The following is a 55427-nucleotide window of genomic DNA, read 5'->3' as shown; positions in this document are numbered from 1 at the left end:
GTCTTGATCCCGCATCGACGCCCAGGCGGCACACTGCCCGTCCACACCGGAGACGCCGCATGCCGCGCAACGCCCGTCATCTGCTGGCCCTCGTGATCGCCGCCTGCCTGGCTTCGGGCTGCAGCCGATCCGATAACGCTGAAACCGCCGCGTCTCCCGTAACGCCCGACGCAGCCGCAGCCACCGCCGCGGCGACCGATGATCCCGCGCTGCGCAGCTACTACGAAGGCCTCGTCGCCACGCACGGCGAAGACATCGCGGCCTGCCCGCAGGCCGAGTCACCCGATGCGCAGGCCTGCGCCGACAGCGATGTCGCCGGCCTGCCATCTGCACCACGTCGCGTGCTGCTGATGCTCGATGCGTCCGGCTCGATGGCCGGCCGCCAGGGCGGCGAGACCAAGCTCGTGATCGCGCAGGACGCGCTGCTCGATTTTGCGCGCCGTATCGAAGGCGACGCGCAGATCGCGCTGCGCGTCTACGGGCACCGCGGCGGCAACCGCGAACAGGACAAGGCCGCGTCCTGCCGCGCCACCGAACGTGTGCTGCCCTTTGCCCCGCGCGACGCGGCGGCATTCGAAACCGCCGTGCGGTCGTTCCAGCCCAGCGGCTTCACCCCGATCGCCGCGTCCTTGCAGGCCGCCGCGCGCGACTTCGCCGATGGCGGTGCGAACGCCGAGGGCAACGTGGTCTATCTCGTTTCCGACGGCATCGAAACCTGCGATGGCGATCCCGCCGCGGCCGCGCGCGCGTTGCAGGCCAGCGACATCGGCGTGGTCGTCAACGTGATCGGCTTCGACGTCGATGCGCAGGCCGAACAGCAGCTGCGCGGCGTCGCCGAAGCCGGCGGCGGGGAATATCTCGCCGCGCAGAACCGCGCCGATCTCAACGCGCTGTTCAACCGGCGCCTCGCCGCGATCAATGCGCATTTCAACTGCCGCATCAGTGCCGCATCGAACGCGTTCAACCGCACCGTCGGCACGCATGCCGAGCGCTACAACTGCCTCGTCGACAAGGCCAGCCGCGAGTTCAACGCGATCGTCACCGCCACCTCCGCCGACTACAACGCAGGCCGCGCGACGGCCGGGCAACGCAGCTACGCCAACGACCAGGCCAGCGCCAAACGCGACGGCATCATCGAGCCAGCCAAGGCGGAACGCGAGGCAGCAGTGTCGCGATCCAGCAACGCGCGCGACGCCGGCGTGGATGCGGCGCGCACCGACCGCGAAGCGGCGGCGCAGGACGCACGCGACGGCGACAGGCGTTGACCCCGGCAGCGCCGTGGCGCGGATGCGCGTCTCTCCACCGGCGCACGCCGCGCGCGAACCTGATCCTGTCATTCGCATGACCGTCGACGCCCTCGATCCGCGCGCACGACACGTGGTCTGCCACGATGCCGCACCGTTCGCCGTAATGCGCCTGCCATGATCCGAATCCTGTCTGTCCTGATCGCGTTGTCGCTGCTCGCCGGCTGCGCCAGCCGGGCGCCGTTGCAGATGCAGCGCAGCCCGGACGATGTGCGCGCGGAGATTCTGCGCAAGCTGCCCGCCCGCCTGGACGATCGGCAGGGCTGGGCGAACGACGTCTATGTCGCGCTCACCGCGCAGGACATTGCGCCCACTAGCGAACATCTGTGCGCGGTGCTGGCCGTGACCGAGCAGGAGAGCACCTACACCGCCGATCCAACGGTGGCCGGCCTGCCGAAGATCGCGCGCGCCGAGATCGAACGCCGCGCCGGTGCGCTGCACGTGCCGGGGTTCCTGCTCAACGCCGCGTTGCGGCTGGATTCGCCCGACGGCCGCACCTACGCGCAGCGGCTGGAACGTGTGCGCACCGAGCGCGAGCTCAGCGAACTCTATGAGGACTTCATCGGCGTCGTGCCGCTGGGCGGGCGGCTGTTCGCCGGCCTCAACCCGGTGCGCACCGGCGGACCGATGCAGGTGCGCATCGATTTCGCGCAAACGCACGCGCGTGGCTACCCGTATCCCATGGACCGCGACATTCGCAAGGAAGTGTTCACCCGGCGCGGCGGCCTGTATTTCGGCACCACCCATCTACTGGGGTATGAGGCGAACTACGACACGCCGCTGTACCGCTTCGCCGATTTCAACGCCGGCTGGTATGCCAGTCGCAACGCGGCTTTCCAGAACGCGGTGACACAAGCCTCGGGCATCGAACTCGCCCTGGATGGTGACTTGTTGTTGCCGGGCGCGAATCTCGACGCCCCCGGTGCCACCGAACGCGCCGTGCGCGCACTCGGCGGCCGCATCGGCATGAATGATGCGCAGATCCGCCGCGCGCTGCAGCAGGGCGCTGAACTCGACTTCGAAGACACCGATCTATATGCCCGCGTCTTTGAACTCGCCGATAGCGCCGCCAGCGCGCCGCTACCTCGCGCCGTGCTGCCGGGCATCGTGCTGGACAGCCCGAAGATCACCCGTACCTTGACGACCGCGTGGTTCGCCAACCGCGTCCAGGAACGCTGGGAACGCTGCATGCAGCGCTGAGTCAGGCGCGGCGACACCCAGCCGCGACCGCGATCTCCTGTCCGCGCCGGTTCGCCACGTCGGCATGACGCGCCGCGTGCCACTCCGCCGACTTCCGTTGATCGAAAGCAGGTGTCGGAACACGGACCAAATTGGACTGTCCGTGATTCCGCCGAACGCACGCCGCCGCCCACCGGTTAGAAATCGATCGAAGCCGACAGCTTGAAGGTGCGTGGCGCGCCCTGCAGCAGATCCGGACGGAAGCTGTCGAACGCGGATGCCCAGTAGCGTTCGTCGGTGATGTTGTCGATGTTGAAGCGCAGCGTCAGCGGATGGTCGCGGACGAGCGTGACGTAGCGCGCGCCGATGTCGAATCGCGTCCAGCTGTCGAGATGTGTGGTGTTGGCGAGATTGGCCGCCTGTTCGCCGGTGTGGACCGCGCGGCCGGTCAGGGTCAGCGCGGGCAGGGCGGGCACGTCCCACTCGACGTTGGCGTTGACCAGCAGGTCGGGCACGCCGACGGCGTCGTTGCCCTGGTTCAGACCGCCCACGGTGCGGCGCAGCTCGGTGTCCAGGATCGAGACGCCACCGATCATGCGCAGCCCATCGACCGGCGTGGCTTCGGCGCTGAATTCGATGCCGCGATTGCGCTGTTCGCCGAACGGTCCGAAGCGCAGGGCGTCCAGGGTGGCAGGGTCGGGCTGCAGGAATGCGGTCTCGCGGTCCGTCTGGAACAGCGCGACACCCGCGGCGAGGCGCGCGTGGCCGAACTTGACGCCGACCTCGGTCTGACGGGACACGTACGGCTTCAACACCTCGCCGGCATTGCTGACCGGCAGCGGTGCGCCGCCGCCGGGATTGGCGCCGCTGACCGGCGCGGTACCGCCCTGCACCAGCGACTCGATGCGGTTGGCATATAGCGACATGCCGTCGATGGGCTTGTAGACGACGCCGAAGACCGGGGTCACGTCCTGTTCGTCGTATTCGGCGGTCAGCGCACCGGTCACGTTGGAGTAAGAACGCACGTTGATCTTCTGCAACCGTGCGCCGGCGGTCAGCAGCACGCGGTCATCGAGGAAGCCGAGTGTGTCCGACACGAACGCACTGGTCAGGCGCGTCTTCGAAATCGGGAACGGATCGGACAGATCACCACCGACGAACGACACGGTCGACGGCCGCACCGTGTCCACCGGGTTGTACAGATTGGTGGGCATCGCGTCGGCGTAGAACTCGAACGCGTTGCGATTGGTCAGCCAGTTGGCCGACACGCCGACATTGAGTGCGTGGCTGACCGGGCCGGTCTCCAGTTGCGTGCGCAGGCCGACGGTCGCCGCCTCGTTGTTGTCGGTGCGCGGGATGAAGGAGCCGCTGACGCTGGCATCGCCGGTGTCCGCATCCAGCAGCGTGAGCGAGCTGTAGAACCCATCCTCGCGGCCGTCGCGTGCACCCAGTGCACCGTAGAGCAGCGTGTGTTCGCCGATGTCCCACTCCGCGCGCAGCTGGCCGAACACGTCGCGCAGCTCGGTGTACTGCCACGGCTGGCCGTAGTTGAGGTCCGCATCCGGCACCCGCGGCACCACGTCGTTGACCGTCACCTTCGGGCGCAGGCGTTCGACGCGGATGTCCTGGTAGGCCAGGTCCAGCGACGCGCGGAAACCGTTGCCGGTGTAGTCCAGCGCCAGGCCGAGCACATCGGACTGGCGGTCCTCGTCGTCGATCGCCACATCGCCGCCGCGGGTGGCGCCATTGACGCGCACTCCCCACGCCGCGTCGCCGCCGACGCGCCGTGCAATGTCGAAACTCGCGCCCGAATGGCCGGGTGAGGTGAAGCCCAGCGTGACCCGATTGAGCGGCGTGTCACCCGCCCGCTTGGGCACCAGGTTCACGCTGCCGCCGATGCCGGAGCCGCCGGGCGCGGCGCCGTTGAGGAATGCGCTGGCGCCGTTGAGCACCTGTACGGATTCGTAGAGCTCAGGCGCAACCAGTTGCCGCGGCAGGATGCCGTACAGGCCGTCGTAGCCGATGTCGTCACCGGCCAGCGCGAAGCCGCGCACGACGAACTGCTCGGCCGCGTTGCCGAAACCGTAGGTGGTGCGCACCGACGGGTCGTTCTCGAGCACCTGCCCCAGCGTCTGCGGCTGCTGGTTGAGGATCAACGCCGCGTTGAAGCTGCGGATGCCGAACGGCACGTCCTCCGCCGCCTGCTCGCCGAGCACGCCCACACCGCCCGCGCGGCTGACGCCGGTCTGGTTGCCGCGCTGCGCCGTGACGATCACGCGGTCGAGCATGCGCGCTGCGTCATCGGCACGCGGGGACTGCGCATCCTGGGCGAACGCACACGGCGCGGACAGCAATGTTGCGATCAACAGTGCCAGATGGCATCGGCGCGGATGGCGGTGGGACATGGTCAACTCCGGAAAGAAAAAACACGCAGATCGGACAGGGAGAGGTAGGCGGATCACGAACGCCGGGCCGCGCGTGCCCACAGCACCGCTGCCACGGGCGCTGCAAGGCCCAGCCATGCAAGGCCGTCGCGCCAGCCGTCGCCGGTGAGCGCGCTGACCAGCCCGACGAGCCCCGCCACGGCGATCACCGCCGGCACTGCGAAGACGTGGCGCAGCGTGCGGTGCTGCTTCATCGAATGCGGCTTCATTCGGCGCGCCGCAATCTGGGCGACGGCGTCGCTGCGGCGGGCGCCAACGCGCGGGCGCGGCGTTTGCCGAGCCACAGGTACAGGCCGGTCACCAGCACGACGATCGTGAACACATCGAGGACCGCCCACAGCAGCTTGAGCGGCAGGCCGCCGTAGTCGCCGAAGTGCAGCGGGCGCGAGAGCGACAGCGCCTTGTAGTACCAGGGCATCGGGCGCGCATCGGTAAACGCACCGGTTTCGGCATCGATCAGCGCGGGGGTGAGCAGCCGCTCGGTCAGCGGCGTGTCGCCCTGGAAGAACACCGCGTAATGATGCTTCGAGCTGAACTTGCCGCCGGGAAACGCGATGAACTGCGGGTTGTTGCCGGGCAGCGCCTCGCGGGCACGCGCCATGGCGCGGTCGAGCGAGCCATAACGGGCCGGCGGCAGCGCCTCGCGCCCCGCGTAGGCGCGGGTCATCTCGCCCAGCTCGCTGCGCTGCCAGGCCTGGTTGATGGGGTCGGCGAGGGTGTGGATGGTGCCGGTGATGCCGACCACCAGGACCCAGGCCACGGTCACCACGCCCAGCAGGTTGTGGTAGTCGAGCCACTTCGCGCGCGCGCTGCGGGAATAGCGCAGCGTGCCGAACGGCAGCTTGCGCGTGAACGGGACATACAGCACCACGCCCGAGACCACGGCCGCGGCGAACAGCAGCCCCATCGCACCCAGGAACAGCATGCCCGGCAGCCCCAGAAACATGTCGGTGTGCAGCTGCAGGATGAAATGCATCACGCCTTCGCCGTCGCTCTCGGCCGCGAAGATCTCGCCGGTCGAACGGTCCAGCTGCAGGATGGTCATGTCGCTGGCGGGCGAATCCGGAAGCGGCGCCGTGGTGACGGTCATCGACGGCTGGTCGTTGTCGAACGCCATGAACACCGGCACCTCACCCGGACGTTCCGCCAGTGCGCGGGCCAGCATGTCGTCCAGCGGGCGCAAGCCGGGCGCGTCGCTCGACGAGCCCACACCAGGCAGACGGAACTGCGGCGCCCCCTCGGTCAGCAGGTCGATCTCGTCATGGAAGATCAACGGCAGCCCGGTGAGGCACAGCATCAACAGGAACAGGGTGCAGACGAGGCTCGTCCACTTGTGCACCCATGCCCAGGCACGGATCGAGCGATTTTGCATGCGGCGGATATTACATGCGAATTACTCTCATTTACAGCAACAGCGCCTGTGTAGGCCGTGTGGGATCGTAGATTCCGGGCCAGCTCGCCGCACTTGGAGACGGCCACTGCGTGAGACGCGGCGCTGCGCCGCGCCAAGCGGGGCGCCGGATGGTCCGCAATTCCCGCCGCATTGCACGCGGTCGCGGATTACAACGCGATCATTACCTTGCCCAGATGTCCCGCCGCAGCGAAATAGCGATACGCCTCGGGCGCCTCGTCAAAGCGGTACGTCTTGCTGACGACGGTCTGGATGTCGTTGGCCTCGATGGCGCCGATCAGGTCGACGAACATGGCGCGACTGCCGTTGGCGATGCCCTGGATGGTCAGGTTCTTCGCGATGAAGGCCAGATAGTCCGGAATGGCAGGGCCCTGGCCCGGGCTGACGCCGATCACGATGATCCGGGCATTGACCGCAGCGGCCGCAATCGACTGGCCCATGGTGTCGACACCGCCGGTCTCGATGATGATGTCGGCACCGGCACCGCCGGTGTGTCGCATCAACTCGGCCGCCCACTGCGGATGCGAGCGGTAGTTGATGGTGATGTCGGCCCCCAGCTGGCGGGCGATCTCCAGTTTCTCGTCGCTCGATGAGGTGATGGCGACGCGGGCGCCATGTGTCTTGGCCAGTTTGAGCGCCGCCAGTGACACGCCGCCGGTTCCCAGGCAGAGCACCAGATCGCTGGCCTTGATGTGTGAGGTTTCCACAAGCGCGTTCCACGCGGTCAGGCCCGCCGAGGCCAGTCCGGCCACCTGCGCGTTGGACAGCGCATCCGGCACCTGGATCAGCGAGGCCGCGGGCAGCACCACCTGTTCGGCCAGCCAGCCATCGTGGGTGATGCCGATGTCGTGCCCGAACACCGTGGGGCTGAACTTTCCATCCAGCCAGGTGGCGAAATGGCCGCACACCACGCGATCCCCAGGCTTGACCTGGGTGACGCCTTCGCCCACCGAGATCACGTCGCCCACGCCTTCGGACATGGGGATGCGCTCGGCCGGCTGCGGACCGCCGTAAGTGCCACGCAGAATCTGCAGGTCACGGCTGATCAGGCTGACAAGCCGCGGTGCGACGATCGCCTGCCCGGGCCCGGCAACCGGGTCCGGCCGCGTCGTGGCCGTCAGTGATGCGAGGCCTGTGCGCGCGCCGAGTTGAAATGCGTTCACTACGTTCTCCAATGACATGGCGTCCAGAGCCAACCCGCGTGCGCGTGCCTGCGATGCGGTCTCGCAGACGGTTGGCGCTCTGGAAAACAGCCATTGTAAAGAGCGCGCATTCGGGGCCTGTGGACGCGTGGGCCTGCAACCGGCACGCCCGCGATGCGCCGCACGCGTCAACGTCGGTGCACACGCAGCGCGCCAGTTCGGCATCCGTAAGGCGGATCCGTTGCCGGAATCGATGTCCAGGATCCGCAGAGGCGCGCCACCGAAACTGCGTCCGACGGCGCTCGATCGCCTGTTTTGATCGCCTGTAATCCCTGCGAGACGCGACGCTTGCCTGCCAGGCGCTGCAACCGGTGGCGATGTCCGTATGCGGTTACGGCAACGTGTCTGCAGGCCGCGCCGCTGCGCCGTTGAACGTGCCATCGGCCACATCGCTGGCCTGCCAACCGCGATCGGCATCCAGCCCGGTCACCCACCACGTGTGGGCATCGATGCGCAGCGGTCCACGCACGCGCTCGTGGAAGCGCGTCGGCAGCATCACGCCGTCGAGCGCGCGATAGCCGGTCATCGTGGTGTCCACGTGCGCGCCCTGCGTGGTCGGAAATCCGTTCAAGGTCAGATGCACGCGATGCAGCAGATACGTGCGCGCATCGAACCACGCGATCACCGTATCGTTCGCCGCCTCGCCGAAGCCCGGCGCAATCTCCACCCGCACGCGCTGATAGCGCTGCCCGGCCTCGTCGGCATCGGCCATGCGCGTCACCTGCGTCGCACGCGCGGCCAGGAACGACGGCCCGAAGTGGAACAGCTCGAACGCATCGGTGGTCATCGCCGCCGCCTGCAACGTCTCGGTGTCGGTCGCGCGCACGCCGTCGCGATACACCTCGATGCTGCCGGGCCTGCGCACCACCTGCTTCGTGCCCGTCGGGCCCTGCGAGCGGATCACGAGCAAGCCCTGCGCGGGCGCATAGCGCGTCTCGGATGTCACCCGATAGCCGGCATCGGTGACCACCGGCTGGATGCGCTGGATCAGCGATTCCCAGCGTCCGTCGCTCGCGTAGTTCAGATCGCCGCTGCGCGTGCGCAGATCACCACCATGCGCCGCCACGCTGCGCGCCAGGACGGCCGCGCCATCCAGTCCGTCAGCGGCTGCATACGGCGCCGCCGCCCGCGGAAAGCCCGTCGCACACCCGGCCAGCCACAGGCCGGCCACCAGCATCACCACACTCCGGATCACGACGTGCATTGCAGACGCTCCTTCGATCGGTCTGCATGGCTTACGGCGGATGGCGCCGACTGGATCACCACCGGCGACAGGCGGCGCGCGAGACACAAAAAAAGGCGGGATCCGCCATCAGCGTGATCCCGCCATGCCGCCGGACAGGCCGGCGGCCAAGTGACGCAAGCTGTCAGATGCCGATCAGCCGCCGGTCTTGTCGCGCACCTTGTCGGCCACTTCGCCGACCTGGCGCTGCGCCTTGCCGACTGTCTTCTCGGCCGCGCCCTCGGCCTCGGTCTGGCGGTCGCCGGTCAGCTTGCCGATGGCTTCCTTCACCGAGCCCTTGACCTGCTTGGTGGTGCCTTCGATACGGTTCTTGTCCATGCGTGTCTCCTGGTGGGGATGAGGGACCCGACGGGCGTTCTGCGTGGCAGCACGCCCCGGTGGACATAGATTGCGTTGCCGGGCGCAGCGCCGACAGTTGCAAATGCACCAGCGGCACTGGTGCATCCGCAGCAAGTCCGCGTGTCGTTCAGCCGCTCTTTTGCGAAGACGAGCCGCTGCCGAAGTAACCGCGCTCGCGCGCCCACACGATCGCCTCGGCGCGGCTGTGCACGTCGATCTTCGAATACAGCGACGCGACGTGGTTGCGCACCGTATTCGTGGCCAGCCCGAGGCGCGTGGCGATCTCCTTGTCCGACAGCCCTTCGCACATCAGACCGAGTGCATCGCGCTCGCGCGCGGTGAGGTCGGCCAGCGCGACGGCTTCGGCGCCCGGCGCGTTGCCGCGGCGCACGTTGGCGAGTTTTTCGATGAGCGTCTGGCTGAACCACGAGGCGTCCTGCATCACTGTCTCGATCGCGCCCACCAGTTCCATTTCCGAGCGCTTGCGGTCGGTGATGTCGAGCAGCGCCATCAGATGGCAGGGCGTGCCGTGGATCGCGAACGATTCCGCCGAGACCAGACAGTCGAGCAGCTCACCGTGCTTGCGATGGATGCGGAACTCGGTGCTGCGCAGCACGCCGCTGTCGCGCAGCGTGTCCTGGATGCGCGCATGCGCGGTGCGGTCCTCGAACAGGCCGATCTCGTCCAGCGATTTGCCCAGCAGTTCTTCGGACGCCAGGCCCGTCGTGGTCACGAAGGCCTCGTTGACCTCCATCACCCGCAACGCATCCGCGCTGCAGACCAGCGTCGGCACCGGCGTCATCTGGAACGCCTTCGCGAAACGTTCCTCGCTCTGGCGCAACGCGTCCTCGGCCTTGCGTCGCGGCTCCAGATCCATGAAGGAGAACAGCATGCAGGCCTCCTCGCCCACCTCGATCGGCTGGCCGGCCACGATCACCAGTTTGGTGCCGCCCGCGGGCAGGCTGAGTTCGGCCTGCATCTGCGGAATCGTCACGCCTTCGCCGAGTTTCTCGATCGCAGCCTTGCGCGCTTCGGCACCTTCGAACACGTCCAGCTCGTACACCGAGCGACCGATCACGTCGTCGCGCGCGTAACCGGTCATCTCCATGAAGCCCTGGTTGACCTTGATGTAGCGCAGGTCGTCGAGCCGGCAGATCACCGCCGGTGCGGGGTTGGCGTTGAACGTCTTCTCGAAGCGCTGCTCCGCGCTGGCCCACTCGGTGATGTCCGCGATGATCAGCACCAGGCAGTCGGGCTCGCCGCGTGCATCGGTCAGCACCAGGCTGCGCACGCGGTGCACCCAGCAGCGGTCGGGATCGGCCGCCGGAATGACCTCGACGATGACGTCGCTGAAGGTCTCGCCGGCGATCACCCGGTCGATCGGATAGTTGCCCGCCTGCAGCCGGTGGTTGTTGCGATAGCGCAGCGCAAAGCGCTCGCGATACGCGGCGACGTCGGCGCCGAGATCCTCGACGGTCTCCACGCCGTGCAGCTGCAGCGCCGATTCGTTCGCCCATACGATCCGCTGGTCGGGCTCCACCAGGATCACGCCTTCGCTCAGGCCAGTGATGATCTGCTGCAACTGCTTGCGGTTGGTCTGCGTGGCCAGGCTGGCGTCGTCGGTCATCGGGAGCGTCTCGAGACAGCGCCAGGGCGCGGTCGGTCGGATGGCCGCGCATTGTGACGCCCGCATCCGGCCAGGCCGCCCACGCCACGCACACATCCGCGTCGTCCACCCGCCCAGCGTCCGCATGCACTAACGCTGCTGGTGCATATGCACGCAGACACCTGCCCCGTGCATCCGGACACTGCGCGCCACCCGGGCAGTGCGTCCTGCAGTGCCCGCTCCCACAGACGAGATGGTGAGACCGACATGACTTCCACGATGAATCCCAACGATCCGCTCGCGCCCCGGGTGCAGCCCGGCGAAGCGCGCCCGCCCGGCACGCGCGATGCCCGCGTCGACGCCACCCGCCTACGGCCCGCGCCCGCCATTTCCTGGGCGGCGGTGTTCTCCGGTTGCGTGCTGTCGCTGGTCGCCTATCTGTTCCTGAGCATCCTCGGCACCGCCGTCGGCGCCAGCGCCGTCGATCCCACCGGCGATGCCAATCCGCTGAGCGGCTTCGGCACCGGCGCCGGCATCTGGCTGGCGATGTCGACCATCATCGCCATCTGCCTCGGCGCGCTGGTTGCGGGCCGTTCGGCCCCGGCGCAGGGCGGCCTGCATGGCGTGCTGAGCTGGTCGGTGACCACGCTGGTCACCACGTTCCTGCTGGCCTCGGCGGCCAGCGGCCTCGTCGGCACCGCGTTCGGCGTGGTCGGCAAGGGCCTGTCGCTGGCCGGGCAGGGTGTCGCCGCGGCATCGCCCGGCATCGCATCGCAGGTGGACGACGAACTGCGCGACCGCGGCGTGGACCTGGACTGGGACACTCTGCGCGGTGAGCTCGAGACGCTGCTGGCGCAGTCCGGCAAGGCGGAACTGTCGCCCGACGCGATCGAGCAGAAGGCCGAAGCCGTCGGCACTGACGGCGAGCAGAGCGCCCGCCAGGCGCTTGAAGACCCGACGCAGTCCGGCGACGCGCTGGCCGACTGGTTCGACCGTGCCCGCCGCGAAGGCCGCACCGCCCTGGAAGCCGCCGACCGCACCGCGCTGGTCAACATCGTCGTCGCCCGCACCGGCAAGCCCCGCGCAGAAGCCGAGCAGATCGTCGACCGCTACCAGCAGCAGGCGCAGGCGATGGTCGCGCGCATCGACGCGCTGAAGGCCGAAGCCGAGCAGAAGGCCCGCGAAGCCAGCGATGCCGCCGCCCGCGGCGTGTCGAAGGCAGCCTGGACGGCCGTCGTGCTGTTGATCCTCGGCGGCGCCATCAGCTGGTTCGCCGGCGCCATCGGCTTCCGTCGTCGCATGCTGCACGCGGCGTACTGAGGTTGAACCCGAAGCCGGCAGTCGAGGCATCGGCTGCCGGCTTTTTGCTGTCTGCGATCTGCCGTGCGACGCGGTCGAATCCACGGTCGCGCGCTGTGCACGCAGCGTGCGACGCAGTTGGACGTGATCTGGAAACATCGGTCGTCGACCACCGCATCGATGCAATGCGCGTGCGGCGCCAGTGCAAGCCGGCTATCGTGCCGTCCTGATCACGCAGGCACCCCATGAAGAAGACCTACGACCCCCCGCTGACCGAGAACTCCAACTCGCCCCTGTTCCGCGTCGACCGGAACATCCGGCTGGCCCATCAGCGCCTGGCGTCCGCGATCGACATGAAGCAGCACCACACCAGCCACAACCTGGCGCAGGAAGTGATCAAGGAAGCGCGCGAGTCGCTGCGCAAGGCGGACCACCAGCGCGAACTCAAGCTCAAGGAACTCGCCCAGGCAGAGGCCGAATTCCAGGCGCGTCGTCAGCGTTGATTCGCGGGTAAGCGAACCTGACCCCGGTTGCCGGCGTCGCTAGCGGTCGCCGCCTGCATCCTGGTGATAGCGCGCGGCAAACCGGCCGTTCGACACCGTCATAAGTTCGGGTTCGGGGCCATCGCCGCCACGCCGGAGCGTGCCCGAGAACGTGCCTTCCACGCCGTCCCTGCCGATCGCGGTCAGCGTTACCGTGAAGGGGGTGCCGAGCGATTGATTCGCCGCATACACGACGAGACCTGCGTCCCCGCGCGTGTCGTCGTGGTAATTCACGTGCACCACGCCGTCGCCAATGCTGTACGTGCCAGGACGAAGATTGCGGCCGTTGATCTGGAAGAAGAATCCTTGCGATCGCAGGTCTTCCCGCTCGCGTGCTCCGATCGAGAGGGTGTCCACGCGTCGCGCCGAGCCGAACGCAAGTGCGGTGACGGACACGGGCAGTACAAGACTCCGTCCATCCAGTTCGAGCGTCATGTATTCCTGGGAGACAACGTCTCCACGGGTACTGCAGGCGGCGAGCAGCACCGCGAGAGACAACACCGCCAGGACGCGGAAAAGTGAATGTGTCAGCTGCATCGTGTGTGGGCTCCTGTCATCTGGTGGATTCTTCCGTCAGTTGTTCCGGAGGCCTTAGACGAGGGACGCGCGCCGACGTCGCGACCTGGGGTGAACGCGTCACCGTTACACGTCAAGGGAAACCTCGGACTGACATCGGCGGTCACGAGCTTCTGCAGCGCGCCATCCGCATCTCGCCGCTTGGCGTCACCACAACGCTGCCCTTGCGCACTGTCTCGATCATCAAACCATCCGGCTGGACGGGCTCAGACCTAACCGGCGCACCCGGCAGGACGCGCCAGATGCTGGCGGTCCATGCACCGTCCGGTCCTCGATGCACCTCGTACAGCGATCCCGCGTTGAGACCCAGATGCGCGAGCCCTACAACCGCCACGATCCTGTCGCCGACCAGATGCAGATCGCGGACATTCTTCTCGAGCAGCGTCTGGAACGTGCCGTCGTCGCCAACCACCACAAGCTCACCACCCCATTCACCGCGGTTACCGCCGACGAGCCATCCGTCGTCAAGCCGCAGGGCGACGTCCGGTGTCTGCTCGATGGACTCCCGGTGCTCGCGAATGTTGTGGGCATCGACGGTGATGATGTCCTTGCCCGCATCCCGCTGTTCCTGCTCGTCGGACGCGCCATAGCTCAAAACGACTGTCGGATAGGCGAGTCGCTTCAGTGCGTCTTCCGACGTGTCCGAAAGCAGCTTCCGCATGCGGTTGTCGACACGTGAGGACTCCAGGACCTCGTCGCACTCCGGAAGTTTCCCTCCGATATCCATGAAGGCCATGTACTGCTGGAAGAACTCGTTCCGGGACGCTGGAGGCGGCACGCCTCCATCCGCCTCGACCACGCGCGCGGCTTCCTTCGCCGCATCTCGGACCGGCGGATACCAATGCGTGTCGGCGACATGGGCCAGCACCTCCGTAGCCTCCCGTGCATTCAGACGGGCGAGCGCATTCGCCGACGCCCAGACGAGCAGCGGATCGATGGGCTGATCCAGTGTTCGGATCAGTGCAGGGATCGCCTCGCGATAGCCGATGAACCCCAAAGTCGTGGCCGCCCAGACCCGCTGATCGGACACGTCGTCGAGCAGGGCGGTCACGTTGGGTCCCGCAGATCGACCCGCCACGCCGACCTCCGCGAGATCGCGGAGCATGAACTCGTTCCCTTGCCCGCCGATACGCTTCGCGAAAATGTCGCCGGACGACGTCGAATGGATGCCGATCAGCGCGTACTCGATCGGATGACGTAGATGTGGAGAGTTCGCGTACTCGCGGAGTAGCTCGGCCTCGACCGCTTGCCCATCCGTACCCAGCGCGCTGATCATGGACAGGGCGCCGCTCGCAATTTCCGGTTGATCCCGCTGATCTCGCACCAACTGCATCAGGGGTCGCGCGGCTGCGCGCCGCTCGGGCGACATCTCTTCGAGCGCATACGCCAACAGCCTATGCGTCTGCTCGGGGCAGGTGTCCAGGCAGCGCGCACGCTCCAGAATGAACGGGATCGCACGTGTCCCGCTTTCCGTCACCGCGTAGTGCTCCTGATTATGGGGCGCAGAATCGGATACCAGATAGCGATCGACCGCCTCACGCGCGGCATCATCCGAGTCGATTCGCGCCAACGCACGCGGTAGCCGGCCCAGCCCCCGATCGAGACCGCGCACGATCGCGGGAAGGTGCCGCACGTCGATGGCGGGCGCGTTGCTCAAGCCGTAAGCCGCGCTGTTCGCGACTCTCCGATCGGGATCTGACAGCAGCTCGACAAGCGCGTCCACCCCGCCAGCAACCGTCAGCAATCGCTTTGCCGAATCGAATGCTGCATTGGGAGCGCGCCCTTTCGGGTTCGGCATGGCGGCCACGCGTTGCGCGCTCAGACAGGTCTCGACGTCTTGGCAAGGCTCGCCCATGGAGGGGCGCCAGCCTTCAACAGGCGTCGCAATTGCGACCAGAAATAAGACCGGGATCAGCTTGAGCATGTGGCATCCGGGCGAAACGGAAACTGGAAATTCGCTGGCATGGAAACCAGGTTCAACTGCGACACGTGTAGTAGCGATGTTCCGCATCGAGCGCCTGCTGCCAGCCGTTCGGCAGGCGCAGCATCACCAGACCGCCCATGCACGCGACACCGTAACGCTTCGCGTCATCGGTGCCATGCGCCGGCACGCTCAACACGCGGGTCGACGGCTGTGGCCGGCCCATGATCCGCGCCATGCTCTGCTTGGTCCGCGCGTCGCTCTGCTCGCACACGTTGCGGAACAGATGCGCGTACGGATTGGCGCGCTGATCGCGAGTGATAACACTGCAGTCCTGCGGCTGGCTGTAGGAAACGTCGCCATAGCGTGTGGATTGGGCACCAGCGAACAGCGGGGCCAGAAGCCCGATCAGTAGAAGGAAGTAAGGCACTGGACCTCCGTGTCTGGCATGACTTTCCGAGATGACTCGGTAAATGGACCTGGCCGCCTCAATCGAACCCCGTTAACCGGATTCATTGCCGCCGCCGATTGCGCGGCCGGGTGCCGGGCAGCACGCCGGCCCATGTGGCAACAGCGGCCAACAGTAGCGAGGCAGCCGCGACAGGCAGGCGGAACTGGACCATGAACGATTCGACCTCCGCCTTCCCGCAGTCGTAGCCCCCGTCGAACGTCTCGATACCCTCGCAGGCGACGAGGGCGACCACTGTGCTGAGCACGAACAGCACCGGCATCGTGAACGCCACAAACCAAAGCAGTCCGAACAGGATGCGTCGCACGCGTAACCTTTAATCGATGGGCGCTAGCGGCTGATGGGACGGAGCGCTGGCATTTCGGATGTCGTTCAAGCCCACTGCAGTCGCGTGGATGACCAAGCACGTCTGAACTGTTCACCCTCTCCAGTTGACGCCGACCTCACGTAGTAAGTGACCTGACCCCGTTATTCCTCGAAAAAGCCAACGAGGTGGGCCGGATTAAGCCCGGCACCACCTTTGATCGGATCATTTGGCTTTGATCAGAGCCAATTAACGAGATTCTGGATAGATGTTCCGTTAGCTGCATGATTAAAATTAGAGTTGGCTCGTGCTGTAGCAAGGAAGTTCGCCTTAGCCGAATCATCGTGCTTAGGTATTCCAAGATGAGCTTCAATTGCCCCGCCTTGCCAAAGCCAAAGGTTATGCGGCAAGAGTTTGGCATGTAGGTTTGCGCAATTTGCAGCCATAGACTGACCTAAAATTGCATATGCAGCTTCAGGTTTCAGGCCGCCCGGCGATTTCATAGGTAGGCCTGAGGAGTCGAGTGCAAAATTGCTGGCTGCGGCGTTATTTAAGAACCACGCTTTGCAGGCCACAATGTCCTGATCGGCTGGTCCTAAGATAGCCATTGCAGCCGAAGACTTAAATGCAAAATCCAAGTCTAAGATGGTTTTTGGCGTGTACCCAAGATTTCTAAGGAGTTCTGCGATGGGCACTGAGCTTCCGCTTCCAGAGGCCTCGATTAAAGCAAATCGCCCTGCGGACAACGAGTTTCCTTTCAGTATCGAGTATATTTCCGGAAGAAGTACCCGCTCTGTTTTGCCTTCAACAATAATAGGCGTCTCTGAGAATAGCCACTGAGAGCTGTGTTTCAAAGAAAAAAGAACATCAACTTGGTGCTGGGCAGTCGTAATGTTCGCCAGTCCGCTGCTAGCACGGGCTCTTACTTTGGTTCCGTTCGTCGGGCACTTCCAAAAAACAGAAGTGTTTATCGAATCTTCTGCATCGACCATCATCGGAGAGTGTGTAGTAAAGAATACTTGGAAGTCGCCCGCAGCAAGCTGCTTCAGTGCGGAACGCACAAGTCCAATTGCCTGTGGGTGCAAGTAAAGTTCTGGCTCATCTATAAGAATCGCGGTTTTAGATCCTGCTGGATTCGCTACCCCAGAATATTTTGCTAACAATTGAATCAAGGCCATTTGGACTGTTCGCTGGGTCCCGTGTCCGTGGTCGGAAAAGCTTCTCGGCAAACCATTGCCGTCTGAGATTTTTACGCTTGCGGTTTTGAGTATTTCTTCGATGCTAGGGGGAGGGATCTCAATCACCGCCCCCAGGCCTGAAAAGAAGCTGGATATGCTTTGGGTCGCGTCGGTCTCAAGCAGGCTTAGTTCGGCTATGCGCCCGGGTCCATTTAGATGACCTCCTAGCGTTTGAATTGCAGCATCCACCGCGCTCATAGCAACGGTATTGTTAGCTTTGGCGGCTTCTATAGCGTATTTTAGAAGCAATCCAATTGTGTTCTTTGCGCCAAACTTTCCTACGTCGTCTCCTGCATCATCCATCGCCCTGATGTAAACGGGTTCGGGGAAGAGTACGCCTAGTGCATTGTCGAGCCCGGTAGGGTTAGCAGCCCAATTACCATTTGAGTCCTTTACCTCAAGCTTGACTAGGCTTATGGATGTGCCTGGTTGATCCTGTCTCCTTCTAAAGTTAATGGAGTCATTTATAATGAATGGACCGATTTGATTCTGCTGGTTGACGGGCAGAAGTCCTAGGCTTGCAGCAACTCCTTCGATGACGCCCTCTACAATCACAGGATGAGCGGTGTTGCCAAAAAATGATTCGTTTAAAGCGAATCTTTTTAGTAGCCAACTGATGGCCTTAAGAGATGTGGATTTACCGGCGTTGTTATATCCAACAATTGGGTTGTATCGACGGATCTCTAATGAGATGTTGGCGCAGCTGCGAAAATTACTAATTCTTATATTGCTAAGTTCCATCTTGAATTCCTCCATTATTGATGTTTTGGATTTCGCTAATCCGTATGATTTTTAGCCCGGAGCTAACCGTTACGGGCTCACTTCTAACCACACCACTGCGTCTCGCAAGGCATCCCATCGTTATCCCCATCCATCTTCGTACTCGGGCAATTACGAATAAAAAACGTCGCTTCCTCGCATGACCGCATCTGCGAGCAGTGCTGGCGTCCGTCGCAGCTGAAGCTCTGGGCCGGCGTCGGCAATACGCGCGTCGTCGCGGCGCGTAATGGCGTGGCGGTCGCGACGATCGGTGTCATCGCCACGGGTTCGGGCGCATAGAAATGGCGGTAGCCGCCCCACGCGGCGGCGATGAGCAGCAGCACGATCAGAAAGCGCATGGCGGGTTCTGCCTGGTCGGTGGCGAAGGAAGACAGCGATCACGGCGCGCGGAGCTTTTCGCAAGCGCGAACGGTTGGAAACTCATTCGCGACGCGCGCTTTCGAGAAGTCGGTCCAAGGCTGGCCCCGCGCGTCGATCGCCCAGCGAAACTGCCCGCTGCAACCACACGGTCGCATCCGCTTGGCGGCCGGCGTCAGCATGCATCAGGCCAGCGTTGTAGGCGCCGATGGCGCTGCCGAGTTCGGCCGCGCGCTCGAATGCAGCACGTGCGCGCTCCGGGCAGAGTAGGAAGGCGTCGTACCCCATACCGACGTGCACCAGGCCTTCCGCATTGCCCTGTTCGACAAGGTCCGCCTCGTAGTCGATCAGTGCGCCGGGAATGAGCGCCATCATGACGTCATCGTTCTCGCGCACTGCATAGTGACCGGCGATTCGCAGCGACGCGGCCTGACGTGTCGTTCGGATGTCGCCCTTCTGATCGAGCCATAGGAAGCCATCGCTCCCATCCACCGGCAAACCGTCGAGAGCGATGGAGAGACGTTGCGCCAGGGTGTCGGTGCTGCCGTCGGGGCGTGAAGCGGTCCAGGAGCCCAGGAGGTATACACGTCTGTCGCGCTCCGGACGGCCTGCGCGTAGGCCGTCGGCTATGTCCTGGACAGTCAGGATGCGGGCATCGGCGTCGTACATTCGCCACGGACTGCTCTGTAACCCGATCGTGAAAACATCCGGGATGTCGAAGGCCTCCATTCGCTGGTACAGCACCTCCCCCGCCGGTTTGCAGTCCACTGCGGGCGCACTCGGATCACATTGCGAAATGGCGAGTGCGCCATCCAACATCGGTGACGACAGACATGCCCGCGCGATGCCGGGCAGCACGGCGATGGCCGCGCCGACGACTAGTGCGACCGGCCACGGCAGTCTGATCAAGTCGTCGAAGAACCCACGACGTCCGCGTCCCATGCGAATCCCCCTTCCCCTGCGGCCGACCATAGCGCGAAGGGCGAAGCTGTGAAAGCGGTCACATGCGCGCGGCCGGCGGACGGCGTTGCTGGGCGTGGTCAATCGCGCATCACCCCCCAGACATCTTCCTTGCGCGTAACGGAACACGGGGTGCGCGACCTAGGGCCAGCCCGGTATCGAACATCGCGTCGTGCGGCGACAGTCGACCCCAGAGATGCACGCACCCTTTGTTATCCAGGAGCTGTCCTATGGCCAACGTTCTCGATCCGATCAGTATCGTCAACCAGTTGCGCGACATCGCCGCCTCCGGCGGTCTGCCCGAGCAGGCATCGCCCGACCACTCCGAACTGCTGGACATGGCCAAAGAGCTGCACTCGGTCGGCGATCGCAAGGGCAAGGACGATTACGACAAGCGCCTGACCGCGTTGGCGAACGAGTTCCTGCCCGATCTCAGCGTGGAAGACCGCGGCCGCTTCATCGGCGCAGTGCTCGAGAACGATACCGGCGCGACGAAATCCGATTCCTGGCTGCAGGGCAGCCGTCTGGACAAGCTGGTCGACAACGGCGACATCACCACTGCGCAGCGTCAGCAGGTGCTCGAAGCGTTCGGCACGGCGTATACGGCCGGCAAGGCGGACGCCGAGAACGCGTGGCGCTTCATGGAAATGGATGGCGTCAGCGGCGAAGTGGTGGACAAGGCCAATTCGCGGCAGACGAGTCTGGGCCTGAGCAAGGTCGAGAACAACAACACGTCCGGCGAAGTGCTGGAACGCTTCCTCAACGGCCTGGGCGAGGGCGATGCGCGCAGCAGCGAGTTCGCCGGGTTCATCGAAAGCTTCACCATCGACCAGCTGCAGGACGGCAAGGTGGGCTCGACGAAGACCAACAGCGACGACCGCGGTGATTACCTGGGTCTGCTGCTCAACGCGGCCGACCACGCCAGCGACAACCACGACGTGGTGAACAACATCCTGCACGGCGTCGACAGTGAGAAGCGCGAACAGGCGATCCAGGATGTCAGCGAGAACTTCAGCAAGGTCACCACGGACAACGCGTGGCTCACTCGCGAGGACAGCCAGCTGCCCGACAGCTACAACCGCGATCCGATGGAGATCATCATCCGCGCAGTGGCGAATGATCCGGCCAGCGTGTACGCCGGCGACAGCCGCAGCCACGCGGCCGATCTGGCCGAGGTGATCCTCGACCAGTCGAAGAACGACCCGTGGGGCGACAACGGGTTCTACGACGACCAGAACATTCCCAAGTCCGGCCGGCAGGAGGCGGTGAACGAGCTGGTGACGAAGAAAGCCGGCGAGATCTTCGAGTTCAATGGCCTGGGCGAATCCGGCATCCATGACGGCAGCAATGCCAGCAACGTGGATCGCAACGTGCAGACAATGGCCAACCTCACCCGCCTGACCGGCCTGTCGCCGACCAACGAGGCGGCGCCCGACGTGCTGAACTCGCTGACCAAGCTGTCCGATGGCTGGGCCAAGGACTACATGGATGCGCGCGAGGCCGGCAATACCGATCGCATGTATCTCTTCGAACACCAGCTGACGCACGCGGTGGCGTCGACCGAGCAGGCCGTGCTCAACGGCTTCGCCGACAAGGCCGAGGACGACGCCGCGCGTCAGGCCGACATGATGAAGATGCTCAACTTCTTCGTCGGCATGGTGCCGTCACCGGGTGGCTTGCTGACCGACAACCTCAAGACGGGCCTCACCAAGGTCTTCGGCGAGAACAGCGGCGTGACCAAGGCCTTCGACAGTGCGTCTGAGTCGGTGAGCGGCGTGATCGACGACAACAGCGTCAGCGTGTTCAAGGACAAGATGGTCGAGCTGTTGAGCAAGTCGGATCACCAGGACCAGTACCTGGCGACGTTCCGCGACAACGCCAACGAGTTCATCGAAGCGCAACTGCTGCGCGGTCTGGACGGCGACGGCACTGCGGGCATCCGCGCCGAGATCGTGAAGGAGGCTGCGCAGCTGTTGAATACTTGATTGCAGACGCCTGCTGGACTGCAAGTTGATCCGGAACGCCCGGCATGGCCCGGCGTTTCCGTGCTGTGATCGAGAATCAGAACAGTGCGCCCTGCGTGGGAATGTCCGATTCGACCCTGGGCTGTGCAGGCGGCTGGACGACGTCATCCGCGCCCAGGCGCCAACCCAGGCCCGACCAGCGGCTGGCGTGCCTTGCGAGTGCCTCGGTGATGACGTCGGCGCGCGCGGCGATGTGCAGTGCGCTGCGGGCGCGGGTCATGCCGGTGTAGACGAGTTCGCGCGACAGCACGCGGTTGAAGCGCTCCGGCAACACCAGCCAGACCGCGTCGAACTCCGAGCCCTGCGCCTTGTGCACGGTCATCGCGAACGCGCTGTCGTGCGCGGGCAGCGCGGAGGGATGGAAGGGGCGCGGATGCAGCGGGTCGTCGCCGGGGAACCACGCCATGACCGCGCCGTTGCCGTCGGCGAGACAGATGCCGATATCGCCGTTGAACAGACGATGGCGATAGCTGTTCTCGGTGACCAGCAGCAGGCGGCCGTGGAAGTAGCCGGGGCCGGCGCCGCGACGCGTGCTGCCGCCGAGCAGTTCCTCGATGCGCGCATTGAGTCCGCGCGCGCCCTGCGGTCCTTCGCGGACGGCGGTGAGGATGCGCAGACGGCCGGCGAGCGCGAGTGCTTCGACGGGATCGGTGGTGTCGGCGAGTGCGCTCCAGTGCGCGAGCAGATGCTCGCGGTGCGCGGCGAGGGGATCGGATTGGCCTTCGTGGAAGTGCACGCCTGCGAGTTCGCCGGCGCGCAGCAGCGACAACGCGGTGTCTGCATCCCCTTCGCGCACGGCGGTGGCGAGCGGCGCGAGATCGAGCGCGGCGCTCTGGCGGTAGCCGCGTTGGAGGTGGATGCGGCGGCCGGGGAATTCTGCGACGTCATTCCCGCGCAGGCGGGAGGTGCTTTCCAACAGCGCGTCGCGCTGGTCATCCATGGACGGATCGTTCGAGCTGCCCAAGGTCCTTGAAGCCGGAGTCGCTGGGCCCCGGCCTTCGTCGGGGCGACGATTGGAAGCGTCGAGCAGTGCGTGCAACGCATAGGCGTCGTCAGCAGCGATGTCCGTGCCGTCCCCGGCCGCACGCAGGATGCCGCTGAGCACGTCACCGGCTTCGACCGACGGCAACTGGTCGGGATCGCCGAGCAGGACAAGGCGCGCGCCGTCTGCGACGGCGTCGACCAGCTTGGCCATCAGCGGCAGGTCGATCATCGAGGCTTCGTCGACGACGACGACATCAAAGGGGAGCGGGTTGTCGGCGTGGTGGCGGAAGCGCGGGCTGTCGGGAATCGTGCCGAGCAGGCGGTGCAGCGTGGTGCCGGCGGTGGGCAATACGTCGAGCAAGGCGGCGTCGACATCGGACGCGGCCAACGCCTGCACGGCCTTGCGCACGCTTTCGGCCATGCGCTCGGCAGCGCGGCCGGTCGGTGCAGCGAGTGCGATGCGCGGTGCGGGACGGTCGGCCTGTTGCGCCTGCGCGGTGAGCAGGGCGAGCAGGCGGGTGATCGTCGTGGTCTTGCCGGTGCCGGGCCCGCCGGTCACCAGCACCAGGTTGTGACGCAGCGCGACTGCAGCGGCGCGGGCCTGCAGATCGTCGCCGGTGCGGGCATCGGGAAACAGCTGCGCGAACAGCGGCGCGAGTGCGTCGGTGACGTCCGTTTCCGGCGTTTGAGCGCCGATGCGGCGCAGGCCGAGTGCGAGACGGCGTTCGTATTCGCGATAGCGGCGCAGGTAGAGCAGGCCGTGTTCGAACACCAGCGGCATATCGGCGGTGGACTCGGTGTCGCCATCGGTGGGTTGCGAAATCCACGGCGAGGCTTCGAGTGCCGCGCGCCAGGTGTCGGGTGCAGGCCAATCGATGTCGGCGTCGACCAGACGCTGGGGCGCGGCGGGATCGAAACCGGCGTGACCGTTGGCGACGGCGAGCGACGCAAGCGCGGCGGCCGCGAGCACGCTGTCGGGCGTGGCGGGATCGAGGCGCCGCAGCGATTGCGCGAGCGCGTTGTCGAGCGTGCGCAGGGCGCCGGCATCGCGGAGGCTTTGGAGGAGGGTCATTGAATTAGTTGTCCTGCGACCGGTTGCCCTCACCCCAACCCCTCTCCCAAGGGGAGAGGGGCTCAATTCCTGCAAGCGCGAGCCAATCGCGCCAGGTGTGATTTCTCGCGCGATCAATCAAAGCCCCTCTCCCTCTGGGAGAGGGGTTGGGGTGAGGGAAGACGCCCGCGATGAACGAAACGTCAGCCGCTCGCCGCTCCGAAAAAGCACGCACGTTCAATCCTTCAAAGCACTGCTCGATCGCCCCCACCCAGCCCGTCCGACCCGGCACAAGGCCCCGCGCGATCAGCTCAACTGAGCGAGAGCACAGCGCCTTCCCCCGCGCGCGGGGGAAGGTTGGGATGGGGGCGAAGGGTCCGGTCACGGACGGAGAAAGTTCAGGCGCTTTGGTTTGTCGCGCGATGAACGCTTCCATGCGCTGTCGGCCTGCCCCCACCCAACCCGTCCGGCCCGGCGCAGCGCGCCGGTCGTTCGATCGATCCGCGCGGCAGTGCCGCGCATACGGATCGGTCTCACCCCCCGCGTGCGGAGGAGGGCTCTGATCCTGCGCGTGCTCGAAATAGATTGAGCGTCCGGCATTCACGCCGCCACCCCCACATCCCGCCCCGCAAACAACCCATCCAACGCATCCACCAGCTCCGGCGCAAACCGCCACGCCTGCACGCCCGGCGCGTCGTCGCGGGTCGCATCGAGTCCGCGGCAGAACAGATAGCGCACGCCGCCGAAGTCCCGCGCGTAGTCGTAACCATCGCCAAGACGGAAGCGCAGCCAGCGATGCAGCGCGACGGTGTAGATCAGCGCCTGCAGGTCGTACTCGCTGTGCGCCATCGCGGCGTCGAGTTGCGCAGGGCCATAGCCGGGCAAACGGTTGGTCTTGTAGTCGAGCACGTACCAGCGGCCGTCGTGCACGTAGGTCAGATCGATCAGGCCGGTCATCAGGCCTTCGAGCTGACGCCGCGTGCCGAAACCGCTGCGCGCACGCAGCACGTCGTGGCGATGCAGCAGGGCGAGCAGGGCGTCGATGCGCGTCGGCGCGAGGGCGAACTGGAATTCGATTTCCGGGCGGCGCGCATCCGCCGGCACGTCGGCAAGACGCACGCCCTCGGGCAGGGTGACGGTCAGCGTCTGGCCGACGAGTGGCGTCAGTACGGCGATGCCGTCGTCGAGATCGGCATCGGCGTATCCAGCGGCGCGCAGGCGCTCGACGATGACATCCGCATCGGCCTCCGGTGCAGGCGCATCGGGCGTCCACGTGGACCACTGCGCGAAGTCGCTGCGTTCGAGCACGTCGTGCAGCACCACGCCGAAGCGTGCGCCGGCGAAGCGGGGATCGTAGACATCGGTCTCGACCGCTGCGTCCGGCGCGGCGTCGGGATCGACAGCGGGTTCGTCCAGGCCACCGGGTGCGGCCTGGGTGGACGCGCTCGACGCATCGTGGCCGGACTCGGCATTCGCCAGCTGGGTGAAGCTGTAGACCCACCAGTCGCTCAGCAGCGAGCGGGTGGCGATGCGCGCGGGCGGCACGGCGCCTTCGGATTCGGGCGGCAGCCACGGCAGCGATGCGGGCGGCGTCTGCGTGTCGATGCGGATGGCAGCGCCCAATGCTTCGGCCAGCGCGTCCGGCGTGTCGATCATGTGCGCGATCGCGGCCTTGTCGTGACCGTAGAACTTCCCGCCTGCGAGCCACAGCGCGTGCCGCGCGCGGGTCAGGCCGACGTAGAGCAGGCGTGCGTCTTCCGCGCGTTGGCCGTCCTGCCAACGCTGCTTCGCGTCGTTCCAACCCGAGCGCGACGGCAGCAGTTTCCAGTGCAGGGCGCGGCCGGCGTCGTCGGCCACGGTGACGTGGCGACCGGCGTCGCGCGGCTTGCCGCCGATGCCGGCGAACGGCAGGAACACCAGCGGGTATTCGAGGCCCTTGCTCTTGTGCAGCGTGACCACCTGCACCCGGCGCGCGTCGGATTCGAGGCGCAGCAGCTGGCTGTCGTCATCGCTGCTGGCGGAGGCGATCGCGCGCGACAGCCAGTCGACCAGACCATGCAGGCCCAGCGCATGCGTCTGCGCTTCCTGCAACAGTTCGGCGAGCTGCAGATAGTTCGTCAGGCGACGCTCGCCATCGAGCAGGCCGAGCAGGCGGCCTGCATGCTCCGCGCAGAGATCGGTGATCAGGGCGAGCGGGCCACCGCGTTGCAGACGGTCGCGCCAGCCGAGCGCGGCGAGCTGCCAGGTGCGCAGCGCGTCGCCGTCCTCGTCGAGTGCGGCGACATGTGTCGCGTCCTCGCCGATCAGCACCGTCGACAGCGCCATGCGCAGGCGGCCGTCGTCGGCGCCGTGCAGCAGCGCGAGCAATAACGCGTGCACGTCGCGCGCCTCCGCTGTTGCGAACAAGCTTTGCTTGCCGGCGGCGACTGCCGGAATGCCGACCATCGCGAGTGCGGACCGGATGCGCGTGGCCTCGCTGTGCGAGCGCACCAGCACCGCGATGTCGCCGGGCTGCACCGGGCGGCCTTCGATCAACGCAGTGCCTGCCCGCGCATCAGTGAGCACGCGATGGATTTCGGCGACGCAGGCCTGCGTGGTCAGTTCGCGCGCGCGACCGGCGCTCCAGGGTTTGACCTTGCCCTTGTGGTCCGGCGGTGGATCGGGCGCCTGCCACAGGGTGAGCGCAGGCGCGGGTGCGCCACCGCGCAGATAGTCGTCATCGCGACGTACGCCGCCGGGTTCGACTTCACGGAAGCGGATGCGGTCATCGACGAACGGTGGATGTCCTGACGCATCGGCCTGCGCGTACAGCGCCGCGACCGCGCGCAGCACGCCGGGGCGCGAGCGGAAGTTCAGGGCCAGCGGTGGCGCGAGTTCGGCGGACGCCTGCGCGGCGAGATAGGTTTCGACGTCGCCGCCGCGGAAACCGTAGATCGCCTGCTTGGGATCGCCGATGACGAACAGCGCCGGCGCGCCGCTGGCGTCGCCGAACACGCGTTCGAAGATGCGCCACTGGCGCGGATCGGTGTCCTGGAATTCGTCGACCAGCGCGACCCGGTACTGCGCCCGCAACTGCGCGACCAGCGCGTCAGCCTGCGGGCCGTCGACCGCATCGGCGACGCGGTCGATCAGATCGTCGTAGGTCTGCACGCGCTGCTGTTGCTTGAAGCGATCGACGCGGGCGCGCGCGTCATCGCGCAGGCGATGCAGCAGCTCGACGCGGCGCGCGTCCTGCCATTCGGCGATCTCGTCGAGCGCATCGAGGTACGCGGGAATCGCGTCGCAGACCGGAGAATCCGGCGTCGGTCCCTTGGCGGTCTTGTTGGTCTTCTCGATCAAGCGGTCGCGACGCAGCTGCGGCAGCTTGGCGTGGTGGAACGGCGCGTCGTGATTGCCAGCCGCGCACCAGATGCGCAGATCGGCGAACAGCGCGGTGATCCAGTCGGCCTTGTAGCTGGCGCCATGCAGGATCTTGTTGTCGACGGCCGCGATCAGCGACGCGCGGAAGTCGTCGCCGTGCGCCTGGAACGCATGCGCGAGCGCGGCGCCGGCAGCGCGCAGACGCGGCGCCGGGTCGTCGGGCAGTTCCGCCAGGGCAGGCCGCAGCACGCGTTCGCGCACCAGCGGCGACAGATCGCTGGCGAGGGCGAGCGGACCACCGGCCCACAGGCTCAGCAGATCGTCGGCGGCATCGGGTTCGACGCCGTGGGAACGCCACAGATCGGCAGCGATGGCCTCGCGCAATGCGGTGTCGCTGGCCATGAGTTCCGGTGCGTCGAAACCCTGCCCGGCTTCCAGCGCATGTTCGCGCAGCACGCGTGCGCAGAAGCCGTGGATGGTGAAGATCGCCGCGAGATCGATCTCGTCGGCCGCAGTGCGCAGGCGGCGACGCAAGGCATCGGCGCTTTCGTCGTCACGCGCGAGATGCTGCGCGAGCACGGTGTGGGTCAGCGCGGCTTCCGGCGAGGCGTCTTCGCCGATGTCGGCCTCGACCAGTGCCTCGGCCATCTTCAGGCGCTTGTGGATGCGGCTGCGCAGTTCCTGCGTCGCGGCTTCGGTGAAGGTCACCGCGAGAATCTCGCCGACGCGCAGACCGCCTTCAACAACGAGTCGCACGACCAGCGTCGCCAGCGTGAACGTCTTGCCGGTGCCGGCCGAGGCTTCGATGGCGCGCACGCCGTCGAGCGGCAGCAGCAGGTAGGGATCGGTGCCGCTCATTCCGATTCCTCCACATCGAGTTCCGCGGCAATCGTGCGCAGCGCGTCGAGATCGGTGCCGCCGTAGACCATGCCGGAGACGACCGCATTGAAGACCGTCAGCGCCTGATCGACGAATGCAACCTGCGTGGCCTCGTCGGTGAACGGATCGCGCCCGCGCAGCGCGAGGCGCAGGGCTTCCGTGTTGCCTTCGCCCCAGCTGCGGTCGCTGCCGTGCCACTTCTTCGCCGCGTTCTGGAGGCCGCGTTCGAGCGACGGCGCGTTGAACAGTTCCCAGCCGCTGTAGGGCGCGAACGGCAATGGCGCGCGCAGGCCCTGGGCGCGTAGCGCGATGAGGTGCGCGAGCAGGGCGCGGGCTTCGTGTGGTGCGAGCGTGGCGCGTGTGTGCGGACCATGGCCCGCATCGCCGCCATCGTGGAACTGCACCAGCGGCGTCTCGAGTCCGGCCGCGCTGGCGAGCAGCCAGTCGAGACCATCGCGGATCGAGGAATTGCCGTTCGGCGCGTCGAAGCGGATGCGCGCGATGCCGTGCGGATACGCATCGGCGAGTCGTCCGTGCAGACGCACCGCCTGCCCCGGACCTGATCCGGGGTCAACATCGGTCTCGATGCGCGGTGCATCGGCAACCGCATCGCCACGCCAGGCACGGAACGCCTCGGCGTAACCGTCGACTTCGCGTCGCACCGCGTCGAGTGTGCGATGCCCCAGCGGTCCGGACGGCAACAGGCCGCGTGCGCGCAGCAGGGCCTGCGTGGTCGCATCGTCGTCGCCGCGCAGACGCGCGTCGAACACCGCGCGCTGCAGTTGCTGTTTCGCGAGGCCGCGGCCGGGTGCGAGCAACGGTTCGACGTCGCCTTCGAGCGTGTCGACTTCGGCCAGCCGCATGCCCAGCCGCTGGCGCAGGAAGGTCTCGGCCGGCGCCTGCAAAAACCGGCGCAGCGCATCGAGCGACAGTGACGCGTCTTCGCCTTCGATCGGCGGCAGCACGGTGCCGTCGAACCAGGCCGGCAGCGCGATGCGCTGCTGCACCGGCTGCGATGCGGCCTGCCACCACTGCTGGCGGTACGAGAACCGGCGCGGCTCGTCGCCGGCGCCGAACGCCGCGGGCGCGAACGGTTGCAACGAGTGATGCACGACGAGATCGTCCGCCGCGTGCGCGTCCGGCGCGTGTTGCGCATCGGCGGCGGCCAGCAGTTCGGTGACCAGCACCGAAGGCTCGCGCACGCTGCCGTCGCGCGGGTCCGCGCCCTGGTAGCTGACGTAGAACACGTCCTGCGCGGCGGCGAACAGCTGCAGGAACAGGAATCGGTCGTCGTCGCGCGTGCTGCGGTCGCCGACCTGGCGTCGATCGGTGCCGAGTTCGGCAGTCAGGCGATTCAAGCCAGCGGCCGAATCGCGACGCGGGAAGTCGCCGTCGTCCATGCCGAGCAGGCAGATCGCACGGAACGGCAGTAGGCGCATCGGCACCATGCGGCCGACGCTGACGCCGCCGGTCAGCAGCGGCGCGCGCGTGTCGGCCTCGCCGAGCACGGCGGCGAAATGCGCGCGCACGGCTTCCGACGGCACCGGTGCATCGAAGCCGGCGCGCGTGGCGTCGGCAGCGAAGGCATCGATGAGGCTGCGCAGGCGATCGAGCGCGCGCTGGGTGGCGGGCGTCGACGGCGGTTTCGGCAGCAGCGCATCGAGCAGACGCAGCAGGCGATCACGCCAGGCCTCGGGCGGCATCGCCTCGCCGAGCAGGTCGGCGTGGCGCGCGAGCACGCGCAGCAGGCGGACCAGCGTGTCGAGCGCATCGAGCGCGCTGCCTTCGAGTTCGGGCAATGGCGCGATCAGTTGACCGGACGCCGTCGCGATCGGTGCATCGCTGCCGCTGGCGTGGCCGAGCAGGAGGCGGTCGAGCGCGAACGCCCAGGTGTAGGCGTCGTCGGCCGGCGCATCGAGGCGTGCGCGATGCGCAGCGTCGATGCCCCAGCGCGCACCGGCCGCGAACAGCCAGGCATGCAGCCGCGCGAACGCACCGGCATCGAGCCCGGCGGATTCGGCCAGCGGCGGACTCGCCAGCAGATCCAGCGTTTCCTCCAGACCGAAACGCGCGACCGGCAGCGCGAGCAGGCGCAGGAAGACATCGGCCAGGGGTTCGCCGGCAAGCGGACTGGCATCGGCCAGCGCATAGGGAATCGAATCCTCTCGCCCGCGACCGCCGAACACCGCATCGAGATATGGAATGTAGGGATCGATGTCCGGCGCCAGCACCGCGACATCGCGCGGCTGCAGCGGCGGATCGAAGCGCGGATCCTCGAACAACGCGCGCAGCTGGTCGTGCAGCACCTGCAGTTCGCGCAGGCGCGTGTGGCAGGCGTGCACCTGCAGGCTGGGATCGTCGCGCCGCAACGCCGGCAAACGCGTGCGCGGATCGTCGGCCGTCGGCGTCAGCGGCGGTGACGGCAGCCGCTGGAACAGATCCGACTGCAGCCGCCGCAGCAGGCTGCCATGCAGCGCACCGCCGCCTTCACCGGGATCGGCATCGCTGCGCAGTTCGACATCGGGATGCACCACTTCGTAACTGCCGAGCACGGCCATGAAATCGCGACCGGCGTGGCCCCAGGCTTGCAGCAATGGATTCTCGGTGCGTGCGGCCTCGGCGCCACCGGCGCGCACGCGCTGCAGATCGCCCCAGTAATCGCGACTCGGTGAGGGCACATAGAAATGCAGCGTGCCGACGCGCGCCTGCGTGGCCAGCACCCGCAGCACGTCGGGCGAAACGTTGAGCGTGGCGAACGCGAACAGCCGCGGCGGCAGGCCGACGGGCAGCGGGGCGTCGGCGCTTTCGAAGCGGTCGAGATATTGCTGGATGCGCCGCGCGCGATGCTGGCGACCGCGCGCGATGCGCCGCCACAGGATCGCCTGCGGATCGTCGGCATCCGCGCCTGCTTCCCAACGCAGCAGCCAGTCGCGGCGCCAGGCCTGGTACTTCTCGAACACCGAGGCGAGTTCGCCGGCCAGCGCCCACGGCCGCAGCGGATCGCGGCTCTCGACATGCGCACGCAATGCCGCGAGCGCGGGCTGGGCGAGAAAGGCCGGATCGGTCAGCGCGGCATACAGATGCCAGCGCAGCGCGGCGGCGTCGGGTTCGTCGGTCGGTGGACCGAGATTCGCCGACAGCGCACGGCCGACGAATTCGCCGGGCGTCACGAATTCCAGATTCGCGGCGACGCCGTGTTCGGCGGCGAGCGTGGCCTGCAGCCAGCGCCGCATCGCGACCTGCGGAATCAGCACGACGTCCGGCGCCAGCAAGGACTGCCCGGGCGCCGGCGTGCGCAGCGCGTGCGCCATCAGGCCCGCCAGCACCTCCAACGCATTGGAGTGGTAGAGGCGGAAGTCGGGCGTGGGCGATACAGGCATCCGGAGATTGTGCCGCAGTGGGTCGCAGTGCCTGCGATCCGCTGCCGGCCGTGGCCCGCGCCACTGCGGCGCGCGCCCCGGTACCGGCTGCGTTTAATGGATCGCGAACGCCGTTCCGACGCGGCTCCGACGCATGTGCCGCAAGGCTGCGCGACGCGCCGGTCTGTCTTCCCCGGCTGGAATCGACGATGGCCGCCTCACTTTCGAACACCGGGATCGCGCGTCTGCGCGACGCTTTCGGCCATTCCATGCGCGGCATGCGCGAGACCTGGCGCAGCGAAGCGGCCTTCCGGCAGGAGGCGGTGCTGGCGGCGTGCGTGGTGCCGGCGGTGTGCCTGCTCGATATCGCGCCGCTGTGGCGGGCGCTGCTGCTGGTCACGCTGGGGCTGGTGTTCGTCGTCGAACTGCTCAACACGGCGATGGAGGCGGCGATCGACCGGATCGGCATCGAGCGGCATCCCCTGTCCGGCAAGGCCAAGGACGCGGGATCGGCGGCGGTGACGGTGAGCCTGTTGATGCATGCGGCGGTCTGGGCCTGCCTGCCATGGTGAGCGTGCCGCACACGGGGTCGACGCCGCAGGCACGGCCTGCGTGGGCGGGAATCGCCGGCGGGTTGTGCGTGGCGATGCTGCTGACCTTCGTACTGCAGCGCTACGGCGGCGATGTCTGGCTGGCGGACCTGATCTACCGATGGGAAGGCGGCCACTGGGCGCTGCGCGATGCCTGGTGGACATCGCGCCTGCTGCACGACGGCGGACGGTTGCTGACCGTGCTGGCGTGGACCGTGTGCGCCGGCGTCATGATCGTCGACGCGCGGCGACGTGTGCTGTCGATGCAGGCGCGCGCCGCGCTGCGCTATCTGGTCGCCGCCGTGGCGTTGTGCGCCGTGCTGGTGGCGACGCTCAAACGCGTCAGTGGTATCGACTGCCCCTGGGATCTCCTGCGCTACGGCGGCGTGCACGACGCGTCGACTGCACTGGCCGGTGCAGGCACCTGCTTTCCGGCCGGGCATGCCGGCGCGGGCTATGCATGGATCGCGCTGTACTTCGCGCTGGCGGATGCCGCGCCGCGCTGGCGCTGGCGCGGTCTGTGGGGCGGTCTCGCGCTGGGCGGGGTGTTCGGCGTGACCCAGCAGTTGCGCGGCGCGCACTTCCTGTCGCACGACGTGGCGGCGCTGCTGCTGTGCACCTGCGTCGCGATGGCGCTGTCGGTGTACTGGCCGTGGCCGCCAGAGACGGTGCGGGATGCGCGGCCGCGTTAAGTCCACGCAACATCGTTCCCACGATCTTCCGACACCGGCGCAGCGAGCCTGCGCACACCGGGCCGGTCCGGGATGACAGAGTCGGACGCGCGATGCGGAACAACATGGACGCAGCGGATGGATCGGTGTCGCACGGCCCGGTCCGGCCCGTAGACGCACAGCAGCGCGCGCGGCGCGCGGGCGGGGCAGCGATGTCGCCGCATGAAGGACTGATGGCCGACGCCGTCGGCGAAGACACGCGCGATGCGTGGCGCGCCCGGGCGACGCGTGTGCGGCTCGCGATGTTGCAGCCGTGGCCGTCGGAGGCGCTGGTCCTCGCCGTGTCCCTGTTCTTCGTGCTGTTCGCCAACACTCCGTTCTGGCACTCGGTACATGAGGCCGGCAGCAGTCCGTTCGTGCAGTTCGCGTTCGGCGTCGCACTGGTCGCATTGCACGCGCTGCTGTTCGGACTGTTCGCGGGCGGTCGGGTGCTCAAGCCCGTGCTGTGCACGCTGCTGGTGGTGACGGCGTTCGCCTCGTTCTACGCCACCCACTATGCGGTGTTGTTCGACGTGGAAATGATCCACAACGTGCTGCGAACCGATCCGGCGGAAAGCCGCGAACTGCTGTCACTCGGCCTGTTGCTGCACGTGCTGGTGCAGGGCGTCGCCCCTGCGGCGCTGATCGCGCTGATGCCGGTCCGGCGCTACACCCTGGGGCGCGCGTTGGTGCGGCGTTTCGTGTTCCTGCTGGCGATGGCGGTGGTGGCCGCGATGGCACTGGGCAGCGCGTCACAGGGCATCTTCTCGCTGGTGCGTGCCGACCACGCACTGCGCTACCGGATCACCCCGGGCAACTATCTGGTGTCGCTGGTCCGCGCCACGGGCGAGCGCGACGAAGTGCCGCCCGGCGAACGCCAGCCGGTGGCCACCGATGCGCGTCAGACGACGACGCCGGTGATGCGCCGGCCGCGCCTGCTGGTGCTGGTGGTCGGCGAAACGGTGCGCGCCGATCACTGGGGCCTCAACGGCTATGCGCGCGACACGACGCCGCAGCTGCGCGCGCGCGGCGTGGTCAATTTCCCCGACGTCGCGGCCTGCGGCAGCAGCACCGAGGTCTCGCTGCCGTGCATGTTCTCCGCGCTCGGCCGCGCGCACTACGACCGCGATGCGATCCGCGCGCAGCAGAGCCTGCTCGATGTCGTCGCCCGCACCGGCGTCACCGTCGACTGGCTGGACAACCAGTCCGGCTGCAAGGGCGTCTGCGCGGGGACCGGCATGGAGACGATGACCGCGGCGATCGATCCGGCAGCCTGCCGCGACGGCCGCTGCCTCGATGCGGTGCTCGTCACCGCGCTGCGCCAGCGCCTGGACACCGCGCAGGGCGACACGCTGCTGGTGCTGCACATGCTCGGCAACCACGGGCCGGCGTATTTCGAGCGCTATCCGGAGGCGTTCGCGCGCTACCGGCCCACCTGCACCAGCGCCGACCTGGCGCGCTGCGCGCGGCCGACGATCGTCAACGCCTACGACAACGCGATCCTCTACACCGATACCGTGCTCGGCCAGCTGATCGATCTGCTGGCTGCGCGCCGCGATCGCGACAGCGCGCTGCTGTACGTGTCCGACCACGGCGAATCGCTGGGCGAATACGGCCTCTTCCTGCACGGCGCGCCGTACGCGGTCGCGCCGGCGCAGCAGCTGCAGGTGCCGATGGTGTTGTGGACCGCTGCGGACTCGGCGCGCTCGATGGGTCTCGACCTGGCCTGCGTCCGCACCGGCGCGCGCGCACCGCACGCCCACGACGATCTGTTCCCGACGGTGCTCGGATTCTTCGACATCGCCACGCGCGCCTACGACCGGACCCACGACCTCGCCGGACAGTGCCGCGCCGGCTAGCGACGCGCGGCGCGCGCCTCTCGGGCCACGGTGCAAGCGGACCGCCCGTTGCGACTTCGCATCGCGCGTGCCCGACAGGGCCAGACTGCGGCTGCCGCCGACGATGCCGGCACCGGAGCGCGACCATGCAGCCCAAGCCACACATCGACTATCTCGCCCGGGCCAGGACCTGGTTCGGCGGCAGCAGTGCGGAACTCGACCCGGCCACGCGTGGCATCGTGCAGCTGGCGATCGATCGCCGGGTGACGTCCACCGATCCGGGCAAGCTGATGGACCAGGCGACGTTCGGCGAAGCGCTCGCCGACCGCGTGGCGGCGTTCGGCGGCTCGTGGACCTTCATCGTGCTGTTTCTCGCCGCGCTCGTCGGCTGGGTGGTGCTCAACACCGGCGCGCTGGGCACCGGTGCGCTCGACCCGTTCCCCTACATCTTCCTCAACCTGATGCTGTCGATGGTCGCCGCGCTGCAGGCGCCGGTGATCATGATGAGCCAGAACCGGCAGGCCTCGAAGGACCGGCAGATGGCGGGCTACGACTACGCGGTGAACCTCAAGGCCGAGCTCGAGATCATGGCCCTGCACGAAAAGATGGACGCGATGCGCAGCGACCAGATCATGCGGCTGCTCGACCAGCAGCAGGCACAACTCGACCTGCTGACGCGTCTGGTCGAGCGGGCCGGCGACGCTGCGAATCCGCCCTCGATTCCCTGAGGGCGGATCGCGCAGCGCCGACGTGCGATCAGGCGGGCGCGCCGCCGAACCAGCGGCGCTGCATCCAGAGCGCCACGTGCACCAGCAGGATCAGAACCGGCACTTCGACCAGCGGTCCGATGACCGCCGCGAACGCGACCGGTGAAGCGAGACCGAACGCCGCGATGGCCACCGCGATCGCCAGTTCGAAGTTGTTGCCGGCCGCGGTGAACGCGATGGCCGTCGTGCGCGGATAGTCCTTGGCGATCAGCTTGCCCATCCAGAAGCTGATGACGAACTGGATCAGGAAATACAGCGTCAACGGAATCGCGATGCGCACCACGTCCATCGGGATCCGCACCACGTCGGCGCCCTTGAGGCTGAACATCGCGACGATGGTGAACAGCAGCGCGGCCAGCGTGATCGGGCTGATCTTCGGGAGGAAGCGCGTCTCGTACCAGGCCTCGCCTTTCGATTTCACCAACCAGCGCCGGGTGAGGTAGCCCGCAAGAAACGGGATGCCCAGATACACCAGCACCGCCTGCGCGATGGTCCAGATGCTGACGTCGATGACGCTGCCTTCCAGCCCGAACACCGGCGGCAGCCAGCTCAGGAAGAACCAGGCGTACGCACTGAAGAACAGGATCTGGAACACCGAGTTGAACGCGACCAGGCCAGCGACGTACTGGTTGTCGCCGCGGGCGAGCTGGTTCCACACCAGCACCATCGCGATGCAACGCGCCAGACCGATCAGGATCAAACCGGTCATGTACTCCGGATAGTCGCGCAGAAACAGCACCGCCAGCCCGAACATCAGGAACGGCCCGATCAGCCAGTTCTGCACCAGCGACAGCGCCAGCACGCGCTTGTCGCGGAACACGTTCGGCAATTCCGCGTAGCGCACCTTGGCCAGCGGCGGATACATCATCAGGATCAGGCCGATCGCGATCGGGACATTGGTGCTGCCCCAGCGCAGCGCGTTCAATCCGTCCGGCAGGCCGTCGAACAGCGTGCCGAGCGCGATGCCCAGCGCCATCGCCGCGAAGATCCACAGCGTGAGCCAGCGGTCGAGAAACGACAGGCGACCCGGTGCGGGCGCAGGCGCGGGCGTGCTCATCCGACGTCGGCGATCGGTTCGAGCAGCGCCTTGACCGCGGCCTTGTCGGCCCAGACCGCGTCGCGGATGTCGAGAAACGCGCGCATGCGCTTCTGGATGATCGCGTGGGCCTCGGCAAAGGCGGCGCGTTTGTCGGCGTCGCTGCCGGTCACCGCGGCGGGATCGAACAGGCCCCAGTGCACGCGCACGAAATCACCGTGGACGACCGGGCAGCTCTCGTTGGCCGCGCTGTCGCAGACGGTGACGATCAGATCCATCGGCGCAGCTGTCTCGGCAGAGAACTCGTCCCAGGACTTGCTGCGCAGGTTGTCGGTGGGAAAGCCCTCGCGCTCGAGCTGGGCGATTGCGAACGGATTCACCTGGCCGGCCGGCTGGCTGCCGGCGCTGTAGGCCTCGTAACGGCCCACGCCCCAGGCGCGGAGGGTGGCTTCGGCCAGCACGCTGCGGGCGGAGTTGCCGGTGCACAGGAACAGGACACGTCGGGTCATGGGTCGGGCGCTCGGGTGGATTGCGTATCGGAATGGATCAGGACCCGCAGGCAGCGGACGGCGCGCAGTCGCTCGCGTCGTCCGCGCAGCAGTTCTCGGTGAGGTAGCCGACCAGTGCGTTCATCGCGTCGAAATCGGCGCGATAGCGAATGGTCCGGCCGCTCTGCTCGCCGCTCACCAGCCCGGCGGCGGTCAGCGCCTTGAGATGGAAGGAAAGAGTGGCGCCGGGCAGGGCCAGCGCCTCGGCGATATCGCCGGCCAGCTTGCCGGCGCGACCGGCGCGCACCAGCAGCCTGAACACCGACAGGCGCGTGTCCTGGCCGAGGGCGGCGAGTGCGGAGGTTGCGGCTTTATTTTCCATGTTTCTAGAATAGTCGAACATTTATGACGGTCACAAGTCACCCGATGGCATTCGATCTGCCCAATCTCGATCCCGACGCGTTCAGGCCCATCGACCCGGTCGCACTCGGCGTGCCGGCCGATGCCCATCCGCCGCGCATCCTGATCCTCTACGGCTCGCTGCGTCCGGAGTCCTACAGCCGCAAGCTGGCGCTGGAGGCGCAGCGCCTGCTCGAACTGTTCGGCGCCGAGACGCGGCTGTTCGATCCCCACGAGCTGCCGATGCTCGATTCGGTGCCCGCCACGCACCCGAAGGTGCAGGCACTGCGCGCGCTGTCGCTGTGGTCCGAAGGCCAGGTCTGGGTGAGCCCGGAGCGGCACGGCGCGCCGACCGCGGTGTTCAAGAACCAGATCGACTGGCTGCCGCTGGAAAGCGCCGGCGTGCGCCCCACCCAGGGCCGCACGCTGGCGGTGCTGCAGGTCTGCGGCGGCTCGCAGTCGTTCAACGTGGTCAACGCACTGCGCCTGCTCGGCCGCTGGATGCGCATGGTGACGATCCCCAACCAGTCCTCGGTGCCCAAGGCCTGGCAGGAATTCGACGAGGCCGGGCGCATGAAGCCGTCGGCGTACTACGACCGCGTGGTCGACGTCATGGAGGAGCTGGTGAAGTTCACCTGGCTGGTGCGCGATCGCAGCGACTGCCTCACCGACCGCTACAGCGAGCGCCTGCAGACGCAGGCGGCCGCCGCACTGGCGAAAGCCTCGGGCGCCGCGGGGACGTAGTGCGCATGGGGGCGGCGACGTCCTCCCGCCTGCGGTGCATGCGGGCATCAGCGGGATACTCCACCCCGCTGTCGGGACAATTTCTGTACTCACCAGTTCACTGACTGGGTTAAGATTCAGTGTGTTGCCGCCATGCTCTGCGGCTCGCGCCGCCCCAGCCGCGCAACCCTTGCACCGCTTTCTCCGTATCGACTCCCGAATGCCCGACGCCAACGCCCCTGCCGTGCTGCTGCGCGATGTCCGCCTCGACCGGGGCGGGCGTACCGTGCTGTCGGGCATCGATCTGTCGGTGCCGCGCGGCAGCGTGACCGCGGTGCTCGGCCCGTCGGGCAGCGGCAAGTCGACGCTGCTGTCCGCGTTGACCGGCGAGCTGGTGCCGACGGCCGGCAAGGTCGAAGTCTTCGGTGAGCCGGTGCCAACGCGTATGCGCGAGCTGCTGGAACTGCGCAAGGGCATCGGCGTTCTGCTGCAGGGCAACGGTCTGCTGACCGACCTGACCGCAGGCGAGAACATCGCGCTCCCGCTGCGCCTGCACACCAAGTTGCCGAAGCCGGTGATCGCGCGTCTGGTCGCGATGAAGCTGCAGGCCGTCGGCCTGCGCACGGCCGGTGATCTGTATCCGCGCGAGCTTTCGGGCGGTATGGCGCGCCGCGTCGCGCTGGCCCGCGCGCTGGCGCTGGATCCGCCGCTGATGATCTACGACGAGCCGCTGACCGGGCTGGACCCGATCGCCTCGGGCGTGATCATGAGCCTGATCGCGCGGCTCAACGCCTCGCTCGGCTTGACCAGCATCATCGTCACCCACCACGTCCACGAGACGCTGCCCATCGCCGACCACGCCATCGTGATCGCCAACGGCCGCATCGTCTTCCAGGGCACGCCTGCCGAGCTCGAAGCCAGCACCGATCCGCTGGTGCGCCAGTTCCTGCATGGCGAGCCGGACGGCCCCATCGCATTCGACCGCGGCGATCTCGCCCGCACGGAGGCCGCACGATGACCGCTGCGATCCGCTCGCTCGGCCGCGCCGGGCTGTTCTCGCTGTCGGTGCTGCGCGCGTCGAAGCCGACCGCCGATTTCTTCTCCGAGCTCATCCGCGAGATCTACAAGATCGGCGGCCGCAGCCTGCCGATCATCGCCGTCGGCGGCGCCTTCGTCGGCCTGTCGCTCACCCTTCTGGGCTATCGCGCGCTGGAGACCTACGGCGCCAGCAACCAGGTCAGCGTGCTGATCGGGCTGGGCCTGTACCGCGAACTCGCGCCGGTGCTGACCGCGCTGCTGTTCGTCGGCCGCGCCGGCAGTTCGATCGCCGCCGAGCTGGGCCTGATGCGCGCCACCGACCAGATCACCGCGCTGGGCCTGATGGCGATCGATCCGGTGGCCAAGGTCGTCGCGCCGCGCTTCTGGGCGGCGGTGATCTGCGTGCCGCTGCTGACCGCGCTGTTCTGCAGCCTGGCGCTGTCGGCCAGCTGGTTCCAGGCGGTGCAGGTGCTGGGCATCGACAACGGCATGTTCTGGCAGTCGATGCAGGACGCGGTCGATTTCCGCAGTGATTTCCTGACCGCGTTCATGAAGTCCGCGGTGTTCGGCGGCACGGCCGCGCTGGTCGCCTCGTATGTCGGGTTCCACGCCGAACCGACCATCGAAGGCACCTCGGTCGCGACGACGCGCGCGGTGGTCAACGCCTCGCTGCTCGTGCTGATGTTCAATTTCGTGATGTCCGCCTTCCTGTTCCGCTGATGTCGGCGGCCTGAACGCTGATTCCTTCTTTCACCGCCGCGTCCGGCGGTCCGCTGCAAAGGTGACACCCATGACAAGCACCCGTGGTCCCCGTCTCGAATTCGCCGTCGGTGCATTCCTGCTGCTCGCGCTGGCGTCGCTGCTGGTGTTGGCGATCGCCTCGACCAACGGCCAGTTCGGTTTCAGCCGCGGCGGCACGTACGCGCTCAACGCCCGCTTCAGCAATCTCGGCCAGCTGCGTCCCAACGCACCGGTCAAGGTCGGTGGCGTGACGATCGGCCGGGTGACCGGGATCGATCTGGACCCGGTGCGTTTCGACTCGATCGTGACGATGCAGATCGAGGACCGCTTCAACGAAATTCCGGCCGACACCTCGGCGGCGATCCTCACCGGGGGTCTGCTCGGCGAGAGCTACCTCGGTCTGTCGATCGGCGGCGATGTCGAAGTGCTGCAGCCGGGCGAGGAAATCGCGTTCACCTCGCCTGCGGTCGATCTGATGCAGATGGTCGGTAAATACATGTTCGGTGGCGGCGGCGAAGGTGCCGACGCTGCCTCGCCAGCCGCGCCCGAAGCCGGCACCGCGTCGCCCGACGCATCCCCCAGTGACGAAGGAGTCCTTCCATGATCCGCATGCCCCTGATCCGTCGCGCCCTGCCGCTCGCCCTCGCCGCCGCACTGGTGCTGCCCGCCGCCGCGTTCGCGCAGGCGCGCCCGGCTGCCGCCCCCGCTTCCAGCACCGCGCAGGCGGGCTCGCCCAGCCAGCTGGTGCTGGGCAACACCGAGCGCGTGCTCAAGACGCTGGAGTCGCGCCGGGCCGAATTCACCCGCGACCGCGGCGCGCTGCAGACCTTCATCAACAGCGAATTCAACACCATGTTCGACCGCGACTATGCGGCGCGGCAGGTGCTGGGTCGCCACGGCCGCGGCGCGTCGGATGCCGACGTCAAGCTGTTCGGCGACGCGCTGGCCGAGAACCTGATGCGCAAGTACGGCTCGTCGCTGCTGGACTTCAACACCCAGCTGCGCGTGCGCATCAAGTCCGAAGCCCCGCTGCCGCGTGGCCTGGGGGTGCGCGTGTCGAGCGAACTGCTGCGCAGCGGCGGCGAGCCGATTCCGGTCGATTACCTGATGCGCCAGAGCGGCGGCACCTGGAAGGTGTTCGACGTGATGGTGGAAGGCGTGTCGTTCGTGCGCACGTTCCGCGAGCAGTTCGACACGCCGCTGCAGCGCAAGTCGATCCCGGAAGTCGCGCGCGAACTGCGCAGCGGCCAGATCCAGGCGACTGCCGAGTGATGGGCGCGGCCGCAGCCTCGGTCCGACGCGATGGCGATGCGCTGGCGTTCGCCGGCGATGTCGTCGCCGCGTCGGTGCCGGCGTTGTGGCCACAGGCACAGGCCGGTCGCGCGGGCGCCGCGCGGCTGGATCTGTCCGCCGTCACCACGCTCGACAGCGCCGGCCTCGCCTTGCTGGCCGAACTCGCCGGAGATGGCGCCCTGCGCGTCGACGGCACCCCACCGGGCCTGGCCGAACTCTGCCGCGCCTATCGTTTGACGCCGACGCTGGCCTACGTGTCCGCGTGAACCTTCTGCCCGGGATTCCGACGATGTCGAGCCTTGCCCCGTTCCGTTTCCTGCTGCTGCTGATCGCGTCGGCAGCGCTCGTCGCCTGCGCCGGCAATGGCGCCGTCCGTGATCCTGCCCCGGCGCCGGTGGCCGACACGGTCTCCGCACCGGCACCTGCGATGGCCGAGGTGCCGACGGCGGCGCAAGCCGACGCTACCGACGTGCCGGCCGCGCCCGATAGCGGCGAAGTGATCGGTGCGCTCGACGATGCCGCGCGCGTCGCCGGCGACGCCGCGCCTGCCGATGGCACGCCGACCGATGCCGAGCTCGACTATGCCGCGCTCTACGGCGAGCCGGTCTACGACCCGATCTACGATCCCACGCTCCCCGAAGCTGCGCAGATGCCGCGCAGCTACGATCCGTGGGAACCGCTCAACCGCAAGGTGTTCGCGTTCAACAGTGCGATCGACCGTGGTTTCGCCAAGCCGCTGGCCAAGGCCTATGCCAAGGTCGTCCCGCGCCCGGTACGCCTGGGCGTGACCAACTTCTTCAGCAACCTCGGCCAGCCGGTCAGCGCGCTCAATGCACTGCTGCAGGGCCGACCGAAGGCCGCTGGCCAGTCGCTGGGCCGCTTCGTCGTCAACAGCACGCTGGGCATCGGCGGCATCTTCGACCCGGCAACGGATGCGAACATCCCGAACCAGAGCGCCGACTTCGGCCAGACGATGGGCGTGTGGGGCTGGCGCAATTCGCGGTACCTCGAACTGCCGCTGTTCGGCCCGCGGACCTTGCGCGACGGTTTCGGCCTGGTCGGCGATGCGCCGCTGTCGCCGCTGCGTCAGGTCAGTGACGATCCGTGGCGCTACGGCCTGCAGGGCCTGCAGCTGGTCGACCTGCGCACGCGCCTGTTCGCCGTCGACAGCATGCGCGAGGGCGCGACCGACGAGTACGCGCTGATCCGCGACGCGTGGATGCAGCGCCGCGCCTACCAGATCGAGTCGGTGCGACGCACCGACCGTGAAGATCACGAAACCGGTCTGCCGGACTATCTCTACGACGACGACGCGATGCCGACCGTACCGGTCGACGTGATGCCGATGGTGCCGCTGTCGCCGTCGAACTGATGGATTAGGTGTGTTGAAGTTCTGAGAAAAAGCCCCGCGAAAGCGGGGCTTTTTTCGTAGCTCCCCTCGTTTACGGGGGAGGGTTGGGTGGGGCGAAGCACCCGGTTTCGGGAAATCTGGCGACGCGCGGGTGCATTCCGCGTCTGGGCATTTCGTTCGAACCGAACGCATTGCCGCGAAGAGCGGCCCTCACCCCAACCCCTCTCCCAGAGGGAGAGGGGCTTAGAAGCGCTTGGTCTCGCATGACACGAGCCCCTCTCCCTCCGGGAGAGGGGCTGGGGTGAGGGCGCTTCTCGCACGAACTCAAAGCGGAGCGCAGGACACCAACCGAACCCCGACACCGCAGCACCCGCACCCGCAACAATCACGCTCCCGCCAACGCCGCCTCCACCGCCGCACGCACGCGCGGATCATCCGCCGTCACGTCGGGCGCGAAACGGCCCACGACATGCCCGTGCCGGTCGATCAGGAACTTCTCGAAATTCCACAGCACGCCCGGCGCCGGATTGGGCGGGGCGTACGCCCGCAGCTTCTCGCGCATCGGGCCTTCGCCGGTCGCTTCGGGCTGCGCGCTCGTCAGCGCCGTGTACAGCGGATGGATCGAATCGCCGGTGACCGCGATCTTCGAGAACAGCGGAAAGCTCACGTCGTAACTCAGGCTGCAGAACTGCTGGATCTCGGCGTCGCTGCCCGGCTCCTGGCCGGCGAAGTCGTTGGCCGGAAAGCCCAGCACTTCCAGGCCCGCGTCGCGCTTCTCCCGGTACAGCGCTTCGAGGCCTGCGTACTGCGGCGTCAGTCCGCATTTGGACGCGACGTTGACCACCAGCAACACCTTGCCGGCGTGCGCGCCGAGCGTCGTGGTCTCGCCGTCGATGGTCTTGAGCGGAATGTCGGTCAACGGTGCGGTCATGGCGGCGTGCTCGCGGGTGATGAGAGGCCCGATGTTAGCGGGCCGCATGTCGCCGCAGGCTGACGCCTCGATGCCAGCCGCAGAACAGAGCGTGCGCAGCGAAACCCGGCAGGTGCGCGCTTGCACGCGATGGGTGCAGGCAGCACGGCGTGATCGCGCGCGAACATGAAACTTGATCCGTGCCCGCGCGCGTCGCGCTAGTCGTCCTGACGCTCGTCCTCAGTGTCCGTCTCGTCACCCGACACGTCATCCAGCGACTCGCCCAGCAGCGCCTGTGCATCGGGTCCCGGCAGCGATTCGACACCGCGCAGGCGGCGCTCGATCGTGCGGGTCTTGCGGCTGGCCTCGCCCAGGCTCTTGCCGACCGTGGTGATCTGCTTCTCGGCCTTTTCCAGAATGCCGGCGAACTTGCCGAACTCGCTCTTCACCGCGCCCAGCACCTGCCAGACCTCGCTGGAGCGCTTCTCGATCGCCAGCGTGCGGAAGCCCATCTGCAGGCTGTTGAGCAGGGCGGTGAACGTGGTCGGTCCCGCCAGCACGACACGATGTTCGCGCTGCAGCAGGTCGACGAGTCCGGCGCGGCGGATCACTTCGGCGTACAGGCCTTCGGTGGGCAGGAACATCACCGCGAAATCGGTGGTGTGCGGCGGACACACATACTTGTCGCTGATCGATTTCGCCTGCACACGGATCGCACGTTCGAGCTGCGCGGTGGAGGTCTTGATCGCGTCGATGTCGCCATTCTCCTGCGCATCGATCAGGCGCTCGTAATCCTCGCGCGGGAACTTCGCATCGACCGGCAGCCACACCACCGTGTCGTCGCCGCGGCCGGGCAGGCGGATCGCGAAATCCACGGCCTCGGCGCTGTCGGGCTTCACCCGCACGCTGCGCGCGTACTGCTCCATCGTCAGCGTCTGCTCGAGGATGTTCTCCAGCTGCACTTCACCCCAGCCGCCGCGATCCTTGACGTTGGTCAGCACGCGCTTGAGATCGCCCACGCCGGTCGCCAGCTGCTGCATCTCGCCCAGGCCGCGTTGCACCTGTTCCAGACGCTCGGACACGATCTTGAACGAGGCATCGAGACGCGTATTGAGCGTGGTCTGCAGTTTTTCGTCGACGGTCGCGCGCATCTGGTCGAGCTTGCTGGCGTTGTCGGCCTGCAGGCGCTGCAGCTGCTGCTCGAGTGTCGTGCGCATCTCGCCGATGCGCTGTTCGTTGCGCTGGGTGAGTTCGTTGAGGCGCGCGCCGAGGGCATCGGCAAACCGCTGCTGCTGCTCGGCGCCTTCGGTGCGGGTCTTGCGCGCGTCTTCGGTCAGCGCCGCGCGCAGCACGCCGAGGCGCTCGTCGGTGGTCCGGGTGAAGGTGTCGAGCCGTGCATCGGTGCGCAGGGTGAACTCGTCCAGACGCTGGTCGGTGCGCGCGGCGACGGCCTGCAGCTGCGCGCCGAAGGCATCGATACGCTGCGCCTGCGACGCGGCGGACGCATCGAGCTGCTGGCGCAGTTCGCCGCGGCCGTCGCGCTGCTCCTCGCGCAACACGCGCTCCAGCGTGTCGCTGCCTTGGCCGGGCCGGCGCAGCAACAGAACGACGAGGATGCCGGTCGCGATGGCGACGAGCAGCAGGATCAGGGCGAGCAGTACGAGCGTGGCATTCATCCGGTGATTCTAGCGGGCGCCGTCTCAGCGACTGCGCCTGCATGCGAAACTCGCGTCCCGGACGGAACACGAGACCACGACGATGCAGCGCAACCGGTCGATCGACGAGGCGAAGCTGCGGTTCACCCGGCCGATGGTGATGGTCGGCCGATGCCTGCTGCTGATCGGCGCGGGCGTGCTGGTCGCCATCCATCTGTTCGCCACCGATGGCGAGGCGCGCGATCTCGGTCGCATCGTCGGCGGCGCCGTGGTGGTGGTCGGTCTGCTCGTCTACGTCTGCGGTCTCCTCGTGTCGCCGCGCACACGCCGCTGATCCTCGCTATTTCACTGGAGACGCCGATGTCCGATCTGCCTGCATTGCCGCCCCTCGCGCCGGGCCGCTACCGCCATTACAAGGGCCGCGATTACGACGTCATCGGCGTGGCGCGGCACAGCGAGACGCTGGAACCGGTCGTGGTCTACCGGCCGCTGTATGGCGAAGGCGCGCTGTGGGTGCGGCCGCATGCGATGTTCGTGGAAACGGTCGTCGCGGATGGACACGAGGTGCCGCGCTTCGCGCGCGTCGACCACGCCTGAGTGCAGGAGACCGTGTGTGTCGCGGATGCAGCTACACGGTCGCCGGGCTATCGTGCCGGCGTCCGGACGCGCCGCGTCCGCCGTGGAAGCGCCATGTCGATCCGCCGTCTCGTCTGTCTGGCCGCGCTGGCACTCGCCGGCTGCGAGGGCACCCACGATCTCGCGCGGGATGCGTGCCTGCCGTTGACCGTGCCCGCGCAGGTCGTGCTGCAGCAATCGACGGGCCTGTACGCGATCCGCGACGAACCCGCGCTGTCGCTGCAGACCCTGCCCGTCGACACCACGAACCACTCCTTCAACCGCGTGCGTCTGGTCCGCACACTCGCGCCAGGCGCACAGCTGCGTGTGGAATCGCTGGACCAGACCTGGGGATTCGATTCGGGCCTCGGCCCGATCCGCGCGCATGGCACCATCGATGACGGCGCCGCCTTCGTCTATCACTGGGGCGTCAACGACCAGATCCAGCGCGCGCCCTGGGAATCCGCGTCGACGCCGGCCCGACGCGCCGTGACCTGCGCACGATGAACAGCCCCGCGTCCATTGCCCTGCGCCAGGTCGCCGTGACCGTGTCCGACGTCGACATCGCGCTCGACTTCTATCGCGACGTGCTGGCACTCGATTTCCTGTTCCGTGCAGGGCCCGGACTCGCGTTCCTCGACGCCGGTGGCGTGCGCCTCATGCTCAGCACGCCGCAGGGTGCGGGCGAGCCGGGTCGCAGCTCGGTGCTGTATTTCCACGTACACGACATCGTGCGTGTCTTCGAAGGCTGCGTTGCGAAGGGCGCCGTCGCGGAGCGCGCACCCGCGCTCGCCGCGCGGATTCCCGACCATGATCTGTGGATCGGCTTCCTGCGTGATCCGGACGGCAACCTCGTCGGGCTGATGGAAGAAGTGCGCGAGGACGCGCCGCCGACCGGCTGACCGCGCGTCGTTGCGCTGCGTCAGACGTGCCACGAACGCGGGTGCGCGCGTCTGCGATCATGACGCGCCCCATTCCTGACATACGCACGATGCCCCGGTCCCTGTTCGCGTTCCTGTGCCTGTTCGCATTGGCACCCCTGTCGCTATCCGCGGCCACGACGATCACCTCGCCCGAGCCGATCGCCGATGATGCGCGCCCGAAGGTGTTTCTCGCGGGCAGCATCGAGATGGGCCGCGCCGGTGACTGGCAACAGGACGTGCAGGACGCGCTCGTCGATCTCGACGTGGTGCTGCTCAACCCGCGTCGCGCCGACTGGAATCCCGAATGGCGGCCCGAGGCCGACGAGCCCGAGTTCCGCCGTCAGGTGGAATGGGAACTCGACGCACTGGAGCGCGCCGATCTCGTGCTGATGTACTTCGCACCCGGCACGCAGAGCCCGATCACGCTGCTGGAGTTCGGCTTGTATGCCCGCTCGGGCAAGCTGCTGCTCGCTGCACCGGCGGGCTACTTCCGCAAGGGCAATCTCGACATCACTGCCGAACGCTACGACGTGCCGCGCTACGAAAGCCTGCCGGCCCTGATCGCAGCGGTGCGCGCGCGTATTGCAAACGCGCAATCGCCGCAGCGTCCGGACACCGCAGGGTCCGAACGGTCGGCCGATTGAGCGATTCTGGACATCCCGCGTACGAGGACGCCGCGTCACTCCGCTTCGAAGTGCGTTATCGCCTCGTGGAGTACGTCGCGTTTGCGGTCGACGACGCGTGCGCCACCGATGCGTTCGTACGCGATGCCGCGCGCTGGAAGCAGCGGATCTTCGCAGGCGCACTGGGTGTTCTGGCGGTCGGCGCCTTTGTCTGGAAGTCGCACCGGATCGGCCGATGCACGTTCAAGATCGACGCGGATGGCATCGAGCGCACATCGAAACGTGGCACGTCCAGCGTGCCGTGGTCGCGCGTCCAGGCCGTGCGCGTCTGTAGCCGGGGCTACGTCGTCGAACTGTCGCAGGGCGCCGTGCCGGTCCCGTTCCGGGTACTGACACCGGACGCGCGGCGCGCGTTCGAACGTCTGGCCGGATCGCGGCTGCAATCCGGCCAGCGCTGAGCCCTCAAGCCGCGTTCGGCACCGGCGCGTTCGCGGTGATGATCTTCGCGTCACGCAGATCGGTCCACACCGCCGCTGGAATCGCGACCGACATCGATTCGATGTTCGCAGCCACCTGTTCGGCATTGCGCGAGCCCGGCACGATCGCCGACACCACTTCCGGTGCATTGGCGAACTGCAGCGCTACGGTGCGCAGATCGACGCCGTGCGAGCGCACGATCTCTTCGGCCTTCGCGCGCTTCTGCTGTGCATCCGGCGGCACCGGCTGCGAGCCGTAGAGATAACGATCGCGGCCGGCGAGGAAGCCGGCCAGCAGCGGCGAACCGACGATCACCGAGATGCCGCGCGTGGCCAGATGCGGGAAGGTGTGCTGCAGCGCGTGCGCGTGGTCGAGCAGCGAGTACTGGCAGGCGAGCAGGAAGATGTCCGGGTCGGCGACTTCGATCGCGCGCATCGCCGGGTCCGGCGTATTGACGCCCATGCCCCAGGCCTTGATCAGGCCCTCCTCGCGCATCTTCGTCAGTTCCGGAAACGCACCGGTGCGGGCCTGCTCGAAATATTCGAGCCAGCGCTCTCCCATGTCACCGTTGTCGGGCGACAGGTCGTGCACGAGCACGATGTCGAGCGAATCGATGCCGAGGCGCTGCAGGCTGTCTTCCACCGAGCGGCGCGTACCTGCGGCGCTGTAGTCGTAGCGATAGGCGAACGGCGGCGGGTCCTTCCAGCTGACTTTCGGCGTTTCTTTCGTCGCGGTCAGCAGGCGTCCGACCTTGCTGGAGATGACGTATTCCTCGCGCGGCTTCTGGCCCAGCACGTGACCGAAGCGGCGTTCGGAGCGGCCCAGGCCGTACCAGGGCGAGGTGTCGAACAGGCGCATGCCGCCATCCCAGGCCGCTTCCAGCGTGGCCTGTGCATCGTCTTCGGTGACGACCGCCCAGTTGTTGCCCAGCGGCGCGCCGCCCAGGCCCACGCGCCCGGTCGGGCGGTACTTGCGGCTGCCTGCGGGATTGGTCGGCAGCGGGCTGGCATCGCCGCGGCCCTGCGTGGGCAGGACGTCACCGGGCGTGGTCTGCGCGCTGGCGATCAACGGCGCGGCGACAAGGGTGGCGGCGCCGAGCGCGGCGGCGGACAGGAAGGTGCGACGTGAATGCATGGGGATCTCCGGCGGCAAGGAATGCGACCATCGTCTCCGGCCGTCCGGCCGCCCTGCGTCGATGTCCGCGACTGCACACCGTGACAGCCGCGCCGACGCGGCGCCGTGAACCGGCCCCGGAAACCGTCGCTGCAATGCGCATTCCCGGCGCGTGCGGGCGCCTCGCCTGCGTATCATTCGCGCTCGATCCGCGGCGGTGACGACATGGGCTGGATGGGCATTTCCGATCTGCCGACCTTCGTGGTCGCGGTCCTCGTATTTCTCGCGATTCCGGGGCCGGGCACGTTCGCGCTGCTGACCGCGACCGCGCGCGGCGGCGTGCGCGGCGGCTATGCGGCGTTCTTCGGTCTCGCGCTCGGCGACCAGGTGCTGCTGTGGCTGGCCGCGGGCGGCGTGGCCGCATTGCTCGCCGCCAATCCGATGCTGTTCCGCGGCGTGCAGTGGCTCGGCGCGGCGTATCTGGTGTGGATCGGCGTGCAGCTGCTGCGCAGCCGCGGCGACGGCGCAGGCATGGTCACGATGGGCAGCGGCCACTGGTTCCGGCAGGGCCTGTTGATCACGCTGCTCAATCCGAAGGCCGTGCTGTTCTACATGGCGTTCTTTCCGCTGTTCATCGATCCGGCGCAGCACCGCGGCTTCGCGACGTTCGCGACGATGTCGGCGCTGATCTGTCTGCTCGGACTGCTGTACTGCTCGCTGCTGATCCTCGCCGGACACGCGCTGCGCGCACGTGTCGCCCGCGATCCGCGCATCACCACGTGGCTGCGGCGGATCGCAGGGGCGTGTCTGGTGGGGTTCGGGGTCCGCCTCGCGTTCAATTGAGATGGGCGCGGTACATCGGCGTGTCGATTCGCGACGCGGGTTCGCGCGCAAGCGCGCTCCTACAAACGCCGAACGATCACCCGGAACGGTATCTGTAGGAGCGCGCTTGCGCGCGAACCCGCGTCGCGGCCTGCGCAGTCTCACGCGCACGCGCTGGGGTGTGCGTGGCAGGCGTGATACAGCCTGCGCGTCTTCTGTGCCGCCGGACGCCTCAACGCAACGTGCGATCGAGCCAGTCGACGACGCGCTGCTGCAGATCGATTTCGTGCGCCTGTTCGTGGAACCAGTGCGGACCGCGCGGATAGGTCACCAGCTCGACCGGCGTGCCGTTGAAGCGCAAGGCGCGATGGAACATCTGCGCCTGCGACAGCGGCACGCGCGCGTCGGCCTCGCCGTGCAGCAGCAGCACCGGCACGCGCACATCCGCCGCGTGATGCACCGGTGACTGCGCGTCGTAGATCTTGCGCTCGCGCAGCGGATCGCCGAAGTAGCCGAGCAGGTAATCCGGCACGTCGTTGGTCAGCGCCGCGCTGGCGAGATCGAGTACGCCGGCGCCGACGATCGCCGTGCGGAACCGGTCGCTGCGCGCGACCGCCCACGCCGACAGATAGCCGCCGTAACTCCAGCCACCGATCGCGAGGCGTTGGGCATCGACGACGCCTTCGGCTTCCAGCACGTTGACGCCGTCGAGCACGTCCTGCAGCGGGCCGTCGCCCCAGTCGCCGCGCGCGAGCTCGGCGAACGCACTGCCGTGGCCTTCGGAGCCGCGCGGATTCGGCAGCAGCACGGCGTAACCGCGCGAGGCGAGCAGCTGCGCCCATTCGTGCCACGAGCCCTGCCAGCCCGACCACCACGCCCACGCAGGTCCGCCGTGGATCTGCACCAGCGTCGGCAGCGGTGTCGCGCCGTCCCAGTCCGGCGGCGTGACCAGCAGGCCGCTGATCGCACGTCCGTCGCGCGACGACGCCCATTCGAGTTCGCGCACGCGGCCCAGCGCCCAGTCCGCGACCTGCGGCTGGTGATCGCTGCGTTGTGCGAGCTGCGTGCCATCCCAGGTCCAGACGTTGCCGGGGCTGTCGTCGCGCAGGCCGAGGTAGGCGATGCGGCCCTCGGCGGACGCGGTGAAGCTGCGATACGGAATCTGCGGCTGCGCGAGTTCGGTGGCTGCGCCGCTCGACGCATCAAGCCGCAGCAGCGCGCCGCGGATACCGCGTTGGCCTTGGCCGAGCAGCGTGGTGTCGGTCTGCCAGCGCGCGAGCCACAGCGTGCCGGGCCAGGCTTCGCCGAGGGCGATCTGCGTGCCGCGCGCGATGTCGTGGACGATCGGCGTCGCGACCATGCCGTGCGCACCGAGCCGGCCGTAGAGCAGACGCGTGCCGTCCGGCGACCACTGCAGCGGATGCGCGGACGCGTGGGGTTCGAGCACGGCGCCGAAGCGGCCGCTGTCGACATCCAGCAGCACGACCGCCGAGTCGTACCAGAAGTCGTTGAGCGTGGTGCCCGACGAGCGACGCAGCGCGAGCGTGCGGCCGTCGGGCGACCAGGCGAGATCGTGCACCTGCATCCCGGTCGGCGTCAGCACGCGCGCCGCGCCAGTCGCGAGGTCCTGTACCCAGACGCGCGAGAACTGCGTGGGCTGTTCGACGACGACCGCATCGTCCTTGGCCGCGAGCCGCGCGGCGTCTTCGTGAGAGGCCGCATCGGTCGCGAGCCAGGCAATGCGGCGTGCATCGGCGGACAGATCGAAGGTGGCGACATCGGTCGCGGCGCGGGTCAGCAGCGTCGCCTGCGTGCCGTCGCCAGAGACGCGCCAGACCTGGTTCGCGCCGAGTGTCTGCCCGCCCGGCACGGGCCGGTCCGATAGGAACAGCAGCTGCTTGCCGTCGCGCGACCAGCGCGGTTGACGGTCGCTGGCCTCGGCAGGCGCGGGAATCGCACGCGGCGCGACGTCGCCTTCGAACGCCACGCGCCACAGCTGTGTGCGCTGCGGTTTGCCCTCCGCGCGCGGCGTACCGACGGTGTAGGCGATCTTGCGGCCATCGGGACTGATCTGCGGATCGTCGACCGCGGCCAGCTCGGCGATGTCCTGCGGCGTCGGCACATGCGCGCGGGTTGTGGGCGCCTGCGCGGAAGCGAGCGGCGCCAGCGACAACAGCGCGCACGACAGCAGCAGAGGTCGGATCATGCGGAAGCGTCCTGCGTCACGGCGAGATGGATGCGCAGCCAGCCTGCGCCACGCGCGAGTGCATCGCGGGCGATGTCCGAGATCGACATCGCTTCGATGAAACTGTGCGGCGTGTGCGGATAGGCGTGCGCTTCGACGGTGACACCCGCCGCGCGCAGCCGCGTCGCCATCGCCGCGTTCTGCGCCGCCAGCACGTCGCGCTCGCCCCACAGCAGCAGCGTGGGCGGCAGGTCGTGCAGCGCGGCGTGCGCGGGCACGGCGTAGCCATCGCGGCAGCCCGACGCGTCGGGTCCGAGATACGCGCGCCAGTAGTCGCCCATCTCGTCGGCACTGAGCATGTCGTCGGCGGTGCCGAGGGTGCGCACCGAATCCGCATCGAGCGCGGTATCGAAGGCGCCGTAGAGCAGCAGCAGCGCCTCGATGCGCGGATCTGCGCTGCCATCGCGCAGCCGCAGCGCAGTCGCGAGGGCGAGATTCGCGCCGGCGGAATCACCGCCCAGCGCGATGCGCGACGGGTCGATGCCGAAGGTGTCGGGCTGATCGCGCAAGGTACGGATCGCGGCGATGCATTGCTCGAGCGCAACCGGATATGGATGCTCGGGCGACAGCGCGTAGTCCACGCCGATCACGACCACGCCCGCGCGCTCGGCCAGTTCGCGCATCAGCCGGTCGTGCGTATCGAGACTGAAGAGACACCAGCCGCCACCGTGCAGATACACCAGCGCCGGCGCCTGCGCGGCGATGCCATGCGGTCGATGCACGCGCACGTCGAAACCGCCGGCGCCGTGTGCGATCCGGTGCGTCGTGGTCGTCGCCATCACCGGTCCGCCGGCGCGCCACGGCGTGCGTACGGTCTCCGCGATTTCGCGCTGCTGCGGCCAGTCGAGATTGCGGCCACCGGCGAGTCGCGCGCCTTCGCTGCAGACCGTGTGCACGAACTCGCGCAGCGCCGGATCCAATGCGTCGAGACTCGCGTTCATGCAGGGCGGTCCGCGTCGAAATCCCGCATCCAGGCGACGAGATCGTGTTCGCCGCCGCTGACCAGACCCGCGATCAGCTGCGCGAAATCGTGCGGCGCTTCGTCCTGGCCGAGCTTGAACGTCGCGCGGGTCTCGATGATCCGCCCCCGCAATGCGGTGACGCCCTGCGCGAGCCGCGCGTAGCGTTCGCCCATCTCCGGCAGCGCCCATGCATTCGGACGCCCGGCTTCCATCGACGTGACCAGTGCATCGAGTTCGTCGGCGATATCGGCTTCGGCTTCGCTGCATTCGACGTGCAACGTGAACGCGGCGGCCGCGTAGTTCCAGCTCGGTGCCTGGGTGCGATCGTCGAGCCAGCTCGGCGACACGTAGGCATGCGGCCCGATCACCAGCGCATAGGCAACCGGATCGCGACGCAGCCGCGCGACATGCGGATTGCGACGCGCGACGTGTCCGCGCAACGCGATCAGCCGCCCTTGCGCATCGACCTCGGTGCGCAGCGGCAGCGGCGTGAACGCGGCATCGTCGCCGCCGGGAGAGACCAGCCATGCGAACGGCTGCGCGTCGAGCAGGCGCAGCACATCGCCATCGTGGCGCGGGGCGTAACGGGAATCGCGGGCGTGGCCCATCAGCGTGTGTCCTGGGTGGCGAGCACCGATGTCGGCGGCCAACGGTCGCACCACGGCGCGGCCGTTTCCAGTTCGAAGGCGAGCGCGAGCAGGGTGGCTTCCTGCCCCCGGTCGGCGGCGAACTGCAGGCCGATCGGCAGACCGTCGCGGCTGTGCGCGAGCGGCAGCGAGATCGCGGGCGTGCCGGCCAGGTTCTGCAGCGGCGTATAGGAGATCCAGTTGAACATCGCCGGCATCAACGCGTCGAAGTCGCGGTCCGGGGCCAGAGTGCCCAATGTCGGCGGCGGCGTGCGCAGCGTGGGGCACAGCAGCACGTCGTGGCGCGTGTGGAACTGAGCGAACGCCGTAGGCAGTGCGGCCACCGTCGCCCAGGCCTGTTCGAGTTCGGGCACGCCGCAGTGCGTTTCGTGCCACTGCGCCAGTCCGCGCGTCCAGGGTTCCAGCGCACGCTCGGCGAATGCCGCGCCGCCCTGCGCGGTCGCCAGTTCGACGGCGTCGACGCCCAACCGCGACCACAGCGTATGCAGCGCCGCCCACACCGCATCGCCGGGCAGCGGCCAGGCGACCGGCTCGACGTGGTGGCCGAGCGATTCGCACAGACGCGCCGCGGCATGGAGCGCGTCTGCGACCTCGGGATCCGGTGCAAGCCCCGGCAACGCATCGACGACCAGACCGATGCGCAGACGGCGCGCGTCCGGCCCTGTCACCACGGCGGGGGCATCGGGATGCGCGGCGGCGAACGCCCACGCGGTATCGCGCACGCTGCGCGACATCAGACTGTCGGCCACGATCAGGTCTTCAATGGCATGGCGGCCGCGCACCGGCACGCAGGCACCGCGTCCGGGCTTGAGCCCGACGACGCCGCAGGCCGACGCGGGAATCCGGATCGATCCCGCACCGTCACTGCCATGTGCCAGCGGCACGATGCCCGCCGCGAGCGCCGCGCCGGCGCCGCCGCTGGAACCGCCCGGCGAATGTGTCAGCGACCACGGATTGGCGGTGACCGGTCCGAGCAGCGGTTCGGTCGAGCCCATCAGGCCGAATTCGGGCATCGCGCTCTTGCCGATCGCGACCAGGCCCGCGGCGTCGAAGCGCCGGACAAAGGGCGAGGCTTCGTCCGCGGTCGCCAGCGTGCCGGTGCGGCTGCGTGAGCCGCCACGGGTCGGCATGCCCGGTACGCGCAGCGAATCCTTCGGCAGCCAGGGCACACCGGCGAGCGGTGTGGCGGTGTCTGGGCCGGCGGCGTCGAGCGCACGGGCCTGCTGTCGCGCAATGTCGAACGCCTGATGGCTCAGCGCGCGCAGCGTGGGGTCCAGATGCTGCGCGCGCACGATGGCTGCTTCGGTCAATTCCAGTGCGCTGATGTCACCGCGCTGGCGCAGCGCGGCCTGTGCGTGGGCATCCAGCCGGCCGAGCGCCAGTGCATCGGCGTGGCCCGCCACGGTGTCGAACGTCGTCATGGATCAGGTGTCTCCGGCCGCCGCGGCGGTCGTGGTCAGGCGGCCGGCGATCGCCGGCGTCGGTGTGTGTGGCGCGCGTCAGTAGTGCCAGTGCACGGTCACGCCGACGGTGCGTGGCCGCACGATGCCCTGGCCGATACCGTTGACCTCGGACACGCTGCGGGTGATGCCGCGGGTGTCGCCGAGATTGCTGCCGAACAGGGTCAGGTCGGTGTTGCCGAACGACATGCGGTAGCGCAGATCGACGGTGTTGTAGTTGCCCTGTTCGTTGCGCACGGCGCCGGGCACGGCGGAGTTGAGATCGCTGATGCCGCTGCCGATGTACTGGTGCGCCAGCGTCAGCGTCGGCGCGAAGCGCGTGTCGAAGCGGTAGCTCAGCACGTTGCTGACGGTCCAGTCGGCCGAGCCCGGCAGCTGCGAACCGGCGGGCGCGGTGCCGGCGAACAGGATGTCGAGATCCTCGTCGAGACGCGCCTGCTGCCAGGTCGCCGCCAGCGTCCAGTCGAAGCTGTCGACCGGGCGCCACGTGGTCGCCAGTTCGATGCCGCGGCTGTAGGCCTTGCCGCCGTTGCTGGCGTAGTTGAAGAAGTCCGGCGTCTGCAGGCGCAGCTGGATGTCGCTCCAATCGACGTAGAACAGCGTCGCGTCGACCAGCCAGCGGCCGTCGGCCCAGCTGGTGCGCGTGCCGAGTTCGTAATTGATCAGGCTGTCGCTGGTGGAGCCGGCAGGCACCGGGAACGCGCTGAGGCCGGGCGTGTTCGGTTCGCCGAAGCGGAAGCCTTCCGAGACCAGCGCGTAGAGCATCAGATCATCCGACGGCGTCCAGGTCAGCGAGGCCTTGGGGTTGAAGCCGTCCTCGTCGGTGCGCGAGCGGGTGACGATGGGATCGCCGGGATAGGTCGAGAACCCGACCTGGGTGGTCTGCGCGTCGACGCTGGTGCGGAAGAAGCGGCCACCGAGCGTGGCTTTCCACTGGTCGTTGAAATGGAAGGTGCCTTCGCCGAACACCGCGAGTTCGGAGCCGTCGAGATGGCTGTAGAACGCGTTGAACGTGGAACCGTCGGGCGCAATGACCGCGCCGCTGCCGGGGCCGAAGAGCGACGAGCGATCGAACGCACCCGCCGCGCCGGCGGCGCCGATGGTCTCGTAGAGATCCTTGTCGGTCTGGAACACCATGCCGCCGACCAGCCATTCCAGGCGCTGGTCACG

Annotated in this window: 51 protein-coding genes (1 of these 51 only partly in view); 23 read left to right on the top strand and 28 right to left on the bottom strand. The window is 67.7% G+C overall.

Annotated elements, in window-relative coordinates:
- Window positions 1-59: 59 nt before the first annotated feature.
- Both ACZ9YD_RS11850 and ACZ9YD_RS11845 read left to right on the top strand, forming a co-directional pair.
- The gene (locus ACZ9YD_RS11850; RefSeq protein ID WP_465075411.1) at window positions 60-1265 is read left to right on the top strand and encodes a VWA domain-containing protein; all 1206 of its coding nucleotides are present in this window, start codon (window positions 60-62) and stop codon (window positions 1263-1265) included.
- Between the two features lie 156 nt (window positions 1266-1421).
- Window positions 1422-2504 (top strand): DUF1615 domain-containing protein, encoded by a 1083-nt coding sequence (locus ACZ9YD_RS11845; RefSeq protein ID WP_465075410.1) that lies wholly within the window; start codon window positions 1422-1424, stop codon window positions 2502-2504.
- A gap of 176 nt (window positions 2505-2680) precedes the next feature.
- On the opposite strand, the gene ACZ9YD_RS11840 is transcribed toward ACZ9YD_RS11845, so the two are convergent.
- From ACZ9YD_RS11840 to ACZ9YD_RS11810, 7 genes are all read right to left on the bottom strand, one after another.
- Window positions 2681-4888 (bottom strand): TonB-dependent receptor, encoded by a 2208-nt coding sequence (locus ACZ9YD_RS11840; RefSeq protein WP_465075409.1) that lies wholly within the window; start codon window positions 4886-4888, stop codon window positions 2681-2683.
- A gap of 53 nt (window positions 4889-4941) precedes the next feature.
- Window positions 4942-5121, bottom strand: a complete 180-nt coding sequence (locus tag ACZ9YD_RS11835) for a hypothetical protein (protein ID WP_232136423.1) — start codon at window positions 5119-5121, stop codon at window positions 4942-4944.
- A gap of 11 nt (window positions 5122-5132) precedes the next feature.
- On the bottom strand, window positions 5133-6299 hold the full coding sequence (locus tag ACZ9YD_RS11830) for a PepSY-associated TM helix domain-containing protein (RefSeq protein WP_465075408.1): 1167 nt from the start codon (window positions 6297-6299) through the stop codon (window positions 5133-5135).
- A 188-nt stretch (window positions 6300-6487) separates the two neighbouring features.
- Complete coding sequence (locus tag ACZ9YD_RS11825; protein ID WP_465075541.1) at window positions 6488-7501, bottom strand: zinc-dependent alcohol dehydrogenase family protein; 1014 nt, start codon at window positions 7499-7501, stop codon at window positions 6488-6490.
- Between the two features lie 370 nt (window positions 7502-7871).
- Window positions 7872-8744: a hypothetical protein gene (locus ACZ9YD_RS11820; RefSeq protein ID WP_465075407.1), complete on the bottom strand. Its 873-nt coding sequence runs from the start codon at window positions 8742-8744 to the stop codon at window positions 7872-7874.
- A 174-nt stretch (window positions 8745-8918) separates the two neighbouring features.
- Window positions 8919-9101, bottom strand: a complete 183-nt coding sequence (locus ACZ9YD_RS11815; RefSeq protein ID WP_465075406.1) for a CsbD family protein — start codon at window positions 9099-9101, stop codon at window positions 8919-8921.
- Between the two features lie 148 nt (window positions 9102-9249).
- The gene (locus tag ACZ9YD_RS11810) at window positions 9250-10749 is read right to left on the bottom strand and encodes a helix-turn-helix transcriptional regulator (protein WP_465075405.1); all 1500 of its coding nucleotides are present in this window, start codon (window positions 10747-10749) and stop codon (window positions 9250-9252) included.
- 246 nt (window positions 10750-10995) lie between these two features.
- On the opposite strand from ACZ9YD_RS11810, the gene ACZ9YD_RS11805 reads away from it, so the two are divergent.
- The gene (locus tag ACZ9YD_RS11805) at window positions 10996-12048 is read left to right on the top strand and encodes a hypothetical protein (RefSeq protein WP_465075404.1); all 1053 of its coding nucleotides are present in this window, start codon (window positions 10996-10998) and stop codon (window positions 12046-12048) included.
- 224 nt (window positions 12049-12272) lie between these two features.
- A complete protein-coding gene (locus tag ACZ9YD_RS11800; RefSeq protein ID WP_465075403.1) occupies window positions 12273-12530 on the top strand; it encodes a hypothetical protein in 258 nt (85 codons plus the stop codon).
- A gap of 39 nt (window positions 12531-12569) precedes the next feature.
- Here the strand turns inward: ACZ9YD_RS11800 and ACZ9YD_RS11795 are convergent, their stop codons facing one another.
- From ACZ9YD_RS11795 to ACZ9YD_RS11765, 7 genes are all read right to left on the bottom strand, one after another.
- Window positions 12570-13106: a hypothetical protein gene (locus ACZ9YD_RS11795; RefSeq protein ID WP_465075402.1), complete on the bottom strand. Its 537-nt coding sequence runs from the start codon at window positions 13104-13106 to the stop codon at window positions 12570-12572.
- A 142-nt stretch (window positions 13107-13248) separates the two neighbouring features.
- Entirely contained in the window at window positions 13249-15069 is a 1821-nt protein-coding gene (locus ACZ9YD_RS11790) for a HEAT repeat domain-containing protein (protein WP_465075401.1), read from the bottom strand.
- Window positions 15070-15121: 52 nt separating this feature from the next.
- Window positions 15122-15496, bottom strand: coding sequence for a hypothetical protein (locus ACZ9YD_RS11785; RefSeq protein ID WP_465075400.1), 375 nt, complete (start codon window positions 15494-15496; stop codon window positions 15122-15124).
- Window positions 15497-15578: 82 nt separating this feature from the next.
- Window positions 15579-15842: a hypothetical protein gene (locus tag ACZ9YD_RS11780; RefSeq protein ID WP_465075399.1), complete on the bottom strand. Its 264-nt coding sequence runs from the start codon at window positions 15840-15842 to the stop codon at window positions 15579-15581.
- A gap of 236 nt (window positions 15843-16078) precedes the next feature.
- Window positions 16079-17818, bottom strand: a complete 1740-nt coding sequence (locus ACZ9YD_RS11775) for an ATP-dependent nuclease (protein WP_465075398.1) — start codon at window positions 17816-17818, stop codon at window positions 16079-16081.
- Window positions 17819-17901: 83 nt separating this feature from the next.
- Window positions 17902-18195 (bottom strand): excalibur calcium-binding domain-containing protein, encoded by a 294-nt coding sequence (locus tag ACZ9YD_RS11770; RefSeq protein ID WP_465075397.1) that lies wholly within the window; start codon window positions 18193-18195, stop codon window positions 17902-17904.
- An 82-nt stretch (window positions 18196-18277) separates the two neighbouring features.
- On the bottom strand, window positions 18278-19156 hold the full coding sequence (locus tag ACZ9YD_RS11765) for a hypothetical protein (RefSeq protein WP_465075396.1): 879 nt from the start codon (window positions 19154-19156) through the stop codon (window positions 18278-18280).
- A gap of 248 nt (window positions 19157-19404) precedes the next feature.
- Here ACZ9YD_RS11765 and ACZ9YD_RS11760 point away from each other — a divergent pair, with 248 nt between their 5' ends.
- Window positions 19405-21159 carry a hypothetical protein gene (locus ACZ9YD_RS11760; RefSeq protein WP_465075395.1) on the top strand — a complete coding sequence of 585 codons (1755 nt, stop codon included), beginning with the start codon at window positions 19405-19407 and terminating at the stop codon, window positions 21157-21159.
- Window positions 21160-21235: 76 nt separating this feature from the next.
- Here ACZ9YD_RS11760 and recD read toward each other — a convergent pair whose 3' ends face one another.
- The 3 genes from recD to recC all read right to left on the bottom strand — a co-directional run bounded on the left by recD (window position 21236) and on the right by recC (window position 30852).
- Window positions 21236-23254 (bottom strand): exodeoxyribonuclease V subunit alpha, encoded by a 2019-nt coding sequence (gene recD / locus ACZ9YD_RS11755; RefSeq protein ID WP_465075394.1) that lies wholly within the window; start codon window positions 23252-23254, stop codon window positions 21236-21238.
- 579 nt (window positions 23255-23833) lie between these two features.
- Window positions 23834-27451, bottom strand: a complete 3618-nt coding sequence (locus tag ACZ9YD_RS11750) for a UvrD-helicase domain-containing protein (RefSeq protein ID WP_465075393.1) — start codon at window positions 27449-27451, stop codon at window positions 23834-23836.
- Complete coding sequence (gene recC / locus ACZ9YD_RS11745; protein WP_465075392.1) at window positions 27448-30852, bottom strand: exodeoxyribonuclease V subunit gamma; 3405 nt, start codon at window positions 30850-30852, stop codon at window positions 27448-27450. The genes ACZ9YD_RS11750 and recC overlap by 4 nt, the downstream gene beginning before the upstream one ends.
- Window positions 30853-31040: 188 nt before the next feature.
- Here recC and ACZ9YD_RS11740 point away from each other — a divergent pair, with 188 nt between their 5' ends.
- The 4 genes from ACZ9YD_RS11740 to ACZ9YD_RS11725 all read left to right on the top strand — a co-directional run bounded on the left by ACZ9YD_RS11740 (window position 31041) and on the right by ACZ9YD_RS11725 (window position 34697).
- On the top strand, window positions 31041-31403 hold the full coding sequence (locus tag ACZ9YD_RS11740) for a diacylglycerol kinase (RefSeq protein WP_465075391.1): 363 nt from the start codon (window positions 31041-31043) through the stop codon (window positions 31401-31403).
- On the top strand, window positions 31397-32113 hold the full coding sequence (locus ACZ9YD_RS11735) for a phosphatase PAP2 family protein (RefSeq protein WP_465075390.1): 717 nt from the start codon (window positions 31397-31399) through the stop codon (window positions 32111-32113). The genes ACZ9YD_RS11740 and ACZ9YD_RS11735 overlap by 7 nt, the downstream gene beginning before the upstream one ends.
- A 212-nt stretch (window positions 32114-32325) precedes the next feature.
- A complete protein-coding gene (locus ACZ9YD_RS11730) occupies window positions 32326-33990 on the top strand; it encodes a phosphoethanolamine transferase (protein ID WP_465075389.1) in 1665 nt (554 codons plus the stop codon).
- Window positions 33991-34115: 125 nt separating this feature from the next.
- Entirely contained in the window at window positions 34116-34697 is a 582-nt protein-coding gene (locus ACZ9YD_RS11725) for a DUF1003 domain-containing protein (RefSeq protein ID WP_465075388.1), read from the top strand.
- Window positions 34698-34725: 28 nt separating this feature from the next.
- Here ACZ9YD_RS11725 and arsB read toward each other — a convergent pair whose 3' ends face one another.
- Genes arsB through ACZ9YD_RS11710 form a run of 3 tightly spaced genes read right to left on the bottom strand, consistent with a single transcriptional unit; the run spans window position 34726 to window position 36642 of the window.
- Complete coding sequence (gene arsB, locus ACZ9YD_RS11720; RefSeq protein WP_465075387.1) at window positions 34726-35793, bottom strand: ACR3 family arsenite efflux transporter; 1068 nt, start codon at window positions 35791-35793, stop codon at window positions 34726-34728.
- Window positions 35790-36281 (bottom strand): arsenate reductase ArsC, encoded by a 492-nt coding sequence (locus tag ACZ9YD_RS11715; RefSeq protein WP_465075386.1) that lies wholly within the window; start codon window positions 36279-36281, stop codon window positions 35790-35792. Before ACZ9YD_RS11715 ends, arsB begins: the two co-directional genes overlap by 4 nt.
- A 37-nt stretch (window positions 36282-36318) precedes the next feature.
- A complete protein-coding gene (locus ACZ9YD_RS11710; protein ID WP_465075540.1) occupies window positions 36319-36642 on the bottom strand; it encodes an ArsR/SmtB family transcription factor in 324 nt (107 codons plus the stop codon).
- Window positions 36643-36686: 44 nt separating this feature from the next.
- Here ACZ9YD_RS11710 and arsH point away from each other — a divergent pair, with 44 nt between their 5' ends.
- The 7 genes from arsH to ACZ9YD_RS11675 all read left to right on the top strand — a co-directional run bounded on the left by arsH (window position 36687) and on the right by ACZ9YD_RS11675 (window position 41826).
- A complete protein-coding gene (gene arsH, locus ACZ9YD_RS11705) occupies window positions 36687-37403 on the top strand; it encodes an arsenical resistance protein ArsH (RefSeq protein WP_465075385.1) in 717 nt (238 codons plus the stop codon).
- Window positions 37404-37602: 199 nt separating this feature from the next.
- Entirely contained in the window at window positions 37603-38400 is a 798-nt protein-coding gene (locus ACZ9YD_RS11700; RefSeq protein WP_465075384.1) for an ABC transporter ATP-binding protein, read from the top strand.
- Window positions 38397-39140, top strand: coding sequence for an MlaE family lipid ABC transporter permease subunit (locus ACZ9YD_RS11695; protein WP_465075383.1), 744 nt, complete (start codon window positions 38397-38399; stop codon window positions 39138-39140). Before ACZ9YD_RS11700 ends, ACZ9YD_RS11695 begins: the two co-directional genes overlap by 4 nt.
- Window positions 39141-39210: 70 nt before the next feature.
- A complete protein-coding gene (gene mlaD / locus ACZ9YD_RS11690) occupies window positions 39211-39765 on the top strand; it encodes an outer membrane lipid asymmetry maintenance protein MlaD (protein WP_465075382.1) in 555 nt (184 codons plus the stop codon).
- A gap of 5 nt (window positions 39766-39770) precedes the next feature.
- A complete protein-coding gene (locus tag ACZ9YD_RS11685; RefSeq protein WP_465075539.1) occupies window positions 39771-40433 on the top strand; it encodes an MlaC/ttg2D family ABC transporter substrate-binding protein in 663 nt (220 codons plus the stop codon).
- Complete coding sequence (locus ACZ9YD_RS11680; protein ID WP_465075381.1) at window positions 40433-40720, top strand: STAS domain-containing protein; 288 nt, start codon at window positions 40433-40435, stop codon at window positions 40718-40720. The genes ACZ9YD_RS11685 and ACZ9YD_RS11680 overlap by 1 nt, the downstream gene beginning before the upstream one ends.
- 23 nt (window positions 40721-40743) lie before the next feature.
- A complete protein-coding gene (locus tag ACZ9YD_RS11675) occupies window positions 40744-41826 on the top strand; it encodes an MlaA family lipoprotein (RefSeq protein WP_465075380.1) in 1083 nt (360 codons plus the stop codon).
- 364 nt (window positions 41827-42190) lie between these two features.
- On the opposite strand, the gene ACZ9YD_RS11670 is transcribed toward ACZ9YD_RS11675, so the two are convergent.
- Window positions 42191-42736, bottom strand: coding sequence for a glutathione peroxidase (locus ACZ9YD_RS11670; protein ID WP_465075379.1), 546 nt, complete (start codon window positions 42734-42736; stop codon window positions 42191-42193).
- Between the two features lie 197 nt (window positions 42737-42933).
- Window positions 42934-44391, bottom strand: a complete 1458-nt coding sequence (locus tag ACZ9YD_RS11665) for a DNA recombination protein RmuC (protein WP_465075378.1) — start codon at window positions 44389-44391, stop codon at window positions 42934-42936.
- Window positions 44392-44473: 82 nt separating this feature from the next.
- On the opposite strand from ACZ9YD_RS11665, the gene ACZ9YD_RS11660 reads away from it, so the two are divergent.
- The 6 genes from ACZ9YD_RS11660 to ACZ9YD_RS11635 all read left to right on the top strand — a co-directional run bounded on the left by ACZ9YD_RS11660 (window position 44474) and on the right by ACZ9YD_RS11635 (window position 46989).
- Entirely contained in the window at window positions 44474-44704 is a 231-nt protein-coding gene (locus ACZ9YD_RS11660) for a hypothetical protein (RefSeq protein ID WP_465075377.1), read from the top strand.
- Between the two features lie 26 nt (window positions 44705-44730).
- A complete protein-coding gene (locus ACZ9YD_RS11655) occupies window positions 44731-44967 on the top strand; it encodes a DUF1653 domain-containing protein (protein WP_465075376.1) in 237 nt (78 codons plus the stop codon).
- 93 nt (window positions 44968-45060) lie between these two features.
- Window positions 45061-45492 carry a hypothetical protein gene (locus tag ACZ9YD_RS11650; RefSeq protein ID WP_465075375.1) on the top strand — a complete coding sequence of 144 codons (432 nt, stop codon included), beginning with the start codon at window positions 45061-45063 and terminating at the stop codon, window positions 45490-45492.
- Window positions 45489-45887: a VOC family protein gene (locus ACZ9YD_RS11645; protein WP_465075374.1), complete on the top strand. Its 399-nt coding sequence runs from the start codon at window positions 45489-45491 to the stop codon at window positions 45885-45887. Before ACZ9YD_RS11650 ends, ACZ9YD_RS11645 begins: the two co-directional genes overlap by 4 nt.
- A gap of 89 nt (window positions 45888-45976) precedes the next feature.
- Entirely contained in the window at window positions 45977-46552 is a 576-nt protein-coding gene (locus ACZ9YD_RS11640; RefSeq protein WP_465075373.1) for a nucleoside 2-deoxyribosyltransferase domain-containing protein, read from the top strand.
- Window positions 46549-46989: a YcxB family protein gene (locus ACZ9YD_RS11635; protein ID WP_465075372.1), complete on the top strand. Its 441-nt coding sequence runs from the start codon at window positions 46549-46551 to the stop codon at window positions 46987-46989. Before ACZ9YD_RS11640 ends, ACZ9YD_RS11635 begins: the two co-directional genes overlap by 4 nt.
- 4 nt (window positions 46990-46993) lie before the next feature.
- Here ACZ9YD_RS11635 and ACZ9YD_RS11630 read toward each other — a convergent pair whose 3' ends face one another.
- Window positions 46994-48142, bottom strand: a complete 1149-nt coding sequence (locus tag ACZ9YD_RS11630; RefSeq protein WP_465075371.1) for an aldo/keto reductase — start codon at window positions 48140-48142, stop codon at window positions 46994-46996.
- A gap of 105 nt (window positions 48143-48247) precedes the next feature.
- On the opposite strand from ACZ9YD_RS11630, the gene ACZ9YD_RS11625 reads away from it, so the two are divergent.
- Window positions 48248-48964 (top strand): LysE family translocator, encoded by a 717-nt coding sequence (locus tag ACZ9YD_RS11625; RefSeq protein WP_465075370.1) that lies wholly within the window; start codon window positions 48248-48250, stop codon window positions 48962-48964.
- A 211-nt stretch (window positions 48965-49175) separates the two neighbouring features.
- Here ACZ9YD_RS11625 and ACZ9YD_RS11620 read toward each other — a convergent pair whose 3' ends face one another.
- The 5 genes from ACZ9YD_RS11620 to ACZ9YD_RS11600 all read right to left on the bottom strand — a co-directional run.
- Window positions 49176-51149, bottom strand: coding sequence for an alpha/beta hydrolase family protein (locus tag ACZ9YD_RS11620; protein ID WP_465075369.1), 1974 nt, complete (start codon window positions 51147-51149; stop codon window positions 49176-49178).
- Window positions 51146-52129, bottom strand: coding sequence for an alpha/beta hydrolase (locus tag ACZ9YD_RS11615; protein ID WP_465075368.1), 984 nt, complete (start codon window positions 52127-52129; stop codon window positions 51146-51148). The genes ACZ9YD_RS11620 and ACZ9YD_RS11615 overlap by 4 nt, the downstream gene beginning before the upstream one ends.
- On the bottom strand, window positions 52126-52758 hold the full coding sequence (locus ACZ9YD_RS11610) for an FMN-binding negative transcriptional regulator (RefSeq protein ID WP_465075367.1): 633 nt from the start codon (window positions 52756-52758) through the stop codon (window positions 52126-52128). Before ACZ9YD_RS11610 ends, ACZ9YD_RS11615 begins: the two co-directional genes overlap by 4 nt.
- Window positions 52758-54218 carry an amidase family protein gene (locus tag ACZ9YD_RS11605; RefSeq protein ID WP_465075366.1) on the bottom strand — a complete coding sequence of 487 codons (1461 nt, stop codon included), beginning with the start codon at window positions 54216-54218 and terminating at the stop codon, window positions 52758-52760. The genes ACZ9YD_RS11610 and ACZ9YD_RS11605 overlap by 1 nt, the downstream gene beginning before the upstream one ends.
- A gap of 78 nt (window positions 54219-54296) precedes the next feature.
- A protein-coding gene (locus tag ACZ9YD_RS11600) for a TonB-dependent receptor (RefSeq protein WP_465075365.1) crosses the window boundary here: on the bottom strand, window positions 54297-55427 show its 3' portion. The gene runs 1122 nt beyond the window's last position; the window shows 1131 of its 2253 coding nt (coding positions 1123-2253); its start codon lies beyond the right edge, outside the window; the stop codon is at window positions 54297-54299.

Source organism: Luteimonas sp. AC640a (assembly GCF_979256585.1).
Note: the sequence above shows the minus strand (reverse complement) of the source record. Positions and strands in the feature narration are given on the sequence as shown.

What these genes read in the sequence shown, in the direction of transcription:
- ACZ9YD_RS11685 (WP_465075539.1), top strand. Translation starts at nt 39,771, where the DNA reads ATGCCCCTGATCCGTCGCGCCCTGCCGCTCGCCCTCGCCGCCGCACTG.
- ACZ9YD_RS11735 (WP_465075390.1), top strand. Translation starts at nt 31,397, where the DNA reads ATGGTGAGCGTGCCGCACACGGGGTCGACGCCGCAGGCACGGCCTGCG.
- ACZ9YD_RS11695 (WP_465075383.1), top strand. Translation starts at nt 38,397, where the DNA reads ATGACCGCTGCGATCCGCTCGCTCGGCCGCGCCGGGCTGTTCTCGCTG.
- ACZ9YD_RS11750 (WP_465075393.1), bottom strand. Translation starts at nt 27,451, where the DNA reads ATGAGCGGCACCGATCCCTACCTGCTGCTGCCGCTCGACGGCGTGCGC.
- ACZ9YD_RS11630 (WP_465075371.1), bottom strand. Translation starts at nt 48,142, where the DNA reads ATGCATTCACGTCGCACCTTCCTGTCCGCCGCCGCGCTCGGCGCCGCC.
- ACZ9YD_RS11665 (WP_465075378.1), bottom strand. Translation starts at nt 44,391, where the DNA reads ATGAATGCCACGCTCGTACTGCTCGCCCTGATCCTGCTGCTCGTCGCC.
- recD (WP_465075394.1), bottom strand. Translation starts at nt 23,254, where the DNA reads ATGACCCTCCTCCAAAGCCTCCGCGATGCCGGCGCCCTGCGCACGCTC.
- ACZ9YD_RS11820 (WP_465075407.1), bottom strand. Translation starts at nt 8,744, where the DNA reads ATGCACGTCGTGATCCGGAGTGTGGTGATGCTGGTGGCCGGCCTGTGG.
- ACZ9YD_RS11815 (WP_465075406.1), bottom strand. Translation starts at nt 9,101, where the DNA reads ATGGACAAGAACCGTATCGAAGGCACCACCAAGCAGGTCAAGGGCTCG.
- ACZ9YD_RS11725 (WP_465075388.1), top strand. Translation starts at nt 34,116, where the DNA reads ATGCAGCCCAAGCCACACATCGACTATCTCGCCCGGGCCAGGACCTGG.
- arsH (WP_465075385.1), top strand. Translation starts at nt 36,687, where the DNA reads ATGGCATTCGATCTGCCCAATCTCGATCCCGACGCGTTCAGGCCCATC.
- ACZ9YD_RS11715 (WP_465075386.1), bottom strand. Translation starts at nt 36,281, where the DNA reads ATGACCCGACGTGTCCTGTTCCTGTGCACCGGCAACTCCGCCCGCAGC.
- ACZ9YD_RS11805 (WP_465075404.1), top strand. Translation starts at nt 10,996, where the DNA reads ATGACTTCCACGATGAATCCCAACGATCCGCTCGCGCCCCGGGTGCAG.
- ACZ9YD_RS11610 (WP_465075367.1), bottom strand. Translation starts at nt 52,758, where the DNA reads ATGGGCCACGCCCGCGATTCCCGTTACGCCCCGCGCCACGATGGCGAT.
- ACZ9YD_RS11850 (WP_465075411.1), top strand. Translation starts at nt 60, where the DNA reads ATGCCGCGCAACGCCCGTCATCTGCTGGCCCTCGTGATCGCCGCCTGC.
- ACZ9YD_RS11650 (WP_465075375.1), top strand. Translation starts at nt 45,061, where the DNA reads ATGTCGATCCGCCGTCTCGTCTGTCTGGCCGCGCTGGCACTCGCCGGC.
- ACZ9YD_RS11740 (WP_465075391.1), top strand. Translation starts at nt 31,041, where the DNA reads ATGGCCGCCTCACTTTCGAACACCGGGATCGCGCGTCTGCGCGACGCT.
- ACZ9YD_RS11800 (WP_465075403.1), top strand. Translation starts at nt 12,273, where the DNA reads ATGAAGAAGACCTACGACCCCCCGCTGACCGAGAACTCCAACTCGCCC.
- ACZ9YD_RS11605 (WP_465075366.1), bottom strand. Translation starts at nt 54,218, where the DNA reads ATGACGACGTTCGACACCGTGGCGGGCCACGCCGATGCACTGGCGCTC.
- ACZ9YD_RS11700 (WP_465075384.1), top strand. Translation starts at nt 37,603, where the DNA reads ATGCCCGACGCCAACGCCCCTGCCGTGCTGCTGCGCGATGTCCGCCTC.
- ACZ9YD_RS11795 (WP_465075402.1), bottom strand. Translation starts at nt 13,106, where the DNA reads ATGCAGCTGACACATTCACTTTTCCGCGTCCTGGCGGTGTTGTCTCTC.
- recC (WP_465075392.1), bottom strand. Translation starts at nt 30,852, where the DNA reads ATGCCTGTATCGCCCACGCCCGACTTCCGCCTCTACCACTCCAATGCG.
- ACZ9YD_RS11680 (WP_465075381.1), top strand. Translation starts at nt 40,433, where the DNA reads ATGGGCGCGGCCGCAGCCTCGGTCCGACGCGATGGCGATGCGCTGGCG.
- ACZ9YD_RS11840 (WP_465075409.1), bottom strand. Translation starts at nt 4,888, where the DNA reads ATGTCCCACCGCCATCCGCGCCGATGCCATCTGGCACTGTTGATCGCA.
- ACZ9YD_RS11765 (WP_465075396.1), bottom strand. Translation starts at nt 19,156, where the DNA reads ATGGGACGCGGACGTCGTGGGTTCTTCGACGACTTGATCAGACTGCCG.
- ACZ9YD_RS11640 (WP_465075373.1), top strand. Translation starts at nt 45,977, where the DNA reads ATGCCCCGGTCCCTGTTCGCGTTCCTGTGCCTGTTCGCATTGGCACCC.
- ACZ9YD_RS11730 (WP_465075389.1), top strand. Translation starts at nt 32,326, where the DNA reads ATGGCCGACGCCGTCGGCGAAGACACGCGCGATGCGTGGCGCGCCCGG.
- ACZ9YD_RS11845 (WP_465075410.1), top strand. Translation starts at nt 1,422, where the DNA reads ATGATCCGAATCCTGTCTGTCCTGATCGCGTTGTCGCTGCTCGCCGGC.
- arsB (WP_465075387.1), bottom strand. Translation starts at nt 35,793, where the DNA reads ATGAGCACGCCCGCGCCTGCGCCCGCACCGGGTCGCCTGTCGTTTCTC.
- ACZ9YD_RS11615 (WP_465075368.1), bottom strand. Translation starts at nt 52,129, where the DNA reads ATGAACGCGAGTCTCGACGCATTGGATCCGGCGCTGCGCGAGTTCGTG.
- ACZ9YD_RS11655 (WP_465075376.1), top strand. Translation starts at nt 44,731, where the DNA reads ATGTCCGATCTGCCTGCATTGCCGCCCCTCGCGCCGGGCCGCTACCGC.
- ACZ9YD_RS11835 (WP_232136423.1), bottom strand. Translation starts at nt 5,121, where the DNA reads ATGAAGCAGCACCGCACGCTGCGCCACGTCTTCGCAGTGCCGGCGGTG.
- ACZ9YD_RS11645 (WP_465075374.1), top strand. Translation starts at nt 45,489, where the DNA reads ATGAACAGCCCCGCGTCCATTGCCCTGCGCCAGGTCGCCGTGACCGTG.
- ACZ9YD_RS11770 (WP_465075397.1), bottom strand. Translation starts at nt 18,195, where the DNA reads ATGCGCTTTCTGATCGTGCTGCTGCTCATCGCCGCCGCGTGGGGCGGC.
- ACZ9YD_RS11660 (WP_465075377.1), top strand. Translation starts at nt 44,474, where the DNA reads ATGCAGCGCAACCGGTCGATCGACGAGGCGAAGCTGCGGTTCACCCGG.
- ACZ9YD_RS11670 (WP_465075379.1), bottom strand. Translation starts at nt 42,736, where the DNA reads ATGACCGCACCGTTGACCGACATTCCGCTCAAGACCATCGACGGCGAG.
- ACZ9YD_RS11620 (WP_465075369.1), bottom strand. Translation starts at nt 51,149, where the DNA reads ATGATCCGACCTCTGCTGCTGTCGTGCGCGCTGTTGTCGCTGGCGCCG.
- ACZ9YD_RS11760 (WP_465075395.1), top strand. Translation starts at nt 19,405, where the DNA reads ATGGCCAACGTTCTCGATCCGATCAGTATCGTCAACCAGTTGCGCGAC.
- ACZ9YD_RS11775 (WP_465075398.1), bottom strand. Translation starts at nt 17,818, where the DNA reads ATGGAACTTAGCAATATAAGAATTAGTAATTTTCGCAGCTGCGCCAAC.
- ACZ9YD_RS11830 (WP_465075408.1), bottom strand. Translation starts at nt 6,299, where the DNA reads ATGCAAAATCGCTCGATCCGTGCCTGGGCATGGGTGCACAAGTGGACG.
- mlaD (WP_465075382.1), top strand. Translation starts at nt 39,211, where the DNA reads ATGACAAGCACCCGTGGTCCCCGTCTCGAATTCGCCGTCGGTGCATTC.
- ACZ9YD_RS11710 (WP_465075540.1), bottom strand. Translation starts at nt 36,642, where the DNA reads ATGGAAAATAAAGCCGCAACCTCCGCACTCGCCGCCCTCGGCCAGGAC.
- ACZ9YD_RS11675 (WP_465075380.1), top strand. Translation starts at nt 40,744, where the DNA reads ATGTCGAGCCTTGCCCCGTTCCGTTTCCTGCTGCTGCTGATCGCGTCG.
- ACZ9YD_RS11810 (WP_465075405.1), bottom strand. Translation starts at nt 10,749, where the DNA reads ATGACCGACGACGCCAGCCTGGCCACGCAGACCAACCGCAAGCAGTTG.
- ACZ9YD_RS11790 (WP_465075401.1), bottom strand. Translation starts at nt 15,069, where the DNA reads ATGCTCAAGCTGATCCCGGTCTTATTTCTGGTCGCAATTGCGACGCCT.